Annotated in this window: 42 protein-coding genes, 2 tRNA genes and 3 pseudogenes (2 of these 47 only partly in view); 35 read left to right on the top strand and 12 right to left on the bottom strand. The window is 63.3% G+C overall.

The genetic code is table 11. From position 1 onward, the window contains the following. A protein-coding gene (locus BBBF_RS01125) for a TetR/AcrR family transcriptional regulator (RefSeq protein WP_014759783.1) crosses the window boundary here: on the bottom strand, positions 1-296 show its beginning. 415 nt of this gene lie to the left of the window's left edge; the window shows 296 of its 711 coding nt (coding positions 1-296); its start codon is at positions 294-296; its stop codon lies beyond the left edge, outside the window. Between the two features lie 198 nt (positions 297-494). Here BBBF_RS01125 and BBBF_RS01130 point away from each other — a divergent pair, with 198 nt between their 5' ends. From BBBF_RS01130 to rplA, 3 genes are all read left to right on the top strand, one after another. Beyond that, a complete protein-coding gene (locus BBBF_RS01130; protein WP_021648491.1) occupies positions 495-1,418 on the top strand; it encodes a sodium pump decarboxylase gamma subunit in 924 nt (307 codons plus the stop codon). A 324-nt stretch (positions 1,419-1,742) separates the two neighbouring features. After that, complete coding sequence (gene rplK, locus BBBF_RS01135) at positions 1,743-2,174, top strand: 50S ribosomal protein L11 (RefSeq protein ID WP_003811655.1); 432 nt, start codon at positions 1,743-1,745, stop codon at positions 2,172-2,174. Positions 2,175-2,188: 14 nt separating this feature from the next. Beyond that, positions 2,189-2,881, top strand: coding sequence for a 50S ribosomal protein L1 (gene rplA, locus BBBF_RS01140; RefSeq protein ID WP_003811658.1), 693 nt, complete (start codon positions 2,189-2,191; stop codon positions 2,879-2,881). Positions 2,882-3,135: 254 nt separating this feature from the next. On the opposite strand, the gene BBBF_RS01145 is transcribed toward rplA, so the two are convergent. Further along, a complete protein-coding gene (locus BBBF_RS01145; RefSeq protein WP_033510066.1) occupies positions 3,136-4,125 on the bottom strand; it encodes an FKBP-type peptidyl-prolyl cis-trans isomerase in 990 nt (329 codons plus the stop codon). 90 nt (positions 4,126-4,215) lie between these two features. On the opposite strand from BBBF_RS01145, the gene BBBF_RS01150 reads away from it, so the two are divergent. The 3 genes from BBBF_RS01150 to BBBF_RS01160 all read left to right on the top strand — a co-directional run bounded on the left by BBBF_RS01150 (position 4,216) and on the right by BBBF_RS01160 (position 7,518). Continuing rightward, positions 4,216-5,289 (top strand): hypothetical protein, encoded by a 1,074-nt coding sequence (locus BBBF_RS01150; RefSeq protein ID WP_003811661.1) that lies wholly within the window; start codon positions 4,216-4,218, stop codon positions 5,287-5,289. Next, positions 5,282-6,295, top strand: a complete 1,014-nt coding sequence (locus tag BBBF_RS01155; protein WP_003811664.1) for a hypothetical protein — start codon at positions 5,282-5,284, stop codon at positions 6,293-6,295. Before BBBF_RS01150 ends, BBBF_RS01155 begins: the two co-directional genes overlap by 8 nt. Positions 6,296-6,531: 236 nt before the next feature. Next, a complete protein-coding gene (locus tag BBBF_RS01160; RefSeq protein WP_033510063.1) occupies positions 6,532-7,518 on the top strand; it encodes a co-chaperone YbbN in 987 nt (328 codons plus the stop codon). 98 nt (positions 7,519-7,616) lie between these two features. Here the strand turns inward: BBBF_RS01160 and BBBF_RS01165 are convergent, their stop codons facing one another. After that, entirely contained in the window at positions 7,617-8,231 is a 615-nt protein-coding gene (locus BBBF_RS01165; RefSeq protein ID WP_161788277.1) for a CYTH domain-containing protein, read from the bottom strand. 134 nt (positions 8,232-8,365) lie between these two features. Here BBBF_RS01165 and BBBF_RS01170 point away from each other — a divergent pair. Beyond that, positions 8,366-8,441, top strand: a tRNA-Arg gene (locus BBBF_RS01170). A 300-nt stretch (positions 8,442-8,741) separates the two neighbouring features. Here the strand turns inward: BBBF_RS01170 and BBBF_RS01175 are convergent. Then, on the bottom strand, positions 8,742-9,758 hold the full coding sequence (locus tag BBBF_RS01175; protein WP_013389470.1) for a LacI family DNA-binding transcriptional regulator: 1,017 nt from the start codon (positions 9,756-9,758) through the stop codon (positions 8,742-8,744). 191 nt (positions 9,759-9,949) lie between these two features. Between BBBF_RS01175 and BBBF_RS01185 the strand changes: the two are divergent. The 8 genes and pseudogenes from BBBF_RS01185 to BBBF_RS01220 all read left to right on the top strand — a co-directional run bounded on the left by BBBF_RS01185 (position 9,950) and on the right by BBBF_RS01220 (position 20,459). Beyond that, positions 9,950-10,715: pseudogene (locus tag BBBF_RS01185) on the top strand (enolase C-terminal domain-like protein). Between the two features lie 62 nt (positions 10,716-10,777). Further along, positions 10,778-11,641, top strand: coding sequence for an SDR family NAD(P)-dependent oxidoreductase (locus BBBF_RS01190; protein ID WP_013389473.1), 864 nt, complete (start codon positions 10,778-10,780; stop codon positions 11,639-11,641). Next, positions 11,593-12,129, top strand: coding sequence for a hypothetical protein (locus BBBF_RS01195; RefSeq protein ID WP_021648496.1), 537 nt, complete (start codon positions 11,593-11,595; stop codon positions 12,127-12,129). Before BBBF_RS01190 ends, BBBF_RS01195 begins: the two co-directional genes overlap by 49 nt. Before the next feature lie 147 nt (positions 12,130-12,276). Then, on the top strand, positions 12,277-14,529 hold the full coding sequence (gene gnpA / locus BBBF_RS01200) for a 1,3-beta-galactosyl-N-acetylhexosamine phosphorylase (protein ID WP_035139411.1): 2,253 nt from the start codon (positions 12,277-12,279) through the stop codon (positions 14,527-14,529). A 224-nt stretch (positions 14,530-14,753) separates the two neighbouring features. Continuing rightward, positions 14,754-15,143, top strand: coding sequence for a Rid family detoxifying hydrolase (locus BBBF_RS01205; RefSeq protein WP_003811675.1), 390 nt, complete (start codon positions 14,754-14,756; stop codon positions 15,141-15,143). A gap of 467 nt (positions 15,144-15,610) precedes the next feature. Beyond that, positions 15,611-16,798, top strand: coding sequence for a glycerophosphodiester phosphodiesterase (locus tag BBBF_RS01210; protein WP_231855229.1), 1,188 nt, complete (start codon positions 15,611-15,613; stop codon positions 16,796-16,798). 69 nt (positions 16,799-16,867) lie between these two features. Further along, on the top strand, positions 16,868-18,664 hold the full coding sequence (argS, locus tag BBBF_RS01215) for an arginine--tRNA ligase (RefSeq protein WP_021648301.1): 1,797 nt from the start codon (positions 16,868-16,870) through the stop codon (positions 18,662-18,664). A gap of 165 nt (positions 18,665-18,829) precedes the next feature. After that, positions 18,830-20,459 (top strand): annotated as a pseudogene (locus BBBF_RS01220) (diaminopimelate decarboxylase family protein). Positions 20,460-20,574: 115 nt separating this feature from the next. Here the strand turns inward: BBBF_RS01220 and BBBF_RS10695 are convergent. Both BBBF_RS10695 and nagE read right to left on the bottom strand, forming a co-directional pair. Then, positions 20,575-21,082, bottom strand: a pseudogene (locus BBBF_RS10695) (PTS sugar transporter subunit IIA). Beyond that, complete coding sequence (gene nagE / locus BBBF_RS01230; protein WP_021648296.1) at positions 21,079-22,629, bottom strand: N-acetylglucosamine-specific PTS transporter subunit IIBC; 1,551 nt, start codon at positions 22,627-22,629, stop codon at positions 21,079-21,081. The pseudogene BBBF_RS10695 and the gene nagE overlap by 4 nt, the downstream one beginning before the upstream one ends. A gap of 475 nt (positions 22,630-23,104) precedes the next feature. On the opposite strand from nagE, the gene BBBF_RS01235 reads away from it, so the two are divergent. The 3 genes from BBBF_RS01235 to BBBF_RS01245 all read left to right on the top strand — a co-directional run bounded on the left by BBBF_RS01235 (position 23,105) and on the right by BBBF_RS01245 (position 27,113). After that, positions 23,105-24,418, top strand: a complete 1,314-nt coding sequence (locus BBBF_RS01235) for a homoserine dehydrogenase (protein ID WP_013389478.1) — start codon at positions 23,105-23,107, stop codon at positions 24,416-24,418. A 147-nt stretch (positions 24,419-24,565) separates the two neighbouring features. Beyond that, positions 24,566-25,564 carry a homoserine kinase gene (thrB, locus tag BBBF_RS01240; RefSeq protein WP_003811687.1) on the top strand — a complete coding sequence of 333 codons (999 nt, stop codon included), beginning with the start codon at positions 24,566-24,568 and terminating at the stop codon, positions 25,562-25,564. A gap of 112 nt (positions 25,565-25,676) precedes the next feature. Next, positions 25,677-27,113 carry a Maf family protein gene (locus BBBF_RS01245; protein ID WP_003811689.1) on the top strand — a complete coding sequence of 479 codons (1,437 nt, stop codon included), beginning with the start codon at positions 25,677-25,679 and terminating at the stop codon, positions 27,111-27,113. Positions 27,114-27,116: 3 nt separating this feature from the next. On the opposite strand, the gene BBBF_RS01250 is transcribed toward BBBF_RS01245, so the two are convergent. Then, positions 27,117-27,497, bottom strand: coding sequence for a hypothetical protein (locus BBBF_RS01250; RefSeq protein WP_003811691.1), 381 nt, complete (start codon positions 27,495-27,497; stop codon positions 27,117-27,119). Beyond that, the gene (locus BBBF_RS01255; RefSeq protein ID WP_022173438.1) at positions 27,497-27,859 is read right to left on the bottom strand and encodes a hypothetical protein; all 363 of its coding nucleotides are present in this window, start codon (positions 27,857-27,859) and stop codon (positions 27,497-27,499) included. Before BBBF_RS01255 ends, BBBF_RS01250 begins: the two co-directional genes overlap by 1 nt. A gap of 297 nt (positions 27,860-28,156) precedes the next feature. Here BBBF_RS01255 and BBBF_RS01260 point away from each other — a divergent pair, with 297 nt between their 5' ends. Continuing rightward, positions 28,157-29,113 carry an ABC transporter ATP-binding protein gene (locus tag BBBF_RS01260; protein WP_206112907.1) on the top strand — a complete coding sequence of 319 codons (957 nt, stop codon included), beginning with the start codon at positions 28,157-28,159 and terminating at the stop codon, positions 29,111-29,113. Then, a complete protein-coding gene (locus BBBF_RS01265; RefSeq protein WP_003811699.1) occupies positions 29,110-30,564 on the top strand; it encodes a transporter in 1,455 nt (484 codons plus the stop codon). Before BBBF_RS01260 ends, BBBF_RS01265 begins: the two co-directional genes overlap by 4 nt. 74 nt (positions 30,565-30,638) lie before the next feature. Here the strand turns inward: BBBF_RS01265 and BBBF_RS01270 are convergent, their stop codons facing one another. Further along, positions 30,639-31,583 carry an AEC family transporter gene (locus BBBF_RS01270; protein ID WP_003811702.1) on the bottom strand — a complete coding sequence of 315 codons (945 nt, stop codon included), beginning with the start codon at positions 31,581-31,583 and terminating at the stop codon, positions 30,639-30,641. 222 nt (positions 31,584-31,805) lie between these two features. Between BBBF_RS01270 and dapE the strand changes: the two genes are divergently transcribed. From dapE to rpmA, 4 genes are all read left to right on the top strand, one after another. Next, positions 31,806-33,056 (top strand): succinyl-diaminopimelate desuccinylase, encoded by a 1,251-nt coding sequence (gene dapE, locus BBBF_RS01275; RefSeq protein ID WP_017143209.1) that lies wholly within the window; start codon positions 31,806-31,808, stop codon positions 33,054-33,056. Positions 33,057-33,535: 479 nt separating this feature from the next. Continuing rightward, positions 33,536-36,418, top strand: coding sequence for an Rne/Rng family ribonuclease (locus tag BBBF_RS01280; RefSeq protein ID WP_033510220.1), 2,883 nt, complete (start codon positions 33,536-33,538; stop codon positions 36,416-36,418). A gap of 166 nt (positions 36,419-36,584) precedes the next feature. Further along, a complete protein-coding gene (gene rplU, locus BBBF_RS01285; protein WP_003811712.1) occupies positions 36,585-36,893 on the top strand; it encodes a 50S ribosomal protein L21 in 309 nt (102 codons plus the stop codon). Between the two features lie 24 nt (positions 36,894-36,917). Further along, the gene (gene rpmA / locus BBBF_RS01290; RefSeq protein WP_003811713.1) at positions 36,918-37,169 is read left to right on the top strand and encodes a 50S ribosomal protein L27; all 252 of its coding nucleotides are present in this window, start codon (positions 36,918-36,920) and stop codon (positions 37,167-37,169) included. 469 nt (positions 37,170-37,638) lie between these two features. Here the strand turns inward: rpmA and BBBF_RS01295 are convergent, their stop codons facing one another. Next, complete coding sequence (locus BBBF_RS01295; protein ID WP_231855230.1) at positions 37,639-38,484, bottom strand: CTP synthase; 846 nt, start codon at positions 38,482-38,484, stop codon at positions 37,639-37,641. 677 nt (positions 38,485-39,161) lie between these two features. Between BBBF_RS01295 and obgE the strand changes: the two genes are divergently transcribed. The 11 genes from obgE to BBBF_RS01350 all read left to right on the top strand — a co-directional run bounded on the left by obgE (position 39,162) and on the right by BBBF_RS01350 (position 55,656). Then, entirely contained in the window at positions 39,162-40,847 is a 1,686-nt protein-coding gene (gene obgE / locus BBBF_RS01300; RefSeq protein ID WP_021648288.1) for a GTPase ObgE, read from the top strand. A gap of 241 nt (positions 40,848-41,088) precedes the next feature. Continuing rightward, positions 41,089-42,168 carry a glutamate 5-kinase gene (gene proB, locus BBBF_RS01305; RefSeq protein ID WP_021648287.1) on the top strand — a complete coding sequence of 360 codons (1,080 nt, stop codon included), beginning with the start codon at positions 41,089-41,091 and terminating at the stop codon, positions 42,166-42,168. 87 nt (positions 42,169-42,255) lie between these two features. Then, positions 42,256-43,461, top strand: a complete 1,206-nt coding sequence (locus BBBF_RS01310; RefSeq protein ID WP_003811723.1) for a pyridoxal phosphate-dependent aminotransferase — start codon at positions 42,256-42,258, stop codon at positions 43,459-43,461. A gap of 180 nt (positions 43,462-43,641) precedes the next feature. Further along, positions 43,642-43,717, top strand: a tRNA-Trp gene (locus BBBF_RS01315). A 32-nt stretch (positions 43,718-43,749) separates the two neighbouring features. Further along, the gene (secE, locus tag BBBF_RS01320) at positions 43,750-43,977 is read left to right on the top strand and encodes a preprotein translocase subunit SecE (protein ID WP_003811726.1); all 228 of its coding nucleotides are present in this window, start codon (positions 43,750-43,752) and stop codon (positions 43,975-43,977) included. A gap of 29 nt (positions 43,978-44,006) precedes the next feature. Beyond that, positions 44,007-44,849, top strand: coding sequence for a transcription termination/antitermination protein NusG (gene nusG / locus BBBF_RS01325; RefSeq protein ID WP_003820587.1), 843 nt, complete (start codon positions 44,007-44,009; stop codon positions 44,847-44,849). A 104-nt stretch (positions 44,850-44,953) separates the two neighbouring features. Continuing rightward, positions 44,954-45,838, top strand: a complete 885-nt coding sequence (locus BBBF_RS01330; protein WP_003815408.1) for a lysophospholipid acyltransferase family protein — start codon at positions 44,954-44,956, stop codon at positions 45,836-45,838. Positions 45,839-45,958: 120 nt separating this feature from the next. Next, the gene (locus BBBF_RS01335; RefSeq protein ID WP_003811732.1) at positions 45,959-46,954 is read left to right on the top strand and encodes an NAD(P)H-dependent glycerol-3-phosphate dehydrogenase; all 996 of its coding nucleotides are present in this window, start codon (positions 45,959-45,961) and stop codon (positions 46,952-46,954) included. A gap of 236 nt (positions 46,955-47,190) precedes the next feature. After that, positions 47,191-48,336, top strand: a complete 1,146-nt coding sequence (locus BBBF_RS01340; RefSeq protein ID WP_013363042.1) for a D-alanine--D-alanine ligase family protein — start codon at positions 47,191-47,193, stop codon at positions 48,334-48,336. A gap of 29 nt (positions 48,337-48,365) precedes the next feature. Continuing rightward, complete coding sequence (locus tag BBBF_RS01345; protein WP_013363043.1) at positions 48,366-49,397, top strand: glycerophosphodiester phosphodiesterase family protein; 1,032 nt, start codon at positions 48,366-48,368, stop codon at positions 49,395-49,397. A gap of 463 nt (positions 49,398-49,860) precedes the next feature. After that, entirely contained in the window at positions 49,861-55,656 is a 5,796-nt protein-coding gene (locus BBBF_RS01350) for an endo-alpha-N-acetylgalactosaminidase family protein (protein WP_021648282.1), read from the top strand. Between the two features lie 134 nt (positions 55,657-55,790). Here the strand turns inward: BBBF_RS01350 and BBBF_RS01355 are convergent, their stop codons facing one another. Then, entirely contained in the window at positions 55,791-56,804 is a 1,014-nt protein-coding gene (locus tag BBBF_RS01355; RefSeq protein ID WP_003811742.1) for a ribose-phosphate diphosphokinase, read from the bottom strand. A 190-nt stretch (positions 56,805-56,994) separates the two neighbouring features. After that, positions 56,995-57,671 carry the 3' portion of a zinc ribbon domain-containing protein gene (locus BBBF_RS01360; RefSeq protein ID WP_033510137.1) on the bottom strand. It continues 2,494 nt past the right edge of the window, so only the last 677 of its 3,171 coding nucleotides appear in the window; its start codon lies off the right edge, out of view — the gene reads right to left on this strand; the stop codon is at positions 56,995-56,997.

Here is a 57,671-nt window from a genome sequence, read left to right on the forward strand (position 1 = left end):
GCGTCTCCCAGCGAGTTGGCGAACAGCGAGCGGAGCTTTTCCATCGCGTTCATGTCGTCGCGTTTCGCGATCTCGTCGCACAGGGTCTGGCTGGCGTGCCAGTCGTCGGTGTTCAGTCGTTCGAGGATGGCCTCTTTGGACTTGAAGTGGTGGTAGATCGCGCCTCTCGACAGGTCTCCCAGCTTATCGATGATGTCCTGGATGGAGGTCTTGTCGTAGCCTTTCTCGGCGAACAGCTTTTTCGCGGCGGCGAGGATGCGGCGTTCCGTCACCTCGGGGTGCGGGTTGCGTGCCATGGTTCCTCCTTTCGATATGTCATCAGTATACATACCGACAGTCGGTATGTATACTGCGTGTCATGATTGCGGCCGTCTGTAGGGCCTTTTCGGGGCGGCGGCATCGCGCAAAATGGGCAAAACCGTATTAGATATCGGTTATATGCTATGTTGGTCAATGTTGGGCGTTGGCGCTTGACCGAACGAAAGAAGGCACATATGACAGATCCCAATGCCGGTTTCCCCACTGGAAACAACTCTTATGGAGCCCCGCAGCCCGCTCAGCCGGCTTCGGACGCAAACGCGGCCTATCAGCAGCCGCAGTACACCGCACCCGTGCCGCCTGCCCAGCCCGTGCCGCCTGCAGGGGCACCCTATCAGGCGCCGGCAACCCCCGATTACGCGGCGAACATCCAGAACTCCGTCGCCGGTTTCGCCCAGAACCTGGGTGGCAAGAACGTGACCGTCGGAGGCCAGTCATTCGACTTCATTTCCATCATCACCTACGTGGCCGGCGTGCTGGCGATCATCGCCTGCATCGTGCCGTTCGTGTCGGCGTTTGGATACAACGCCAGCCTGTTCCAAGGCGGGGACGGATGGATTGTCCTCGTTGCGGTTCTTGCCATCGCGGCGCTCACGTTCTTCAAGAAGCACCTCCCCGCAATGATCATTTCCGCCTTGGTGCTGGTACTCAGCATCTTTGAGATGGTGTATTCCAAGATCAAGATCAACAGTAGCTTGGACGAGTTCGGCAGCAACTATGGCAGTCTGGGAAGTCTCGCGTCCGGCTACGCGAAGAATGCGGTGGCTTTCGGTATTGGTGCATACTTGCTCATCATCGCGGCGCTGGGCCTGATTGTCGGCACCGTGCTTGCGTTCGGCAATCAGAAGAAGGCCGCGAAGGTCGCGGTGCCGGGTGTTTCCGCCCAGCCGCAGTATGTGCCGACGGCATTCCCCGGTGCTCCGGTCCCGGCACCTGCCGCCCCTGTGTCCGATGCCGGCGTTCCTCAGGCTCCCACTGCACCGCAGGCCCCGACCGCACCGGTCGCCTCGACTGCGTATGAGCAGCCGGCGCCTGCCGTTCCGGTTTACCAGCAGCCCGATTCGGACGCTTCCTACCCGGGGCAGACCCCGCAGGCCTGATTTCTAGGTCTTCCGCGTTCCGCGCCTGATCGGCGTGAAGCGTGACCAATGAGCTGCTGTGCACATGCATAGCGGCTCTTCGCATATGCGACGGATCCGAGCCCAATGACCCTGCCGATAATCCGGGAAATATGAACGGCCGCACGCACCCGCGATGCCGCGATATTGTCTGCTCTCATAGGCATAATAGAAAAGTTGTGTCTGGAGGATACGTGTATGCGAATCCGCTAGCACAGCACAGCAATATACGTTGCGGGAGGAATCCGCTGCGGGCGACCGCCGCGGGTGCCGACATCACCGCTTCATAGAAAGAAGAACCATACAATGGCTCCCAAGAAGAAAGTCTCGGCGCTGATCAAGCTCCAGATCCAGGCTGGCAAGGCCAATCCTGCCCCGCCGCTGGGTCCGGCTCTGGGTTCGCATGGCGTGAACATCATGGACTTCTGCAAGCAGTACAATGCGCAGACGCAGGACAAGATGGGTCAGGTCATCCCTGTTGAGATCACCGTTTACGAGGATCGCTCCTTCACCTTCATTCTGAAGACCCCGCCTGCAGCGGCTCTGCTGCTCAAGGCCGCCGGTATCCAGAAGGGCACCGAAAACCCGCTGACCCATAAGGTCGGCTCCGTCACCAAGGCGCAGCTGCGCGAGATCGCCGAGATCAAGATGGCTGATCTGTCCGCCCGCGACGTCGAGGCTGGCATGAAGATCATCGCGGGCACCGCTCGCTCGATGGGCATCACGGTTATCGACTGAGAGGAGAAGGACACATGGTTAAGCGTTCCAAGAAGTACCGCGAAGCGGCTGAGAAGGTCGATCGCAACAACCTTTACACCGCCAACGAGGCTATCGCTCTGCTCAAGTCCATGCCGGCCTACAACTTCGACCAGACCGTCGAAGCCGTGTACCGTCTGAGCGTGGATCCGCGCAAGGCCGACCAGCTGGTCCGTGGCACCGTCAACCTGCCTCACGGCACTGGTAAGACCGCCAAGGTCGCCGTGTTCGCCCGTGGCCCGAAGGCCACCGAGGCTGTCGAGGCCGGCGCCGACATCGTCGGTGACGACGACCTGATCGAGAAGGTTCAGAACGGCTTCCTCGACTTCGACGCCGTCGTGGCCACCCCGGACATGATGGGCAAGGTCGGTCGTCTGGGCCGCGTGCTCGGCCCCCGTGGCCTGATGCCGAACCCGAAGACCGGCACCGTGACCATGGACGTCACCAAGGCCGTCAAGGACATCAAGGGCGGCAAGATCGAGTTCCGCGTGGACAAGAACGGCAACCTGAGCTTCCTCATCGGCAAGCTCTCCTTCGACGAGACCGCTCTGGACGAGAACTTCAAGGCCGTTGCCGACGAAGTCAAGCGTCTGAAGCCGGCCACCGTCAAGGGCCGTTACATCACGAAGGTGACCATCACCTCCACGATGAACCCCGGCGTCCCGGTCGATCCGGTGGCTCTCGCCTGATCAACGCCAATCGGCTCAACCTTCATAGGGGCTTCCCGCACGCGCGGGAAGCCCCTATGTCGTATTTCGATTCCCTACTAGACTCCCCAGTTTCGCTACGCTTGACAGCCAGCGGGGGCAAAGTAAACCGCCCGCCGCTGGCGGGGGCTGTCAGTCTTTGACTGACTGGGGGTGGTTCCTTGCCGCCGCATATACAAAAGCCGCCCGGCACACACATGCGCCGGGCGGCTTTCAGCTACTGTCGCGGTCGCCTGTCAGTAGGCGGCCAGAATATCGACCACGAAGATCAGCGTGGAGTTCGCGGGGATGGAGCCCTGGGCGGTGTCGCCGTAACCCAAGTTCGGCGGAATCACCATTAGCACCTGCGAGCCGACCGTCTGGCCGACCATGGCCTGCTGCCAGCCCTCAATCACCTGATGGTTGCCGCCGCTGTACGTGTCGGCCTCAAGCGTGGTGTTCTTGTCCCATGACGAGTCGAACTGGGTGCCGTCCAACAGCCATCCGGTGTACTTCACCTTGACGGTGTTGTTGTTCGTGACCTCTTTGCCCTTGCCCTTGATCAGCGCCTGCGAGACCAGCTTGCTGCTTCCCTTGTACCCGTTCATGTTAATGGACGGCTTGCCGTTCTTCGCTCGCGTGACCTTCGGCAGATCGGACGGGATGTCGGTGACCTCGTTGCCTGTGGCCTTGGTGAGATCCTTCGACTTGGAAACGTAGGTCAGCGCCATGATGTACGACGTGCCGCTGGAGTTGGAGTCATTGACGCCGTACGCGATCGTCGTGTTGAGCTTGCGGCCCTTCAGCAGCTCATAGTAGGCGTTGCTCACTGTGCCCTTTTCCAGCACCAGGGAGCAATCGGGTGTGTTCTTCTCCCAGCTGCTCGCAAGCTCGGTGCCGTCCTTGACGCTGATGGCGATGCCCTGCGAGCACAGACGGTCGCCATCAGCGATGGTGGCGCCGTTGCCTTCCTGCAGCACGGCATAGCTGTTGTTGTCGACGGTCTTCGGTGCCTTGAAGGAGACCTTCGGTTTCTCGCCCAGCGTACCCGTGGCGGTGATGCCGGCGATCTTCTTCATGTTCTTCAATGCGCTGGAGCCGGAGGACTGCGAGGAGTCGTCGCCGGATTTCTTTGACGACGAGCCGGAATCGCCGGAGCCGCACGCGGCGAGTGTGACGCACAGGCCGACCGTGCACACGGCCGCGAGTACGCGCTTGAACGTGGATGTCTGTGTCAACTTACGCATGGTCACCACACTAGCGGAAAACCCTGATTTTTCTTTGGAAACGTCTTTTTCGCCGGGGCTTTATGCCCTGCATTGTAGAATGGGTGAGTTATGAAGAAACAGACATCAAAAGAGCGCAAGCGTGACGAGCGAAAGTCCAAGTCGGCCGCCCGTCCGACGCGCCATGCCCGCATCATGCGGGGCGTGGTGACGCCCATCCTTGGTCTTCTGGCTGTGGCATGCATTGGTCTGGGCATTATGAACGCCACATATTGGAAGCCCAGCTCTCAGATCGCGGCCAGTGCCGCGGTGAAGGGGACGCAATATATCGTTACCGATCCCGGCGTGCTGCCGCTGGTGGACAATCAGGTGACGGTTTCTGCCGATGCCGGTTCGTCCGACGGCGAAGTATGCCTTGCTCTGGGGTCGAACAAGGATGTGATCGGTTGGCTCGCCAGGCAGCCATATGTGCGTGTCACCGGCTTGAACGAATGGACGACGCTCGCGACGACGAAGGTCTCCGCGCAGGGGGCCGCGGCCGATGCGGGCGATGACGCAGTGGCGTTCAAGGACTCCGATATGTGGACTTCCGTGACGTGCGGGACGGGCACCGTGAAAGCGGAGACCAAGGTCGCGTCCGACAGCGGTACCGTAGCCATCATCGACTTGGGCAAGTCCTCGAACGCGACGGTGCGCATGAACTGGGTGCGTCAGACTCTACCTGATTTCGCCATGCCGTTCTATTTCGCCGGAGGACTGCTGGCGCTGCTGGCCGTACTGGCCGCATCTCTGTTCGCCATGCCGCCGCACAAGCGTCGCAAGCGCGTGGTGAGTGGTTCCGCAGCCGAAAAGCAGGCAGAGGAGGTCGCCGTTTCGCAGGCGGTGGCGGGCAGTGTCGCGAGTCTCAAGGCGGCGGTCAGTTTCAAGCCGAAATCTAAGCGCCGCCGTCATGCCGCGCATCGTGGGAAACCCGGTGCGGGCACGCCGGCAAAGCCGGAAATCTCCCAGCCGAAGGTCGTCGATCCCGGCAGCCGCAACCTTGTCGCCGACCAGCAGAACGCGCAGGCCATGGACCAGCCCGACGATTCGGCGACGTCGGTAATCACCGCCAGCGAGCTGCAGACGTATTTCGCGCGGCTTTCGCAGGAATCCGATGATGACACGAAGGGGAGCTCCAATGAATAAACGCATAACCACCGCCCTGGCGGCGACGATGGTCTGCGCTCTGACGCTCGGCCTTGCAGGCTGCGAGGGGCAGGTGCCACAGACCGTGGCGCCGTCGGTGAAGGACAACGAGATCATCGATGTGACCGTCGCACAGGAGAAGCAGATCCGCGGGAAGATCCTTGACGTGCTGAACCAGGCGAACGAGGCGAAAAGCGCCGACGGGCTCGCCGCGCGCGTGTCCGGCTCGCAACTGGAGATCCGCACCGCCCAATTGAACATTGCGCAATACACGCAGCAGGATGTCACGCCGTTGGCGACTATCCCCAGTGATGTGACGCAGGTGGTCATCCCGACCGACAACGCATGGCCGAGGTATATTTTCACCGTCACCACCACCACCGAGGACCAGCAGGCGAAGCGTCTGCTGGTGATGCGGCAGGAGTCCGCCCGGCAGAACTACAAGCTGTGGGCTGTCGCCCGACTGCTTGAGGACGTGTCACTGCCGGGCTTCGCGCCCGCTAAGCAGGGCAATGTCATGGGCGATGCCAACGACTCCAATCTGGTCATGACCCCCAAGCAGGCGGTGCAGCGATACGCCGATGTGCTGCAGAACAACACGAACAGCAAATACGCGGGAAGCTTCGAGGATGACCAGTTCCGCCAGTCGCTAGTCAAGCAGCAGGAAGAAAGCCAGAAGGGTGTGACCCAGAACAAGGGCACGCAGCAGGAGGTGTTCGCGCCGGTCGTCGACCAGATCGCCGTGATGCGCTCCCCTCGTGGCGGTGATCTGGTCGTCGCGCAGATCAACTCGGAGTGGACACGGTCCATGAGCGAGGGCCGTGAGTCGTTGCCGGGGTCCCCGAACGAGGATGCGCTGTTCAAGATGACGAATCAGAAGGCCACCAGTTCGCTGAAAGCCACTTATGTGAACGTTGTGGCGATATTTGTGCCGCTGGCCGGGTCGGATCAGAAGGTGACCGTGGTGGCGGGCGATCGTCAGGCGGTCAAGGTCGAGGCGCAGTAGACGCCGGACTCGGGCCGGCGTGCGGACTTGCCAAGCACCGGAATCGGGCGCTTGCAGTGTAACCGGAGGCGGTGAGACGCCGTGGCCTATATAGTGGTATGCGTCAACGATGTTCGCGACGGAATCGACGGTGGTCGCAGGTATGCGGCCGCGCCGATTTTCGCGCGGCATGGATGTGACGGAACGGCGTGCGGCGCAGACCGCGGGCCGGTATGAGTCGTGAAAACGGAGGCATGATGGCACAGCAGCAGGAGTTTCATCCGGGATTGTCACTCGCGGGCGCGGTGGATCTCGAATCGTTGAAGCATCAGGTGAAGGCGGAGCCGGGGCAGGCCGGGGGAGCGCCGGCCGCGGGCGGCTATGTCATCGACACGACCGAGAACACGTTCCAGGCGATGGTGCAGACCTCCGCCACGTTCCCGATCCTGCTGCTGCTGTGGATCCCGACCGATGACCGTCTGTTCCCGATGGCCCGTACGCTCGGCGACGCGGTGAACAAGCTCAAGGGGCAGATTCAGCTGTCCCGCATCGACATCGCAAGCTACCCATCGATCGCGCAGGCGTTCCAGGTGCAGGGCGCACCGGCGCTGTTCGCGCTGATCGGTGGCCGCCCGATGCCGATTCTTCAGGGGCTGCCGGGCGATGACGAGCTGAAGCAGATCGTCGATCAGGTCATCCCCAAGCTAATTTCGGTGGCCGCGCAGTCCGGCGTGAACGGTACTGCGCCGTATTCCGGCGACCCGGACTCGGCCGACGGTGACGGTGCTGGTACCGGTGACGGCGCAGGTGCGGCGGCTGGTGCCGACGTGGTGCCGCCCGAGCATCAGGAAGCGCACCAGCTTGCGGCGCAGGGCGATTACGCCGGTGCCGCCGCGGCCTACGAGCAGGTGTTGCAGGCGAACCCCAATGACACGCTCGCCGCGCGGGAGCGCGCGAAGGCGCTGCTGTTGGCGCGTTCGGCGACCGCTGACGTGCGCGAGGTACGCAAGACCGCCGCAGATCGTCCCGATGACGTCGAAGCGCAGCTGGCCGTGGCGGATGTGGACATGATCGGCGGCCAGATCGAGGACGCCTTCTCCCGTCTGCTGGATTATCTGGCGGACGGTCACACCGATCAGGTCGAGCCGGTACGCGAGCGTCTGCTGGAGTACTTCATGATTCCCGAAGCGACCGATGAGCGCGTCAAGCGTGCCCGTCGCCGCCTTGCCACGCTGATGTACTGAGCGCCATCGCGCCGAAATATGTCATTATGCTGAAACCGCCGCGGTGCCAATTCTTGCATCGTGGCGGTTTCAGCGGTTTTGGGCCTGTGGTCTACGCCTTATAGTCCCATGCGGTTACGGCCGAACTGGGTTTGGAATCGGGGCCCGTCCCGGTGCAGCTCGGCGTCGAAGTCCGCAGCCCACTGCGAGAACGGCCGCGAAGCCAGTCCGTCGTTGCTGAACCGCGCCTGATCGGTGATCTCCGTCACGCAGAACGATGGAATCTGCAGATTGGTCACGGGTCCGCTACGCTCCGCCTCGGCGACGACCAGCGGGGCGTTCGCGCCGCCAAATATATCGAGGCTCCATCCATCCTCGCCGATCCATGCGGAGAACCGGTTCTTGATAATCGGACGGCCTCCGCGCATCACCAGTTCCGCGGCTATGCGGGCGTCGATCTCCCGTTCGGCCTCATAACGGGTGCCGCCCACCGACGGCCCCTTGACGGTGACGAACGCCTCGGTGAACCGTTCTCGGTATTGCCTCAGTACGGCTATCGGATCGGTGTCGGCGTTCATATCGATGCGCACCCCGCGTGTCTGTAGCCGCACTCGCAACGCGTAATTACCGTCGTGCACATAATAGCTCTGCACGATCAGCATCGGCTCGCCGTCATCCAGTTCCAGCGGCAGCGCCCTGCAGAAGAACCGACGTTCATATTCGAAATCGTTCATGGCGATGTCCATACCACTCCAGTGTAGTCGGTGCGGGAGCGCGTAAACCCGGGAATTCCGCGAAATTGCCGACATGTTGGGAGTGGGATGGTGTACAGTAATACAGTTGCTTGCCGCAAGGCGAGCGATGTCTCGGGTTCGTAGCTCAGTGGATAGAGCGTCTGTCTCCGGAACAGAAGGTCGAGGGTTCGAATCCCTTCGAGCCCACCAGCAAAGGCTCCATACCATCGGTATGGAGCCTTTTTCATGGTCTATCTGCGTTTCGAGGGGGTGATTCGGGATGCGCCGGACATCTATCTACGTTTCGAGGGGTTGATAGCCAAGTATAAACGCTACGGGAATCGCATGATTCCAGCAAGAATCAGGTCGAAATACTCCGCATATCGTGTTTTGGCAACCCCTTGAAACGCAGATAGATGTCCCCAGACTGCAAAATCACCCCCTCGAAACGCAGATAGGAGATGTTGCGGCGAAAGCCGGTCGCGGCGGTTGCCTCCGCCTCGCGACCGGTCAGCTCTTCTTGGGGGCGGTGGTGCTTTCGCGGACGACCAGGCGTGTGGGCAGGATCAGGTAGTGGTCGGCGACGGAGCCTGCACGCGCGTCGAGAATCATGTCCACGGCCTTGCGGGCGATCATGTCGAACGGCTGGCTGATGGTGGTGAGCGCCGGGTACAGGTATTGTGCCGGGTACACGTTGTCGAAGCCGACGACCGACAGGTCAGCGGGCAGGGACAGGCCGCGTTGGCGGGCAGCGCGGTACACGTTGAGCGCCGTGACGTCGTTGCATGCGAAGATCGCAGTCGGCCGTTTGGCGGCGGGCAGGTCGAGCAGTTGGCATGCGCACTCGTAGCCGCGTTCCGGCATGTAGTCGCCGTAGGCGACCAGCTCGGGATCCAGCTGGATCCCGGCGCGACGCAGCGCGGTGGCGTAGCCACTGTAGCGGGCCTGAGCGGATTCTGCGTTCTGCGGGCCGGTGATGATGCCGATGCGCTGATGGCCGAGTTTGATGAGGTGCTCGGTGGCGATCAGCCCGCCGGTCCAGTTGTCGATGCCCACGCCGAGCGTGTCCTGCGACCCTTCGCCGATGGAGTCGATAATGACGAAGGGAATGTTGCGCGAACGCAATAGTGTTTTTTCGCGTTCGGTCGCGTTGGACAGCAGCAAAATGACGCCGAGGGGATTGCGGTTGAGGATTTCCCGGAAGCTTTCCTCGCTGCGCTTGCCCCGCCCGGTCTGCGTGATGGTGATGCCGATGGGCATCGATTTCACATATTCGGTGGTCTCCGCGATCATCGCGTTGATACCGTTCGCCATGACCTCGGTGAGCACGAGCTCGATGGTCTGTGATGTCTTCGTGGTGACGAGAGACTTGGAGTACCCGGATTCCTCCATGATTTTCTCGATGCGCGCCCTTGTGGAGCTGGATACGCCCTCTCGCCCGTTGATGACCTTTGATACGGTCGCGGTGGAGACTCCGGCAAGCTTCGCTATCTCACTGACCCGCGGTTTTTTCATATCGCCTGCCATCGGTTGCTCCGTTTCTCCCGTACTTCATTGTGGGTGTGTCTGCGTTCGTTGCAGACGCACTTCACACTATAGTAAAGCGTTTCGAGATAGATGAAAGAAAATTTCTAGAATAAGTGATGATTTTTCTAAAAAAAGTGTATGATGGGAACGAAACGCAATACATCGAGAACCATTGAGGCGAAGGAGCCAACATGGGCACCATCATCGGAGTCAAAACCTACGACCTGCGTTTCCCCACGTCCAGCACGCTGTCGGGCTCGGACGCGATGAACAAGGATCCCGATTATCCTCGGCATACGTCGTCATCACCGCCGACGCGGATGACGGCCTGAGCGGCAGCGGCTTCGTTTTCACTGTCGGCCGTGGCAACGACGTGGTCGTGGCTGCCATCGACTCGCTCTCCCGCGTGCTCGTCGGCCGCAACGTCGAGAACCTGCTCGACGACATGCGCGCCGCATGGGACATGTTCGTCCACGACTCTCAGCTGCGCTGGCTCGGCCCGGAGAAGGGCGTCGAGCACATGGCCATCGGCGCCGTGCTCAGCGCGCCATCGACCCGATCGCGGTCGCCACCGGCGAGCAGATGCGGAACCGCATCATGGACAAGCAGTATCGGCAGGCGGGCAGCTTCAAGGTCATGCAGATCGACGCCACGCGCGTCGCCGGGCCGCAGGAGATCGTGCTCGAATACCTGCTCGCCAACAAGTTCGGCGTGCGCGTGTGCCCCCACGCCGGCGGTGTCGGCCTGTGCGAGGCGGTGCGCCACTTCGCCATGTTCGATTACCTGGCGGTCAGTGGACAATGGGATGATCGCGTCACCGAATATGTGGACAACCAGCACGAATACTTCGTGCATCCCACTGAGATCGTCAATGGTCGTTACAAGGCCCCGACCGCTCCGGGCTCGGGCGTCGACATGAAACTCGAAGCCGCCGAACGGTACCTGTACAAGGGCTGATCGCAGCGCCGCGGTGCCGCGGCTCGCACGGACACGAACGCAACAAAGGACACTGAAACATCATGGATTTGCATCTGGAAGGCAAGGTCGTCATCCTCACCGGCGGTTTCAAGGGCATCGGCAAGGGCATCGCCCTGCGACTGGCCAAGGAGGGGGCCATCGTGGCGGTTATCAACCGCGACGACGGCGCCGCCGAGCAGTTCGACGCCGAAATGAAGGCCATCACCGACAACTACCGCACGTATCTGATGGACCTCAACGACACCGACGACATCGCGCCGATCGTCGAGGATGTGGTGAAGACCTACGGCCATATCGACGGTCTGGTCAACAACGCGGACCGCAACGACAACCTCGACCTCGACCACACCTCGTGGCGCGAATTCGAGCAGTCGCTGCACGGCAACCTCACGCACTATTACGAGCTCGCCCACCGCTGCGCCCCGTACCTGCGCGAATCGAAGGGCGCGATCGTCGACATCTCGTCCAAGACCGCGCTGACCGGCCAGGGCAAGACCAGCGCCTACGCCGCCAACTTGCTCGTGTTCGACGCCTCCAAGGGCGTCCACTTCCACGACGAGGTCTTCAAGGACACCGTCTACTTCATGAACAACGTGTTCTGCAACACCTCCACCACGCCGACGCAGTGGTACCGCAAGACCGACGCGCTCGCCAAGGCCGCGTTCTCGAACAACGACTACTACGAGGCCGGCGGCAAGGCTTCGGACACTCAGCCTGAGGACAAGCGTGGTCTGGAAGTCGACCCGAAGTTCGTCGGCTTCTCCGGCGGCTCCGACACCCCGGCCGGCAAGCTCGCCGGCATGGCGCCGAAGCCAAGGCCAACCTCGACAAGGCATACACCTCCTCCAAGCTGCGCGTGGGCCTCGACTCCGTCAAGGCCGGCGTGCAGTGGGCGCCGACGATGAGCGAGATCCAGGTGCACAACGGCTCCGGTTCTGCCTCCTCGCACAAGCCGGCTGTCGCCGTCGTCAACAGCAACTTCAACAAGCAGGCTCCTGAGACGCTGCCCGAGTACACCGTCACGCTGGACGGTGACAAGCTGCAGTCCATCCGCTGGATCGGCTCCGAAGGCAACGTGCTGAGCAGCCTCGACGAGGGAGACTACACGGTGAGCGGCGAGGGTGACAAGGTCACGGTGAAGATCGCCGCCGACTTCCTCAAGGGCAAGGACGCGGGCAACTACGGTCTGCAGTTCGAGTTTGCGTCCGTCGCCCCCCGCAAGGTGTCGCTGAACGTGACCGACGAGGCAGTCGAGCCAAGCAAGCCGACGACTCCGGCCAAGCCGGGCGCTAACGAGCAGCCGAAGACCGAAGGCGTCGCGAAGACCGGTTCGTCCGTGCCCGCCGTCGCCGCCGGCACCACGATGATCGTCCGCAAGCGTGCCACTCGCTGAATGACACGCCGTAAAGGCCGGGGCCGGTAACTATGTGCCGGCTCCGGCCTTTGCCGGTACGATGGATATAATGGATGTCTTGCCGTTGCGATAACGCCGCGGCAGACAAAATAGAAGAAACGTTCCAGAGCACAGAAAGGAACATTGATGTCAACTTCTGGCCGTTTTACGATTCCGAGTGAATCGAACTTCGCGGAGAAGACCGCGGAACTGGCCCGGTTGTGGGGTGCCGACGCGGTTCGCAACTCGGATGGCACGCAGTTGGACGACGAGGTCGTGGCGCTGGGTATGAAGGTCTACACGGCCTACTTCCCGACCCGCGCGCACAACGAGTGGATCACGCTGCACATGGACGAGACCCCGCAGGTGTACCTGCTGTCGAAGCGTGCGCTGGCGGAGAGCGACACGGTGGACGTGTCTCTGATGGACGGTTTCTTCGAGGAGCAGCTCAAGCCGAACTTCGACGCCGACCCGCACAAGTACTGGGAAGTCGTGGACCGTTCGACGGGCGCCGTGGTGCCGACCGAGCAGTGGACCGTGGACGCCGAAGCGGGCGTAGTGCACGTCTTCGGCGCGGAACTGATGCACGAGTACACGGTCTCGTTCCTCGCGTACATCATCTGGGATCCGGTCGAGATGTACAACCACCTGACGAACGGGTGGGGCGACAAGGAGCACGAGATTCCGTTCGATATCTACCACCCGGCGACGCGCAAGTTCGTGTTCGACACGTTCGAGCAGTGGCTCAAGGACAACCCGCAGGTGGATGTCGTGCGTTTCACGACGTTCTTCTACCAGTTCACGCTGCTGTTCGACCAGAAGCAGCGCGAGAAGGTCGTGGACTGGTTCGGATGCGCCTGCACCGTGAGCCCGGCCGCGCTCGACGACTTCGAGAAGGAGTACGGCTACCGCCTGCGTCCCGAAGACTTCGTAGATGGCGGCGCCTATAACTCCGCGTGGCGCGTGCCGCGCAAGCCGCAGCGCGACTGGATCGACTTCCTGAGCCATTTCGTACGCGCGAACGTGAAGAAACTCGCATCGCTGTCGCACGAGGCCGGCAAGGAAGCGATGATGTTCCTGGGTGACCAGTGGATCGGTACCGAGCCGTACAAGGATGGTTTCGAGGATCTGGGCCTGGATGCTGTCGTCGGTTCGATCGGTGACGGCACCACGACCCGCATGATCGCGGACATCCCGGGCGTGAAGTACACGGAGGGTCGTTTCCTGCCGTACTTCTTCCCCGACACGTTCTACGAGGGCAACGACCCGAGCATCGAGGCATGGGACAACTGGCGCAAGGCCCGTCGTGCCATCCTGCGTTCCCCGATCGCCCGCATGGGCTACGGCGGATACCTGTCGCTGGCCGCGAAGTTCCCGAAGTTCGTGGACGCGGTGGAGCACATCTCGGATGAGTTCCGCGACATCCACGACCGCACCGACGGCGAGGCGGCCCGCGGCGTGCTCAACGTGGCGATCCTGAACTGCTGGGGCAAGATGCGTTCGTGGATGGCCTACACGGTCGCCCACGCGCTGCCGAACAAGCAGACGTATTCGTATTACGGCATTCTGGAGTCGCTGTCGGGCATGCGCGTGAACGTGCGGTTCATCAGCTTCGATGATGTGCTGGAGCATGGCGTCGCCGACGACATCGACGTGATCGTGACCGGTGGCCCGGTCGACACCGCGTTCTCCGGTGGCTCGGTGTGGGCCGAGGAGCCGCGCCTTGCGGCGACGCTGCGTGCCTGGGTGCACGGCGGCGGCGCCCTGATTGGCGTGGGCCAGCCGAGCGCCCAGCAGTTCCAGGGTCGTTTCTTCCAGCTGGCCGATGTGCTGGGTGTGGACGAGGAGCGTCACCAGACGCTGTCGGTGGACAAGTACTTCCCGGCCGTCACGCCGGAGCACTTCATCACCGCCGACGTGCATCTGGGCGAAGGTGTGCTGCAGGGCTTCCTCGACGCCGGATACCGCAAGCCCCTGTCGGGCTGCGGCGGCGGTCAGGCGATCGGCGAGCTTGGCGGCATCGACTTCGGCGAGCCGATCGCGAACACGTTCCCGGTCAACGAGGACGTGACGCTGCTGCGTGCCGACGGCGGTCAGGTGCAGCTCGCGGTCAACGAGTATGGCAAGGGCCGCGGCGTATACGTCTCCGGTCTGCCCTACTCGGCCGCGAACGCCCGTCTGCTGGAGCGTGCCCTGTTCTGGGCCTCCCACAACGAGGGCAAGTATGCGGCATACAGCTCGTCGAACCCCGAGTGCGAGGTCGCGGTGTTCGACAAGTCGGGTTGCTACTGCGTTGTCAACAACACGGATCGCGCGCAGTCCACGTATGTGGAGCGCGGCGACGGTCGCATCGAGCGCATCGAACTGGCGCCCAGCGGTATCGCCTGGCGCACCATCTGATCCGGTCGCATCATTGCTCCGGATCGGCGTGAACGAGTGAATATCGGGGTCATCGTCGCCTACTCCTTCGACGATGACCCCGATTTTTCATGCCGCCTGTCCATTGTGCGTACATGTACGCATCACCGGATGGGCGGCATAGGTATATTTATTACACGGTAAGCGTGCACAAGCGCGTCGCAACGCAGACAATAATCGCGGATACCCGCGGGGAATGAGGAGTCATGAGCGAGAAGATGGAAGCGGTCGCCACGTCGGAGGCACCTGTGGCGCTGGGCGCGTACAGCCAGGCGGTAAAGGCCAACGGGTTCGTGTTCGTGTCCGGCCAGCTGGGCATCGACCCCACGACCGGCGAACTGGCCGGAGACACCGCCGGTGAGCAGACCGCCCAGGCGCTGAAGAACATCAAGCAGATTCTCGACACGGCCGGCACCGGCATCGAGCACGTCGTGCGCGCGACGATCTACATGAAGAACGTCGAAGACTTCAAGGAAGTCGATGCCCGGTACGCCGACGTGTTCATCGGCTCCGTCAAGCCCGCCCGCGTTGCCATCGGCGGCAACGACATCCCCAAGGGCGCCCTCGTCGAGATCGACGCCATCGCAGTTCTGTGACGGTTCGCGGGGAATCCGAACAGTAACCCGCCTTCAACCAAAGCCGTAGCAGTGAGCCTCCACCAGATGCATGATGGAGGCTCACTGCTGTGAGTCGTATTGCATAACCATGTTGCGCCGATGCTGATGGTTCCGTCGGATGTGGCGTATATGAAGGTGATTTGCGTCCGTAAGTGCGCGCCGAAACGACGACCGTGCGCACTTACGGACGCAAATCGGGCCTTTTGCGTCCATATGTTCGCGCACTTGTCGTTTCGGCGCGCACTTACGGACGCTTTGGGAGCGCCCCCAATCTCGCTCCGCTCGACAGCCCCCTGTCAGCGGGAGTGCGGCCAACGCTCCCGCTGGCGGGGCTGTCGCAAAGCGACTGGGGCGGTTCACACGTGACACGCTATATAGAGTCATCAAACGTGTCTTCCAAATCATCTCCGGCCAATCCACCGCATATGTGATGCGGTGGTGAAGGAGTGACGCGGATCACCCTGATTCTTACCCTCGAATGCCCCGAACACAGCTGCGCGGCCTATGATGACCTGCACCAATGGCGTTGGCGCGACTATGTCGCGCGGCGAAATATGGAAGCGGGGTGTGAGATGCACGGGCGCGAAGGACGAGGACGGCTGTCCGAATCCGTTGTGGCGGTGGTTTCCGTACTGGCATGTATCGCCATGCTTGCCGGATTGGTGATGGGCACGACGCATGTGGTCGGCTGGGTGTTCGATGCGATCGGACTGGCGTCGCCACAGCACCGCCCGATCGTCATCGCGCATCGTGGCGACACCCGGCATGCTCCCGAGAACTCGCTGGCTTCCATTCGCGCCGCAAAGCAGAACGGCGCCGATTTCGCCGAAATCGACGTGCGGCTGACCAAAGACGGCATACCCGTGGTGTTCCATGACCGCAGAACCGGGCGTCTGGACGCGGGCGGTCGCGACGTGCTGGTGAACAGTATGCCGTTGTCCGCATTGCAGCGCATGATCATGCAGCAACGCGGCATGCGGTATTCGGTTCCCACGCTGCGTCAGGCGTTGGACGACGCTTCCATGTCACGTCCGGGGCAGCGGCGGTTCGGCTTGCTGCTGGACATCAAGACGGACGCGCGGTATGCCCGGAAAGTGGCTGATGCCGTGGTGCGTGTGGTCGAGGATTCCAAATACGCCGGCAATCTGATGGTGATGTCGGCCAATCCGTATGCGGTGATGGTCTTCAAGAGCATGCGTCCGCAGTGGCATGTAGGCCTGTGCGCCAGCGGCAGGCCCGATCTGACGCAATGGGATGATGACGGCACGAGCGAAGCGCGGTTCATGGACGGGGCCGCGCGGGTCGAGACCGTACGCCGCGAAGTGACGGCGAAGCGCGGCGGAAAGCAGCGAAAGCATCCCATGTTCCGTGGAATGCGCGGCGAGGCCATGGACTTCGTCGTGTTCCGCGCGCGGGACGTCACATCAAGACTGCTGCGGAATGCGCGGCTGCGCAGAATTCCCGTATATGTCGACTCGGTGGATTCATACGATGCCGCGAACGGCCTGCTGCGCCACGGCGTCAGCGGACTGCTCGGCGAGAACATCACGCCGTTGCAGCAGGCTTGTTCGTCATATCACGGGCTTCCCGAACCGTTCTCGTCGCCGGACGATGACGATCGCTCCCAGGCGTGACGCCGGCCGATCCCGCGTCGGTGCATGAACCGGACGTTCGCTGTCAAAGTGCCCGGTACACTAGGGAGAATGAGTCCTGAAGCGCTTAGTGAACTGATTGAAACCATTGCCCACGATCTGGTCGCCGCCGGAAAAGCCGGTACCCTGACCGACGATTTGATTCCTGAAACCGCCAAATTCGCCGTGATGCGCCCGAAGGATCGCGCGCACGGCGATTGGGCCTCCAACGCCGCCATGCAGCTGGCCAAGAAGGCCGGCATGAAGCCGCGCGATTTGGCCGAGCTGTTCGCCGAGCGGCTGACCGCCGCCGACGGCATCTCGACCGTCGAGGTGGCGGGGCCCGGCTTCATCAACATCACGCTGGATTCCGCCTCCGCCGCCGCGGTGGTCGACAAGGTGCTGGCCGATGGCGCAGGCTACGGCAAGAACGCGCACCTCGGCGGCAAGACGCTCAACCTGGAATTCGTCTCCGCCAACCCGACCGGCCCGATTCACATCGGCGGCACCCGTTGGGCCGCCGTCGGCGACTCGATGGCCCGCGTGCTGGAGGCCAACGGTGCCAAGGTTGTGCGCGAATACTACTTCAACGATCACGGCGAGCAGATCAACCGTTTCGCAAAGTCCCTGGTCGCAGCCGCGCACGGCGAGGAGACGCCCATTGACGGATACAAGGGCAAGTACATCAACGAGATCGCCGACCGCGTGATCGCCGAGGCGGAGGCCGATGGCGTGGATGTGCTGGGCCTGCCGCGCGTCGACGGCGGCCTCGACAAGGACGGCAACCCGCTCGGCGAGGGCGATTCCGAGCAGCGCGAGGAGTTCCGCAAGCGTGCCGTGCCGATGATGTTCGACGAGATTCAGCGCTCGATGAAGGAATTCCGAGTCCGCTTCGACGTGTGGTTCCACGAGAACAACCTATACAAGGACGGAGAAGTCGACCGCGCGATTGAGGAGCTGCGCAGTCGCGGCGACATCTTCGAGAAGGATGGAGCCACCTGGTTTGAATCCACCAAGCATGGCGATGACAAGGACCGCGTCATCATCAAGTCGAACGGTGACTTCGCCTACTTCGCTGCCGACATCGCCTACTACTGGAACAAGCGTCACCGCGCTGTGGATCCGGCCGACGTGGCGATTTACATGCTCGGCGCCGACCATCATGGCTATATCGGTCGTATGATGGCCATGTGCGCCGCCTTCGGCGACGAGCCGGGCGTGAACATGCAGATTCTCATCGGCCAGCTGGTCAATGTGATGAAGAACGGCAAGCCCGTACGCATGTCTAAGCGCGCTGGCAACGTCGTCACCATCGACGATCTGGTTGAGGCCGTTGGCGTGGATGCGGCCCGTTACTCGCTGGCCCGTACCGACTACAACACGTCGGTGGATATCGATCTGGATCTGCTGACTTCGCATTCCAATGAGAACCCGGTGTACTACGTGCAGTATGCGCACGCGCGTTCCTGCAATGTGGACCGCAACGCGGCCGCTGCGGGCATCGGTACCGAAGGCGCTGACCTGAGCCTGCTTGACACCGAGGCGGACGGCGAGGTGCTCGCCGCGCTCGCCCAGTGGCCGGCGACTTTGGCTCTGGCCGGCGACCAGCGTGCCCCGCACAAGGTGGCGCACTATCTGGAGGACCTGGCCGGTGCCTACCACAAGTGGTACAACGTCGAGCGCGTGGTTCCGATGGCGCTGACCGACCCCGAGGAGCGTCTGGATGACGCCGCTCGCGAGGCACTGCGCATCGCCAAGAACCCCGAACCGGCACGTGCCGCCGCACGCCTCAAGCTCAACGACGCCGTGCGCACGGTCATCGCCTCCGGTCTCGACCTGCTCGGCGTCACCGCCCCCGACAAGATGTGACCTAGGCTGCCCCTGGTCGCGCGTAGCGCGACTGGGGGCGGTTCTCATTCAGGTACTCTCCGACCGAGCCTCCGCCTTATGGTCGGGAAGTGGTATCACGGTGCCGGTTCTGGCACAATGGCACAGTAATAGGAAAAGCGGCAAGCCCTGAGCGAAAGAGGAGCAATGACTGGATCTGCTGTGCGTGTGGACGGAACGCAAGGTATCACCCCCATCTGGCCGGTGGCGACGGCAGTGAATGCCGAAGGCGCCCTGACGTTCCACGGGCGCACCGCCGAGTCGCTGCTTGACGAGTTCGGATCCCCGCTGTATCTGATCGACACTGACGAAGTTTCCGCCCGCGCCAGATATTTCGTGCGCGCGGCGGCCGACGCCTTCACCAACTCCACCACGCACGTGAGTTTCGCCGGTAAGGCATTCCTCTCCAAAGAAGTCGTGCGGTTGGTGACCGATGCAGGCATGCTCGTCGACACATGCTCTATGGGGGAGATGCGCATCGCGCTCGCCGCAGGCGTCCCCGGCCGTCGTCTGGTGCTGCACGGCAACAACAAGTCCGACGCGGAAATCGAACTCGCCATCGAGCAGGGCTTTGCGAAAATCGTCGTGGACGAGCCGGGTGAGCCGGCCCGCATCGCCGCCATCGCGCGACGACTCGGCAAGCGTGCCCGCGTGATGCTGCGCGTGACCGCCGGCATTCACGCCGGTGGCCACGAATACATCTCCACCGCGCATGAGGATCAGAAGTTCGGCGTGCCGCTGCTGCCGGCCGGCGCCGATGCAGGACGCGCTCAGCGTACTGGACGAACTCACGGCTGATCCAGCAGGCGTGACGCCGGCTGTTACGAACGCGCACATCGCCGAACGCGATGGTGATGCCGGTGACGGGAACGCGAAGCCCGAGCGCGAACTGCACTACGACGTGAAGTACCCGTACGACCTGAGCCACGAGGAGATCCCCGAAAAGGACAAGGCGCTCGCCGCCGCGATGGAAACCGTGGCGGATGGGCCGGCACTGGCCGTGCTCAAGGACATCCTCACACGGTCCGACGAGTTGGAACTCGTCGGCATTCACTCTCATATCGGTTCCAACATCCATGACGCAGACGCCTTCATCCAGGCCGCCAAGCGCATGATGCTGCTGCGCAAGACTTTCTACGCCACCGACGCCTATACGCTGCCCGAGGTCGACTTGGGCGGCGGCTACTCCGTGGCATACACCGACGGCGAGGATTCGATGGACGTGCGCGTCGAGCTGCGTCGTCTCGCCGAAGCGGTCGGTGCCATCAACCGTGCGCTCGGTGTGCCCGCGCCGGCCATCAGCTTCGAGCCAGGACGATGGATCGTCGCCCCGGCCGGCGTGACCCTGTATCGTGTGGGCACGATCAAGCCGGTGCATCTGTCCGACGCCAAAGACAAGACCGGCAATCCCATCGATGAGCGCGTGTACGTGTCGGTGGACGGCGGCATGAGCGACAATATTCGTCCAGCGCTGTACGGCGCCGACTACACGGTCCGGCTGGCCAACCGTCGCGGGTCGGACGAGTCGATGCTGGTGCGCGTAGTCGGCATGCATTGCGAGTCCGGCGACATCATCGTGCACGAGGACAGGCTTCCGGCCGACCTCAGGCGCGGCGACATCCTCGCCGTGCCGGTGACGGGCGCATACGGCCGCACGATGGCGAGCAACTACAATCAGGCGCTGATTCCTGCCGTGGTCGCCGTGAGTGAAGCCGGCGCACATGTGATGATCCGTCGCCAGACCATTGACGACCTGCTGGATCTGGATCAGAGCTGACCGTTCAGCGCCAGCGGCAAGATATAAAAGCAAAAAGCAGTAGAACTCAAAAAAGGAGTCCTCCCCGGCTATCAGGGAGGACTCCTTATTGTTTGTTGTGGTTGTGTCTACCGAATCACTTGGTGACGATGGTGCCAATCGGAGCGCCGGTAGCCACCGCACCCTTGGCGGTGATCGACAGCTTATCGATCTTGGCCGGGTTGGTGAACACGACGATCACGTCGGTGGGCTTTCCAGCGGACTTGACCACATTCCAGTCCACGTCGACCAGCGCGTCTCCGGCGTTCACCTGCTGGCCTTCGCTGACCATCATCGTGAACGGGGATCCGGCGAGCTGTACAGTATCCACGCCGATGTGCACGAGCACTTCCACTCCGGCGGGGAGTGGTGATGCCCACTGCATGCTTGGCCTGGGCGACCGTGGTAATCTTGCCGGCCACCGGGGCGACCACACGACCCGACGTGGGAACCACGGCGAATCCGTCGCCAAGGATCTTGGCGGCGAAGGTCTCGTCGGGCACTTCCGTGATCGGCTTGATGGCACCGTCCACAGGGGCGAGCACCGCGTTGTCAGCGGCTTTCACCTTGGGGGCGGGGGCAGCGGCAGCGGGGGCTGCCGTCACGCTTTTGGGGAACCACCACCGATGACGGGCTTGCCGTACAGGGCGGACAGAGCGTCAGCCACGGCCTGCACCTGCGTGCCGACGATGATCTGGACGTTCTTCTTGTCGATCACCTTGACACCGGGGACGCCGGTCTTGCGGATGGCGTCGACGTCGACCTTCGAGGAATCCACGACACCCATGCGCAGACGGGTGATGCAGTTCTCGATTTCGGTGATGTTGTCGTGACCGCCCAGAGCGGCGTACAGCTTGCCGGCGAGGTCGGCGTACTTGTCACCGGTGGACGAGGTCGCGGTGTCGAACGCTGCGGAGGAGGCATCGTCGTTATCGTCATCGCCACGGCCCGGGGTCTTCATGTTGAACTTCTTGATCATGAAGTCGAACACGAAGTAGTAGATGACCGCGAAGACGAGGCCCTGAACGATAAGCATCCACGGCATATGAGCTGCGGGAACCTTCAGCGACAGGAACCAGTCGATGAAGCCTGCGGAGAAGTTGAAGCCTGCGATCCACTGGAACGAAGCGGCGATGAACACCGAGATGGCGGTGAGCAGCGCGTGCACCACGTACAGCGGGAAGGCGGCGAACATGAAGGAGAACTCCAGCGGCTCGGTGACACCGGTGAGGAACGCGGCGAGCGCACCGGCGAGCATCAGGGATCCGGTGGCCTTCTTGTTCTCGGGCTTGGCATTCTTGTAGATCGCGAGTGCACCGGCCGGCAGGCCGAACATCATGATCGGGAAGAAGCCGGCCTGGTAGATGCCGGTGACGTACACGCCGAACGGGTGGAAGCCGCCGGTGGCGATGACCGCGCCACTGGCCGGGTCGGCGCTGCCCCAGAACTTGCCGATGTCATTGATGTTGGCAAGGTTGAACCAGAACACGTTGTTCAGTGCGTGGTGCAGACCGGTCGGGATAAGCAGACGGTTGAAGAAGGCGTAAATGCCGGCACCGACGGCGCCGAGGCCCATGATGGACTCGCCGAACCAGACCAGCGCACCGTAGACGGCCGGCCAGATGAACAGCAACAGCAGCGAGATGATGGACATGACCGCGGCGGTCAGGATCGGCACGCAACGGCGGCCGGAGAAGAACGCCAGGAAGTCCGGCAGTTTTGTCTTGCCGAACTTGTTGTATAGCGCACCTGCCACGCAGCCGACCGGGATGCCGAAGAACACGTTCTTGTTGCCGATGGCGCCAGCGGCGAATGCCGGGTGCTCGGTGTCGACCTTGGTGGCGTCGAAGCCAAGGAACATGGACGCGGAGCCCATGATCGTGGTGACGGTCAGGAAACCGACCAGTGCGGACAGTGCCGAGGCGCCGTCCTTGTCGCGAGCCATGCCGATGGCGACACCAACGGCGAACAGCAGGCCCAGATTGTCGAGGATCGCGCCGCCGGTCTTGCACAGGTAGGCAGCGACGACGTTACTGCCACCCCAACCGCTCGGGTCGATCCAATAACCAATGCCCAGGAAGAGTGCTGCAGCAGGCAGACACGCAACGGGCAGCATAAGAGCGCGACCAAGGCGCTGGATATATGCTTTCATTCCAACCTCCCTCTGAGGATACGGGCGGCGCTTTCTTCCGCCACAATTCCCGTTCGCGTACCATCCCACCATTGGATCGGACGCTCGCGAGTATGTCAGCAACGCCGCTTCAATGAACAATGGTACGTGACTTTTACGATATGAGGCCCGTGTTTCGTTAAGATTATTTGCTAAATAGGCAGGAAACATGGCGGGTGTATAAGGGCTCAGCCTTACGAGAAGCTGGTGTTTCACGATTTCTCTGTTTACGGCGTTAATTTGTAAATCTACTTTACTTCGGCGTGTCGTTGGCGCTGCTACATAGTGGAAAGCCAAGGGAAACGAGGCCATTGGGAGCTGGATCCGGCCTCCGGGGCGTTGACGGGCGGCGTGTCGGATTCATTCCGTAGGATGGTACACAGTGACGCCGGCCCGGCGACCCTCTATCGGGGAGTGGCGGCCGGGCGCGCCAAACACCGCTGAAGGAAGGAAATCCGTGGCACAGCTGAATGACAACCCCATCCGCGTCGGACTGTTGGGAGCGGGAACCGTCGGATCACAGGCCGCACGTCTGCTGGTGGAGCAGAAGGACGAACTCGCCGCCCGCATCGGGCGTCCGATCGAGCTGGTCGGCGTGGCCTGCCTGGATCCCGATGAGGTGGACTTCCCCTGGATCGACAAGTCTCTGCTGACGACCGACACGATGAAGGTCGCCACCAACGCCGACATCGTCGTCGAGCTGATCGGCGGCACCACAGTGGCCCGCACGTTCGTGATGGCCGCGATCGAGTCGGGAGCCTCCGTGGTCACCGCCAACAAGGCGCTGCTTGCCAAGTACGGACCGGAAATCTACACCGCGGCCGAGGCCAAGGGCGTCGACATCTACTTCGAAGCGGCCGTTGGTGGCGCCATCCCGTTCCTGCTGCCGCTGCGCGAATCCCTGGCGGGCGACAAGGTGACCAGCATGCTGGGCATCGTCAACGGCACCACCAACTACATTCTCGACGAGATGACCACCAAGGGCCTACAGTTCGATGACGTGCTCAAGGACGCCCAGGCCAAGGGATACGCCGAAGCCGATCCGACCGGCGACATCGAAGGCTACGATGCGGCCAACAAGGCCGCGATTATGGCCACGCTCGGCTTCCACACCAACGTGACGATCGATGACGTGAGCGTCGAGGGCATCACGAAGATCACCGCCGACGACATCGCCGCGGCCGCCGCCGAGCACAAGGTCATCAAGCTGCTCGCCGTCGTGGAGAACGGCGAGGCCGGTGTGTCGGCGCGCGTCTACCCGGCGCTGATTCCCGAATCGCACCCGCTGGCATCCGTGCACGGCTCATTCAACGCCGTGTTCGTCAAGGCCGAGGCGGCCGACGACCTCATGTTCTACGGCCGCGGTGCGGGCGGCGCTCCGACCGCTTCCGCCGTCGTCGGCGACGTGGTCACCGAAGCCCGCCACATCGCTCAAGGCTGCACCGGCCCGTCCATCCCCATGTACCACGAGCTGCCCAAGGCGCCGGTCAGCGCCAGCCGCGCCGCGTTCGCCGTGCGGTTCCTCATCCACGACAAGCCGGGCGTGCTCGCCGCCATCGCCAAGGAGTTCGCCGACCACGGCGTGTCGATCAACGGCGTCAATCAGGATCTCAAGCCGACGATGACTGATCCTGGTTATGACGGCGAGATCCAGCAGCTGCGCATCGTCACGCATCTGACCGACGAAGTCACGCTGCGTGAGACCGTCGAAGCCGTCCGCACGCTGGACTTCGTCACCGGAGAGCCGTCCATCCTGCGCGTGCTCGACTAGTCATACGGTTGCCTGCCCCCGCTGTCGGGGGCTGTCGGCAAAGCCGACTGGGGGTGGTTTCGCGGCGTTTCCGCGAAACCACCCCGATCTCACTATCGTTTGCTCCCCTCCCCGTCTGCGGGGGCGGAATCGCTGAATCAAGGAATCATGGAACCAATCTGTACACAGGTCAAGGTCCGCGTGCCGGCTACAAGCGCCAATCTGGGCTCCGGCTTCGACACGGTCGGCCTCGCCCTCGATTATCATGACGAACTCACCTTCACGCTCAGCCGTGACCCGTCCAATCGCGCCGCGCAAGTGCTGATCTATGGCGAGGGCGAGGACACGCTGCCGCGTGACGAGACCCATCTGGTCGTCTCCACGTTCCGCAAGGCATGCCAGACCTTCGGCCTGGGCAAGGTCGGGTTCATCCTCGAAGCGCACAACAACATCCCGCAGGCGCGCGGCATGGGGTCGTCCGCCGAAGCCATCGTGGCGGGCATCGCCGCCGCTGCCGCGTTCGCGCAGGAGGACCGGCTCAACCGCGATTCCATCTTCGAGCTGGCGGCCGCCATCGAAGGCCATCCCGACAACGTGGCGCCGGCGGTGTACGGCGGCATGACCGTCTCATGGAACTTCGACACGGCCGAAGGGGTCGGCTCGGTGCCGATCCCCGGTGGAGACCCGCTGCACGGCGGTTTCCACACGGTCAAGTACGCGGTCGATCCGGGCGTCACGGCGGCCGTGTTCGTGCCCGACTACGAACTGTCCACCGAGAAGGCGCGCGAGGCGCTGCCCGGCGAGGTCGCCTATCGCGACGCGGTGTTTAACGTGTCGCGCGTGGCGCTGATGGCCGCGGCGATGAACCCGCGCGCGCTCGCGTCCGGCGAAGAGCCGAACGCGCTGCTGTACGCTGCCACGCAGGATCGCCTGCACCAGCCGTATCGCAAGGGGCTCATGCAGCCGTCATGGGACCTGATTCAGGCGTTCCGTTCCCGTGGTTTCGCCGCCATGGTGTCCGGCGCCGGCCCGTGCGTGCTGGTGCTGCATCACGGCGACGCCGTGGCGGACATCGATGAGGTCGCGGCGGAACAGCTGGCTTCCGGCCATTGGAAGGTGCTGCACCTGCCCATCGACACGGTCGGCGTGCAGGTCGAGCGTAAGTAGGAATACCGCACGTGCCTCCTCGCCCGCTCTTCGGGCCGGAGATGAGGGGAGCGCGAAGTTGCCGGTTGGGTGATGCGGCAGCTGGTGCGGCGGCAAAAGAAAGGTGACGATCATGTCCATTCCGATGATTCTGGCGTCGAAGTCCCAGCCGCGCCGGGATGTGCTGTATGCGGCCGGCATCTGCCCGACCATCCGCGTGTCCCATGTCGATGAGCCGGCTGCGCTGGAAAAGGCCGCCGCCGGGCGCGGCGTCACCGTTGACCAGCTGAACGTCGAACAGCGCGTGATGATTTTGGCCGAGGCCAAAGCGCAGGCCGTGCATCAGGCGTACCGCGATGTCGCCGACGCGGCCGCGAGCGCGACGGGCGAGCGCGTGATCGCGTACCCGTTGCAGGCCGCGGAGCTTCGCGGCGAGATGAACGTCGCGGACATACCTCGCCAGAGTGGCGCTCCGCTTGACTATTCGAAGGCGCCGATCGCGATGACCCGTGACTTCTCCGGCGTGGACATGCCGACCGTCACCGAGCCGATATCCAATGTGATTGCCATGCAGCCGGGGCTCACTCGGGCGAGCAGCGGCCCGCTGATCGTCGGCTGTGATTCGATGTTCCTGTTTGACGGCGAATGCTACGGCAAACCGCACAGCGTCGAGGTGGCGCGTGAGCGACTGCACCGCATGAGCGGCGCCACCGGCGAGCTGTGGACCGGGCACTGCGTGATCGACTTCGCGTCCGGGCGCGTCGAGCGCGGCGCGAGTCATGCCGTCGTGCGGTTCGGCGAGTTCAGCGACCGCGACATCGAACGATACATCGCCACCGGCGAGCCGCTGGAAGTCGCGGGATCGTTTACGCTGGAAGGTTTCGGCGGCGCGTTCATCGACGGCATCGACGGCGACCCGCACGGCATCATCGGTATCAGTCTGCCGCTGCTTCGCCGACTCGTCGTCAAGCTCGGCGTGGACTGGACCGACCTGTGGAACGTGGCCCGCGGGGAATCGGCGCCCGAAGACAAGACCGGAGGCAGCGGAGTCGTGCCGCCCAAGGAGAACGTGCATCAGCCCGGCGACGGCTGGATCGACTGCGCATGCCGGCGCAAGCACTGGGGATTGAACGGTGCCTCCGGCGTGCTGCTCGCGCGGCGTGACCCCAAGAGCGGCGAAGTGACCAGCGTGGTGATGCAGCATCGCGCCGCGTGGAGCGCGGAAGGCGGCACATGGGGCATTCCCGGCGGCGCGACGGCCGACGGTGAAAGCCCGATCGAGGGTGCGCTGCGCGAGAGCTACGAGGAGGCGAACATCACGCCCGAAGACATCGAGGTGGTCGGGTCCTACCGTGAGGATCACGGGCCATGGGCGTACACCACGGTCTTCGCGTTCGAGAAGCCCGGTCACCGGGTCGTGCCGCGGGCGAACGATGACGAGAGCATGGAAATCGAATGGGTGCCGATCGACGAAGTGCCCGACCGCAAGCTCTTGACCGCGATGCGCACAGACTGGCCGCGCTTCGCCGAGCGCCTGCACGCGCTGGCCGCTGCCGCACGGTGTTCGTGACGGTTACTGCAGTTGCGCCAAACGCTGGTAGATGTCGGATGGAAGGTGGCGGTTTGCGAATCCTTTGACGCGAATTCCCGTGTCGAGAGGCATATACACGATGCGCGTGTCGGCGCGCGACTGTTGGCCTCGTCGATGTTGGAAGTGGAAGGAACGCCACCCACTGAAACCGTACTTGAGAGGGCTTCCTTCCACGTTGCCCTCCACGAGCTGTGTCAGGGTTCGGTGAACTCTGGCCACCGCCATCTTGAATTCGCCTTCGTCGGGCCAGATATATGCCAGAAGAATCACATCATCCGCAAGTGCATCCGGATCCATATACAGACCGCGGACGGACGAGATGATGGCAATGGCTTGCTCCAATAATGCGTAGTCGGCGGCCATCAGCGACCGCCATCAAGGAACGCGTGAATCTTCTCCTTGCGCCGCTTCAGGCTTTCCTGCGCCGACTGTGACAGTTCGGAGCCGGTCTCCCATTGTTCCTTATCGCCTCGGGCGGTGAACATCTGCTGTATGGTGAGGCGTTCGACCTCGGATTCCAGCGCATTGATGACATCCAGCATCTCGTTGAGAGAGTCCACGGACACCAGATAGCCGGCTGTGTCGGCGCGGTAGACGATTTCCAGCAATCCCCGCTGCTCCAGCGCCTTTCGCCATGCGTTCGAACGGGACAACTCGGTCAACCCGATGCGAGAGCCCGGCGTGGAGATCTCTCGTAACGCCTCCGCACGTTCCTTGATGTCCATGTAAGTCACCACCTTAATCACAACAAAATATGCATTATATTACGCATAGTACTACATGATATAATGCAATATATATTCACGACTGCCGAGCCGTACCGCAGACGAGCGACTGGGGGCCTTAGTCTCGCTTCGCGACAGACCTTCGGGCCCTGCAATCACGGACGCCCTGTGGGCGCTCAGGGTAGTGCCACCACTCTCTTCCCCTAATCCTTCCGGATGAGGGGAGAACCGGTTCGCCGCAAGGCTCATACCGCCGCCCGATGGCCGGTCGCGTGCCGCCTGCGTAATCTCGGAGGCATGAACACAGCAACATCACAATCTCAGTCCCGCGCCCGGTCTCAGTCGTGGACACCGGTGATCGAGGCCCGTGACCTGGTCATGGACTACACCGCAGGCATGGCCCGTGTGCAGGCGGACCACAGTGTCACCGGCGTGATGCCGCGAGGCGCCGGAACCGGCGGCCCCCATCCGTATGCGGCCGGCGGAACCGGCTACGCCATGCCCGCCGTGCATACGCTAGCGCTCAATCACGTGAACTTCGACTTGGCTCCCGGCGAGACGGTCGCCGTGATGGGACCGTCCGGTTCCGGCAAGTCGACGCTGCTGCACGCGCTCGCCGGCATCATCCGCCCGACGTCGGGCACGGTGACCTTCCAAGGCGCGAATCTGACCGCGATGAGCGACGCGGACCGGACCAAACTGCGCCGCGGTGCGTTCGGTTTCGTGTTCCAATCCGGACAGCTGTTGCCCGAGTTGCCGGCGGTGGAGAACATCGCGTTGCCGATGATGCTGGACGGCTCCGACTACCGTTCCGCCACCGATGCGGCGATGCTGTGGCTGGAACGGCTGGGTTTGCGGCAGCTGGCCTCGCAGCGGCCCGGCGAGATGAGTGGCGGGCAGATGCAGCGCATCGCTATCGCCCGCGCGCTTGCCGTACAGCCGGCGGTCGTCTTCGCCGACGAGCCGACCGGCGCGCTCGACCAGGCCACCGGCCGCGAGGTCATGAGCATTCTCATGGAAGCCGCGCGTGATAATGGCGCTGCCGTGGTGATCGTCACTCATGATCCCAACGTCGCCGGCTTCTGCGGCCGCACGATGACGATGCAGGACGGCCGCCTCAGCCAGACGGCCGAAGCCGGCCTTGCCCCCGCTGGCGGGGTTCGGCATCCGCAGGCTGACTGGGGGCGGCCCGAGAGCGCTGAACCACCCTCAGTCTCGCTGCACCCGGCAGTTCCCGCAGGAGGCGCCCAATGAGCACGTTCGCACTATGGCGGCTGTTCCACCGCCCAGGCCGGCGCGGCGGTTCCGGCCACACATCGGCGTTGGCCATCGTCGCGTTCGCGGCGGCGACGGCCATCTTCCTGACCGTGCTGGGCGGCGTGCACGGGTTCATCTGGCGCGCGTCCGCCGACCATACGCTGAAATGCCTGATTGACAGGTCGACCTGCGCGCCGGGCACATGGGCGGTGTGGGCCGGACGGCTCAAGGACCAGCACGACTGGGCGCAATACGCCAGCACGTACGTGATGCTGGCGGCCTTCGCCTGCATACTGCTGATCGTGCCGTTCGTGGCGCTCGCCGGCTCGGCGGCGCGATTGGCGGCATCGCGGCGGGACGCGCGATTGGCGGCACTGCGCCTCGCGGGCGCCACCACCAGTCAGGTGACCAGACTGACCGCGTTGGATGCCGCCGGACAGGCGCTCATCGGCGCGTTGATCGGCATCGTCGGCTATTTCGCGATCATGCCGCTGATCATGCTGCTGAATTTCCAGGATCAGAGGTTCACGTTCGAGCAGTTGTGGGTAGGATCCCTGTCGCTGATCGTCGTGCTGGTGGTGGTCACGGTCCTGGCGCTGATCTCCGCATTGCTGACGCTGCGTCGGGTCGCCATCACCCCGCTGGGCGTCACCGCTCGGACCGCCCAGCCGCTGCCCACGAAGTGGCGCGTAATCGTGTTCCTGGTCGTGCTGGTGGCCGCGATCGTGCTGTTCAAGAACCCGCAGGGCCTGCTGCATTACGGTGAGGTGACGATGTATGCGGTGATTATCGGGTTCATCGCGCTGTGCTTCGCTCTAGTGAACCTGATCGGCTCATGGGTGGTGACCGCACGGGCGAGGTTGCGGTCCCGCCGCCCTAAGGACGCCGCCACGATGATCGCGATGCGGCGCATCCTCGACAATCCCAAGCGGGCATGGCGCAATGTGTCGGGCATCGCGCTGGCGGTGTTCATCGCTGGCATCACCTCGATCTGCGGGTTCATCGGCGCATCGTCGACCGCGCCTGTCGAAGGCGTACCCGAACCGGGACTGGCTTTCATCCGCGACATCGGCACCGGAGGGTTGCTGACGCTCGGATTCGCGGCCGTGCTGGCGGCCGTCAGCTCCGGAGTGATGCAAGCGGGCAGCGTCTACGACCAGGTTTCCGAATACCGCATGCTGGTGTTGGAGGGGACGGACGTGAAAACGTTGAACCGTGCGCGTTTCATCGAGGTGCTGACCCCGCTCAACACGGTGGTGGCCGTTGCCGGCGGCTGCTCGATGCTGCTGATGTTCCCGCTGTTCGCCGCATCCATGACCAAGCCCGCCACGCTGCTCAGCTTCTTTGGCGGCATAGCGTTGTGTTACGCGCTGGTCTCCGTCGGCGCATTCGCCTCGAACCGTGTCGCCGCCAGCCTGAATCTCACCGACTGGCGTGCCGACGACTGATCGCACGCTCTCAGAACTCGCAGATAGGGGGCCTTTTAACGAAAAAGGCCCCCTATCTGCGAGTTCTGAGAGCGTCAACTCAGCAGAGCGGCGATAACCGCGATGAATATGGGGCTCGTCATCGTGCTCATCAGGATGCCGTCGCGTGCGAACGTAAGTCCAACGTTGTACCGGGCGGCGTAATTGTAGACGTTCTGGCCGGTCGGCAGCGCCGCCAGCACCACGCAGGCGTACAGCGTCGCGCCGCGGAATCCCATGACGAAATAGGAGAGCAGGAAGGCGATGATCGGCATCACGATGTTCTTCAGTACGGCCACGGTGAAGATCGCCGGGCGGTCGCCCTTCTGCTGCAGCGGCTTGGTGCCGTGCAGCGACATGCCGAACGCCATCAGGATCATCGGAACCGCGGAGTCCCCGATCATGTCAATCGGGTCGAAGATGAAGTTCGGTACGGGGAACCAGCCGATCTTCGCGTCGATCGCCGAAACCAGGATGCCGCCCAGGGAGCCGATCAGCAGCGGCTGATGCAGCGGCTGCTTCAGGATTTCCTTGACCGATACCTTGCCCTTGGTGGTCACGTCGAGCACCGTCAGGCCGACCGGCGTGAAGATCGCCTGCTGCATGACCAGGATCGGTGCCACCAGGGCTCCGTTGCCGAGGATGTACGTGGCTATGGGCAGGCCGATGTTGTTCGAGTTCAGATACAGTGAGTTCAGCGCGCCGACGGTCGCGTCTGCCGGCCCCAAGTGGAAGAACAGCTTGTTCAGCACCAGGAACAGCGCGCCGACGAGTACAGCGGAGAAGAACGCCACGATGATCGACGAATGGAAGATCTCGAAGATCGGCTCTTTCGACAGAATTGCGAACATCAGACACGGGCTGGACACGAAGAAGCTGAAACGGTTGAGCACCATCTGGGCGCTCGGCCCGCCTATGCGCATTCGAGCGGCCACATATCCGACTCCGATTACGATGCCGATGACGCAGAAGCCTTCCATCGCATTTAATAGACCCGGCATATTCCCATCCCTTTTCCGTTTGCTGGCAAACCCCATACTGCCATACGCATGTGTTTCGCGAGGTTCTGTCTCATAACGCAGGCGAAACCCGTCTCGCGAGCCACGGTAGCACGGCATGCTGCGCGTCGCGCGCTTGTTCTCGCCGCCGACGGGGAGTTCGGCCGTCTCATTCCGTCCCGGCAACGGGCTCCGACGGGACGTGCTGCCGTTAGGATGGTCAGCATGACTACGACAACGACGATGGCAGCGGCCGGTGCTGACCCGCGCTCGGCGATCGCGCCGATCACCTGCGACACGACCGGCACGCGCGAGAAGGCGCTCGCCTCACTGCTCGAACAGATCATGGACTCGTATTCCGTCAGCGATGACGAGAAGCCGCTGGCCGACGCCGTGGAGGCGTTCCTGCGGTCGAAGCCGCACCTGACGGTGCACAGGCACGGCGACACGGTGGTCGCGTCCACGTCGCTCGGCAGGCCTCGGCGCGTGGTGCTCGCCGGGCACCTTGACACGGTTCCGGTGATCGACAACTTCCCGCCGCGCTGGCTGGCGCCCGGCGACCCGCTGATCCGGGAGGACGTCGCCGCGGCGCACCCCGGCGAGCGGGTGATGTGGGGCCGCGGCGCGACCGACATGAAGGCATCCGACGCGGTGTTCCTGTACCTCGCCGCCACGCTGGTCGACCCGCAATATGACCTGACGTACGTGTTCTACGACCATGAGGAGGTTGCGGCCGAGAAGAACGGTCTGCGGAAGGTGGCCGAGGCGCATCCTGATTGGCTCGCCGGCGATTTCGCGATCATCGGCGAGCCGACTGACTGCGGCATCGAGGGCGGCTGCAACGGCACCATGCGGTTCGACGTGGTCACGCACGGGGTCGCGGCGCATTCGGCCAGGGCATGGATGGGGGAGAACGCCATTCACAAGGCCGCCGATGTCCTGAACCGCCTGAACTCCTACGAGCCGCGAACCATCACGGTGGATGGGCTGGATTATCGCGAGGGGCTGAACGCGACGCTGATTTCCGGCGGCAAGGGGACGAATGTCATCCCCGACGAATGCCGTGTCCATGTGAACTACCGGTTCGCGCCCGACAAGACGCTGCCGCAGGCGAAGGCACTGATGATGGGCGCGGATGCCGGCGCGGAGCTCGGCAATGGCGAGCATGTCGCCACCGGTGGCGTGTTCGAGGGCTTCGGCATCGAGATGAAGGACGAGTCGCCGTCCGCCCGGCCGGGCATGGACGCGCCGATGGCGGTGTCGTTGGCGAAGCTGGTGCGTGAGCGTACGGGACGGGAACCGCTGGCGAAGCTCGGGTGGACCGATGTCGCGCGGTTCTCGCTGCTGGGTGTGCCCGCGGTGAACCTGGGCGCGGGGAGCCCGCTGCTTGCGCACAAGCATGACGAGCAGATCGCCGAAAGCGAGTTGGCGACCATGGCCGGCATCCTGGAGGACTGGCTCACCGGCCGCGCGTGAGCGGGGTTCGGGCGCGGATGTCGGCATCCGTGCCATCGAATAGTGTGCGGACGGCTGCCCGCACAACGCTGTCAGTTGGCGCTGCAGGTTTTGTCGACGATGTCGTCGCCGTCCGCATCGATGACGATGATACGGATCCTGACACCGTTCGCGGAGCGAAAGCGTCTGCGTACAAGCATGGGCTGGGCGTTGTCGCCACGCCAAAAGAACGTTGAATATGGTGAGATGGTCATGGCCGGTCAAATTGTGTGCCATACTTAAAGATGGTGGTTCTGCAAACCACCTGAGCGTGAAAGGCGTCGATCCCCTCGCATGCATGAAGATGCGCGAGCGCTGGTGTCCGCCGAAGCACGCACACGGACTTTTAACGGATTTGCTTCCTGCGGGCGCAAGCGTAGCGCGGCCACGGTGAGAGCGTGGTGTGAGACCGCATGAGGCCATGAGTGTGCGACGTGGTGCAGCACGTCGTGAGGAGTATCGTGCCTAGTGTGAACGATAACGGTTTCAGTCGTGACGAAACCGAAGAACAGCAGCCTACCCACGCCGATGCGGCCCAGTCGCCTGATTCGGCCGATAAAACGCCTGCGGCGCCGCGTCGTCGCCGCGGTGGCCGCCGCGTGGTTCGTGGCGCCGGTGCCGCCGGTGCCGCGGTCGCGCTGAAGGTCGAGGACCATTCCGCTCCGCTGTTCGCGGAACCCGTGGTGGAGCAGCCCCTTCCCCGTCGTCGCCGCTCGAAGGCGGCCGACGAATCGCCGGAGGCCAACGAGCCGGAGACCGCCGCATCGGCCGATTCCGAAAAGAAGGATGATGCGCGGCACGCCAAGGCCGACGGCAAGTCTCGGTCCGCGTCGCGCTCCTCGAAAGCGACGAAGCGCCATGACGATGACGCCGATCAGGCCGAACCCCGGCGCACCCGCGTGCGTCGTCGCACCGCCATGTTCTCCTCGCGCGAGGACGCTTCGCCGGCCGTTCCGGGCGAGCCGTCGGATGACGACCTCGGCGTCGATACCGGCACCGATATCATCGTCCGCGATGATTCCGCCGATCTGTCCCGCGCCCTGGATGTCGTTAGCACGCTGCCGCAACCTGCGCCGCGCGCTCACGCGATGACGTCCGTGCTGTTCCAGGAGCCGGTGCTGCCCGTGCCGGGAATCGTGCGCGACGCGCGCGATGACGACCGCGAGGATGACGACCGCGACAGCCGCGGTGGTGGCAAGTCCCGTCGCTCGCGCAATGGTCGTGTGTCACGTGACGGTGCGCAGGGGGACAAGGACAAGAGCGCTTCCTCCCGTCGCGATATCGACGGTCTGAGCCACATCGAGCGCGTCGACAGCTTCGATACCGACGACAGCCGCAGCCGTGACGAATCCGGCGAGGCCGACGAGCCGGTGCGTTCGTCGCGCCGCAACCGTCGCCTGAACGCGCAGGAGCGCCGTGCGGCCGCCGAAGTGGAGCAGATCGAGGAGGACCTGGAGCTCGACGGCATCTCCTATACGCCGGTCGACGACGAGGAGCCCTCCGAGGATTCGGGCACGAGATCCCGTCGCCGTCGTCGCTCCCGTCAGAACCGTGCCGACGACAGCCGCGGCAACGGCGAGTCGGACAGCAGCCAGTCCGCGGCGCAGCAGGACGAGCCGGCCAAGCCGTCGTCCCGCCGCACACGCGACGAGGAAGAAGACGATGACTCCAACGTCACCCGTCGCCGTCGCCGTCGCCGCTCCCGCGCGTCCGACGAGCAGGGTGACGATGAGATGACCGTGCGCCGCTCGCGCAAGCAGCAGTACATCGACGAGATCACCGACGTCGAGGGCTCCACCCGACTGGAGGCGAAGAAGCAGCGCCGCCGCGACAACCGCCGCGAGCGCAGCCGTCAGAGCCAGCTGGTCGAGCAGGACTTCCTCGCGCGCCGCGAGCACGTGAACCGTCTCATGGTGGTGCGCGAACGCGGCCATCACACGCAGATCTCCGTCATCGAGGACAACGTGCTCGTCGAGCATTACGTCTCCGACATCCAGGAGGTCGCCACGGTCGGCAACATCTACCTCGGCCGCGTGCAGAACGTGCTGCCGAGCATGGAGGCGGCGTTCGTCGACATCGGCCAGTCCCGCAACGGCGTGCTGTATGCCGGTGAGGTGAACTGGGACGCGACCCGCCTCGAAGGGCAGCCGCGCCGCATCGAGCTGGCGTTCAAATCTGGCGACCCGGTGCTCGTGCAGGTCACCAAGGATCCGATCGGCCACAAGGGCGCTCGCCTGACTTCGCAGGTCACGCTCGCCGGGCGTTTTCTGGTGCTCGTGCCGTCCGGCGGCATGACCGGCGTGAGCCGCAAGCTGAGCGAGCGCGAGCGTTCGCGCCTCAAGGGTATTGTCTCGAAGATCGCGCCGAAGGACATGGGCGTGATTATCCGCACCGCGGCCGAAGGTGCCAAGGAGGAGGCGATCGTCAAGGATCTGGAGAGCCTGGTCCGCCAGTGGGAGCGCATCAACGCCAAGCGCGAGGAGTTCTGGCACGGCAAGCGGCCGAAGCTGCTGCAGGGCGAGCCGGACGTCGCGATCCGCGTGGTGCGCGACATCTTCAACGACAATTTCGGCGAGCTAATCGTCGAGGGCGACAAGGTGTACGAGCGCATCGAGGAATACCTCGACACGATGGCGCCCGATCTCAAGGAGAAGTTGTCCAAGTGGGATCCGTCCGAGCATCAGGGCAAGGACGTGTTCGACAAGTGGCAGATCGATGCGCAGCTCAGGAAGGGCATGGAGCGTCAGGTGTACCTGCCTTCCGGCGGGTCGATCGTCATCGACCGCACCGAGGCCATGACCACGATCGACGTGAACACCGGCCGGTTCATCGGCCGCGGCAAGAGCCTTGAGGAGACGGTGACGCGATGCAACCTGGAGGCGGCCGAGGAGATCGCGCGCCAGCTGCGTCTGCGCGATATCGGCGGCATGGTCATGATCGATTTCGTCGACATGGTGATGCCCGCCAACCGCGATCTGGTGCTGCGGCGTCTGGTCGAATGCCTGGCGCGTGACCGCACCAAGCATCAGGTGGCGGAGGTCACGTCGCTGGGTCTGGTGCAGATGACGCGCAAGCGCATCGGCCAGGGCCTGGTCGAAGCGTTCTCCGAGGAGTGCCCGACCTGCCATGGCCGCGGGTTCATCTTGCATGACGAGCCGACCGTCAGCGCGGATTACGACGATCCGTATGCGCTCAAGGGTGGCGATCCGTTCATCAAGACCAACAAGCACGGCCGCGGTACGGATGTGCAGGTGCCGCAGGGCTCCTCGCCGGATATCAAGGCCAAGCTCGCGCAGATCGCCGCCGCGGCGGTCGCCGCGAACGGCACCGACGAGGATGAGTGACCCGACGCGCTGAATGAATCATGATTTCCGGTGTGTCAACCTGACACGCCGGAAATATGATTTGCGTTAGTACATGGGTCAGTGTAGATTAGATTGCTGGTGTCTGACCAGCGGCTTGCGTGCGTCAGGCAAGTAGCTTTTATAACACCATAGCAAGGAACGAAGCATGTACGCGATTGTGAAGGCCGGTGGCCATCAGGAAAAGGTCGAGGTCGGTGACGTGATTCTCGTCAACCGTCTTGAGGCGAAGAAAGGCGAGACCGTTGAATTCCCGGTCGCGCTGGTTGTGGATGGTGCCAAGGTGACGCTGGGCGCCAAGGATCTCGCCGCGGTGTCCGCCAAGGGTGAAGTCATTGACGACGAGGCCAAGGGCCCCAAGATCAACATCATGAAGTACAAGAACAAGACCGGCGTGACTCGTCGCAAGGGTCACCGTCAGAAGCTGACCGCCGTGAAGATCACGGCGATCGCCTGAGCCAATACAGGAAGGATCTGAATCATGGCACATAAGAAGGGTGCTTCCAGCTCGCGCAACGGTCGCGATTCGAAGCCTCAGTACCTCGGCGTCAAGAAGTTCGGCGGCGAAGCCGTCGTCGCCGGCAACATCATCATTCGTCAGCGTGGCACCAACTTCCACCCTGGCCAGAACGTCGGCATGGGCAAGGATCACACCCTGTTCGCGCTGACCGACGGCAGCGTGAAGTTCGGCGTCCGTCACGACCGCAAGGTCGTCGACGTCATCGCCGCCTGAGCGATACCGCATTAAGCGTCAAGCCGCATCCCACCTGGGTGCGGCTTTTTCGTTTGCCGCCCTAGCGCATTCCCGGCACGCTCGCACCGCACGGCGCATCCCCACAGAGCCGTCACGCCTGTGCCATGCGATGTCACGCCTCCCTCATCAGACACCACATCACTCTCCGAGGACCCCCCCCAACCTCCTCTGGTACACCGGTACATTACGGGTTGAAATAGCCGATTCCGGCAATTCCCCGTGTGAAATCGCCGTTTTCAGGCCCCAAAACGACCATTTGGCACGGGGAATTCCGGATAACGGCTATTTCAACCCGTGTTTTGGCGCATGGCGGCGCTTATCGGGGCTTGGAATGGTGTCGCTGCGATCACGGTCGGCCTTTCCGGGCTTAGACGGGTAGCGGAGGAACATGCCTGCTGGCCCACATGTGTGGGTTACGAGTGCGGCGCGCGCCCCGACATCACGCGTGTCATGGTTGTATGCCCATATCTCTGAGCTGCCGGACGATTCGTCCCGGATTGTCAAGATCCCTGTAGTACATGCGCACCATGCCGATCGCATACTGCGACATGCATTGCTGGCGTTTCCGTTCCTCATCCACTACTTCGCGAATTTCCCGGCCTGAAGTCATATGCGGATCCACATACTTGCGAACGCCATCGAATTCCCCGACGATTACCGAGCCGTCTTCACGCTTCCAGAGAAAATCACTGCGATGCTTACGACCGGGATGATCGAGACAGGGAAATTCCACCTGAATGTCGTCAGGAGGGCAGCCGGCATCATGCAACATGCCGCGGGCCTCGGATTCGCCGCCGTTCTCGGCACGCCGATCTGCAAGCGCGAACGCGCGCTCGACGGCGGCGCGGTTGCGTGAGTATTTCACGCTGGAGGGATACGCCCGGAGCACGGATTCGCTCACGAGGCCGTTGCGGAGCGCACAATCCGCTGGCCCGAGGGCGTAGCGCAGAGGCTGGCATGCCGCGAGGTCGAACAGTGTTTGCAGCAAGCTGATGACCTTCACTCCCTGAACCACGGTGATGTCCGGATGCGTGATCGCGTGATGCGATATGTGCCTGGTGTCCTGATGATGCGCGCCGGGGCTCGCGACGATGCAGATTGGGAATGCCAGCCGATAGGAGCAGTCGAGCCCGTGCATGATGGCGGCCGTGGGACCGCAGAACACCCAATCAGGATGTTGGATGGCGAGCGCTCGTACGATATGGCGAACCTGTTCATGCGGATCAAGCGATTCCCAATACGCGGGCTCTGCGTACAGGCCGCGGAAGACTCTCAGCACGGCGTCGGTCTTCACTCTCCTGCGTATTGCCTGTATGTCCGTGTTGGTGGAGGGAATGGCGCAGCGTCGCTCCTGCCGTGCAACGGCGAAAAGTCTGTCCAGCGAATGATGCGTCCCCATATGCCAAGTGTAGGGGGTCTGGGCTCGCGACATCTGCGAATTCGCGATGAGCCTATTCCGCCGGGAAATCCGGATGATGGCGGAGCATACGGTGGAGTGCAAGGCATCCATTCGATTGCGCATAGGCGGCGACGGCCCACATTCGCGCGTCATGTGCCGTGCCCTCTCATCATGTATCGTGTTTCGCGCGTCATGTGTTGTGCCCCCGTGCGTCCCCTCAGGTATCACGTCTCCCTTCTCAGGACCGCATCTCCCTCCCCCGGTACCGCGCCTCCCTCATCAGGTACCACATCACTCTCCGAGGAGCCACCCCACCCTCCTCTGGTACACCGGTACATTACGGGGTGAAATAGCCGTTATCCGGAATTCCCCGTGCCAAATGGTCGTTTTGGGGCCTGAAAACGGCGATTTCACACGGGGAATTGCCGGAATCGGCTATTTCAACCCGTAATTTGAGCACTTGTGAAGACCTCCGCACGGATTGGGGGGGGGCAGAGCGACCGGGGCTGCTCCGCTGCGGGCGGAGTGAGAGAACCTGGGGAGAACCGGGGGTCAAGGTAAGGTAGAGCGTTATGAGTGATTTTGTGGATAGAGTGACCGTTCATGTCAAGGGCGGCGACGGCGGCAATGGATCCGCCGGCATCAGGCGCGAGAAGTACAAGCCGTTGGCAGGCCCGAACGGCGGCAACGGCGGCAACGGTGGTTCCGTGGTGTTCGTGGCCGACACGAACGCCACCAGCCTGCTGGACTACCGGTTCATGCCGCATCGCAACGCCGGCGACGGCACGATGGGTCTGGGCGACGTCAAGGACGGCTCCAAGGGCGCCGACCTGATCCTGCCGGTGCCGCTCGGCACTGTGATCTTCGCCGCGGTCGGCGCTCAAGGCCGTCCCAAGCGTCCGGGCGAGCAGCTGGCTGATCTGCGCCATAACGGCGACAAGTTCGTCGCGGCTGCGGGCGGCGCGGGCGGTCTGGGCAACGCGGCGCTGGCCAACAAGACCCGCCGCGCTCCGGGTTTCGCTCTGCTGGGCGAACCGGGCGAGGAACGTGACGTGATCCTGGAGCTCAAATCCATCGCCGATGTAGCGCTGGTGGGCTTCCCGTCGGCCGGCAAGTCGAGCCTGATCGCCGCGATGAGCGCCGCCAAGCCGAAGATCGCCGACTACCCGTTCACCACGCTGGTGCCTAACCTGGGTGTCGTCGTCGCAGGCGACCACCGCTATACCATCGCCGACGTGCCCGGCCTGATTCCCGGCGCATCGCAGGGCAAGGGTCTGGGACTGGAGTTCCTGCGCCACATCGAGCGCACGGAAATCATCGCCCACGTCATCGACTGCGCGACGCTGGAGCCTGGCCGCGACCCGGTTTCCGACTACCATGCGCTGGAGCATGAGCTCGCCGAATACGCCGACAAGCTGGAACTGCCGCTGGGCGCCATCCCGATTCCGGAACGCCCGCGCATCATCGTGCTCAACAAGGTGGATGTGCCGGAGGCCAAGGAGCTCGCCGATTTCGTGCGCCCGGACTTCGAACGTATGGGATTGAAGGTGTTCGAGATCTCCACGGCTTCTCATGAGGGGCTGAAGGAGCTGAACTTTGCGCTGGCGGCCATGGTCGCCGACATGCGGCAGGAGGTCGCCAGCCGCGAGCAGGCCGAGGAGGAGGCGCGTGTCGTCATCAATCCGTTGGAGGATCGGTCGAATCGTCGCCGTGCGGCTGCGAACGGCACTGCCGATTTCGCCGTGGCCCGCAAGGAGGGCGATGGCGGTTTCTGGTACGAGGTGACCGGCGCGAAGCCCGAACGTTGGGTGGTGCAGACCAATTTCGACAATGACGAGGCCGTCGGCTATCTGGCCGACCGACTCGCCAAGCTTGGCGTCGAGGACGAGCTGCGCCGGCTGGGAGCGAAGCCGGGTGACGAGGTGCGTATCGGCAAGGGGCAGCGTGCCGTGTCGTTTGATTGGGATCCGACCATCGCCGCCGGCGCGGAGATGCTTGACGGCGCTCAGCTGGGTGCCCGCGGCCGCGATCTGCGTCTTGAGGATCAGGCGCCGGGCGGCCGTCGCCGTACCAATGCGGAGCGTCGTCGTCAGTACCACGAGATGATGGACGCCAAGGCCGCGGTGCGCGAGGCCATGATGGCCGAACGTCAGGCCGGTCACTGGGCCGATCCGAGCGTCGACGACGACCGTCACGACGAGCAGAGCCTGTTCGGTCGCGGCGAGGACGGCGACGAGAATGACGGCGGTCTGGCCTGACGCCTGGCCACCCCCAGTCAGCTTCATTGCCAGCCCCCGCCCGCGGGGGCTGGCGCGGAGCGACTGAGGATGGCTGGCACATTCGTCTGCGGTTCCACCAGCGCGGCGGCCGCAGCGTGGAACGGCGGCGTCCTATGACACCGGCGTCTGTGATGATTCAAGATATACGTGATCGGGAAGGGAGTGCGTGTTGTCCGTCACTGAATCGGATGTGCGCCGCGCCATCGCAGGCGCACGGACCATGGTCGTCAAAGTCGGTTCGAGCTCGTTGACGCAGCCGTCCGGGCATCTGGATGTCAAGAAGCTGAACTCCCTGGTGGCCGCGCTGTCCGCCGCCTCGGCGCAGGGCGCCCGCGTGGTGCTGGTGTCGTCGGGCGCCATCGCCGCGGGTTTCGGCCCGCTCGGCTTCGAGAGCCGTCCGAGTGACGTGGCGACGCAGCAGGCCGTCGCCGCGGTCGGCCAGGGGCTGCTGATGGCGCAGTATGAGGCCGCGTTCGGTCGTTTCGGCGTTCGGGTCGGCCAGATTCTGATCACTGCCGAAGACACGATCCGCGCGGTCCAGTACCGAAACGTGCAGCGCACGCTGAACCGTCTGCTGGAACTCGGCGTGGTGCCGATCGTCAACGAGAACGATTCGCTGGCGAGCAACGAGATCCGTTTCGGCGACAACGACCGGCTTTCGGCACTGGTGGCAAACCTCGTCCGGGCCGATGCGCTGGTGTTGCTCACGGATGTGGACGGCCTGTATACAGCTCCGCCGAGCACGCCGGGCGCCCGCCGCATCGGCTTTGTGCCGAATGTGATCGACACGATCGGCGACGTGCAGGTCGCCGGTTCGTCGTCCGGGGTCGGCACGGGTGGCATGGTCACCAAACTGGATGCCGCCCGCGTAGCGGCCGTGTCGGGCATTCCCGCCGTGCTGACGAGCGCGACGAACACCGGCCCGGCGCTGATGGGCGATCCGGTCGGCACGGTGTTCGCGCCGGTGAAGCACCGCGGTTCATCGCGTCGGCTGTGGATCGGCTTCGCGTCCGACCCGCGTGGAGCCTTGGTGGCGGATGCCGGTGCGGCCAAGGCGGTTCGAGGCGGGCGCGCGAGTCTGCTCGCCGCCGGCGTCGTGGAGGTTCACGGCGAATTCTCCGCCGGAGACCCGGTGTGGATTGATGACGAGGCGGGCGCGCATCTGGCTCGCGGGCTCGCGGGCTTCGACTCCGAGGAGATCCCGCAGATGCTCGGCCGCAACACCGCGCAGCTCAGGCGGTTCCTGGGCGACGAGTTCGCTCACCCCGTGGTGCACCGCGACAATCTCGTGCTGGTCTGATTCGTCGCGCAACGAGATCCGCCGTGCCGGGCGTAGTCGGGGTCTGTTGTTTTTTCGTGCTCTGGGTTTAGCATGGATGGCATGACTATGGCTGACTGGCAGACTTTTTCCGACCGTATCAACAATGTGGCACCGAGCGCGACTCTTGCCGTCGATTCTAAGGCGAAGGCGATGAAGGCCGCCGGCGTCGACGTGATTGGCTTCGGCGCGGGCGAACCCGATTTCCCGACTCCCGCGGATGTCGTGGATGCCGCCGTCAAGGCGTGCAACGACCCGCGCAACTACAAGTACACGCCCACCGCCGGCTTGCCCGAGCTGCGCGAGGCGATTGCGGCCAAGGTGCTGCGTGACTCCGGCTACGAGGTGACCGCCGATCAGGTCGTGGTGACCAACGGCGGCAAGCAGGCCGTGTACGAATCCTTCCAGGTGCTGCTCAATGACGGCGACGAGGTCATCATTCCCACGCCGTTCTGGACGAGCTATCCGGAGGCCGTCAAGCTGGCCGGCGGCAAACCGGTCGAGGTGTTCGCTGGCGCCGACCGTGGTTTCGAGCCCGACATCGCCGCCATCGAGGCCGCCCGGACCGAGCGCACGAAGGCCATCATCATCACCTCCCCGAACAACCCGACCGGTGCCGTGTGGAGTCGCGAGGCGATCCGCGCGATCGGCGAGTGGGCCGTGGAGCACCACGTGTGGGTCATCTCCGACGAGATCTACGAGCACCTCAACTATGACGGCGCCAAGACCGCATACGTCGGCGTCGAGGTCCCCGAATGCCGCGACCAGCTGCTGGTGCTCAACGGCGTCGCCAAGACCTACGCGATGCCTGGCTGGCGAGTTGGCTGGATGGTCGCCCCCGCGCCCGTCGCCAAGGCCGTCGCCAAGCTGCAGGGCCATTTGAGCTCCAACGTTTCCAACGTTCCGCAGCGAGCGGCGCTCGCCGCCGTCGCGGGTTCGCTCGACGAGGTGCATATGATGCGCGAGGCATTCGACGCCCGCCGCAAGGCCATTGTCGCCGCCCTGAACGATATCCCCGGCGTCCACTGCCCGACGCCCACCGGTGCGTTCTATGCGTTCCCCGATGTGACCGGCCTACTGGGCAAGCCGCTCGGCGAGAACGGCACCGTCGTGAACACGTCTTCCGAACTCGCCGCGGCGCTGCTGGACGAGGCCCATGTCGCCGCGGTTCCGGGCGAGGCGTTCGGCGCTCCCGGATACCTGCGTTTCTCGTATGCGCTGGCCGATGACCAGCTCGCCGAGGGCATGCGCCGGTTCCGCCGCTGGGTCGGCTGAAACCGTTGCAAGAGGTCGTGCGCGGTACCTGCCGCGCACGCCGCGGCACGCCGATTACGCGCCGGTCGAGACACGCGATTGGACGAAATCGGCAATCCCCGCTAATATGGCCTATTGGCGGTTTTGCCAAGTAACGGACACGTAGTCTTGCGTGCCGGGTACAGTGGGCAAAGTTCACTTAGGGAAGTGGCGCAATTGGTAGCGCAACGGTCTCCAAAACCGTAGGTTGTGGGTTCGAGTCCCGCCTTCCCTGCCAAGTATTTGCAACCAACACACAAAAGGATGAACATGGCGAAGGCAAGCAAGGCGGAGAAAGCGGTCAAGCCGAATGTATTCATGCGCATCGGCCTGTTCATCAAGCAGATTATCGATGAGCTTCGCAAGGTGGTCACCCCCACTGCGAAGGAACTGTTCTTCTGGTCTCTTGGCGTGTTCATCTTTGTCGTGTTGCTGATGCTCCTCGTCACGGGCATGGATTTCGGTCTGGGCAAGCTCGTGCTGTGGGTGTTCGGCTGATCCATCGACCCTGAAGGTGAAAGTTACGCATGACTGATGAAGTGAATCTCGATAACCTCGACGCACTGGCGGATCTTCCCGATTCGGCCGACACGGCCGTTGAAGCCGATCCGGTTGCGGACGCGGCGGTTGATTCCATCAATGACAATGCCGAAGAACAGCCCGTCGCGGCTGATGGCGCCGTTGAATCCGGCACCGCCGAAAACGATGCGGAAGCGTCCGGCGACGCCGACGAGCAGGAATCCGAAGAACTCGACGCGGGCGCAAAGGCCGTTGAGGAGTTCTCAAAGTCGCTGCGCACCCTGGAAGGCAAGTGGTATGTGCTCCACACCTATTCCGGTTACGAGAAGCGCGTGAAGACGAACGTCGAATCCCGTGTCGTCAGCTTTGGTCTGGAAGACAAGATCTTCCAGATCGAAGTGCCGATGGAGGAAGTCGACAAGCACACCGACAAGGGCAAGAAGGTCATCACCCGCGTCCGCGTTCCCGGCTACGTGCTCATCCGCATGTGGCCCGACGAGGATGCCCGTCGTATCGTGCGCGAGACCGAAGGCGTGACCGGCTTTGTCGGCCCGACCAAGGATCCGGCGCCGCTGTCCCGCAAGGAAGTCGTCGCCATGCTGGCGCCGATGATCGCCTCCGAAGCGCTCAAGAAGGCCGGCGATAAGCCTGCCGCGGCAAAGAAGCGCGTTGTCGAGGTGTCTTACGCCGTCGGCGATCAGGTCACCGTCATCGACGGGCCGTTCGCCACGATGGCTGCCGTCGTCTCCGATGTCGAACCCACCACGCAGAAGCTCACCGTGCTGGTTTCCATCTTCGGGCGCGACACGCCGGTGGAACTCGGCTTCCATCAGGTGGAGAAGCTTCAGTAAGTCGTCAGACGTTGTTTGCATGAACGGCGGTCGGTTTCCGGCCGCCGTTTTGCGTTGCCGGCACCATTTGTGCCACGACATGCCACGCACGTACAATGGCTCTCATGGCATCCAAAGGAAAACCGTCACCGCGTTCCGCGGTCAAGCCGCTGTCCAATGCACAAGTGAGCAGGCTCGCCAAGGCGCACACGCTCGTCGATCCGATGCACGACCTGCCGACCGGCCCGGATCGCACGATCAACGAGGCCGAAATCGCCGCGCAGAACCCCAAGGGCACCTCACGGCTGCTCAAGGGCGTCGATGTCGTGTTCCGCGCAAGCTGCAGGACGTACGCCTGGGGGCTTGACAACATCCCTGAAACCGGCCCGTTCATCACCGCGGCCACGCATGTGACCATGTTCGACGTGTTCGTGCCGATGGCGTCGCTGTTCCACATGGGCCGTCGCCCGCGCTACATGGCGAAGGCCGAGATGGCGCACTGGCCTCTGATCGGCAAGTGGTTCCAGATTGTAGGCATGCAGCCGGTTCAGCGCCGGTCCGGCAAGGCACGGGCCATCGAGGAGACCTCGGTCGAGATTCTGACGAGCGGCCGCCCGCTGACCGTCTGGCCGGAGGGCACGGTGACCCGCGACCCGAAGAAATGGCCGATGAGCATGAAGAACGGCGTCGGCGTGATCGCATTGGAGGCATCGCGCCGGCTCGGATACCAGGTGCCGCTGTTCTGTGCGGTGACGTGGGGTGCGGCGAGCATCAACCACTGGTGGCCGTGGCCGCGCAAGAACGTCGTCATGTGCTACGACGCGCAGCTGGATTACGCTGATCTGCTGGTCGACAGCGAGTCGTGGGGCGATGAGCCGCCCGTGGAGCTCGCCGACGAGCTGACCCGCCGGGTACGTGTGCGCATGACGCAGGTCATGGCGGAGATCCGCGGCGAGCGTGCTCCCTCCGGCTACTGGGATTACCGTACGATGAGCCGCGTTACCGACTGATTCCCGAACACGACGGACATCCGAGACGCCCGCGCAGCGCCATGCCGCGCGGGCGCGTTCATACCTGCGCGACGTGCGCATGGAGGTCTCGTATCCGGGGCTGGAGTAGGGTAGTGGGTTATGAAATGTACTGTATTGGGTGCCGGCGCATGGGGCACCACTTTTGGCCAGGTGATGGCGGACGCGGGCAATGACGTGACGATGTGGGCCATCGAGCCCGAAATCGTGGAGGGCATCCGCGACCGGCACCACAATGCCGTTCGTCTGCCGTCCGTCGCCAAGCTGCCCGACAACATGACCGCCACGGGCGACCGGGCGCAGGCCGTCAAGGACGCCGATATCATCGTCGTCGCCATCGCCGCCCAGTTCGCGCGCGTGGCGCTCGCCGAGTTCAAGGACCTGATTCCCGATACCGCCGTCGTCGTCAGCCTGATGAAGGGCATCGAGCGGAACACCAAGAAGCGCATGGATGAAGTGGTCCGCGAGGCCCTCGACCTGCCGGCTGAGCGTTTCGCCGCGGTTTCCGGACCGAACCTGAGCAAGGAGATCGCCGACCGTCAGCCGGCCGCCACGGTCGTCGCCTGCGAGAATCTGGACAATGCGCGCAAGGTGGCGTCCGCCTGCACGACCAGTTACTTCAAGGCGTTCATCACTTCCGACGTGATCGGACTGGAGATGTGCGGGTCGTTGAAGAACGTCGTCGCGCTCGCAGTCGGCATGGCCCGTGGAGCCGGATACGGCGAGAACACCGCCGCGATGATCGAGACGCGTGGACTGGCGGAGCTGACCGCGCTTGGCAAGGCCGCAGGTGCCGATCCGAAGACGTTCGCCGGTCTCGCCGGCGTGGGCGATCTGACCGCCACCTGCGGCTCGCCCCTGAGCCGCAATTACACGTTCGGCGCGAATCTGGGCAAGGGCCTGAGCGTCGAGGAGGCCACGAAGGTGAGCAACGGCGTCGCCGAGGGCGTGCCGACCACCGACGCCGTGGTCGCGCTCGGCGACGAGCTCGACGTGCCGACTCCGCTCGCCTACGCGATGAGCCGCGTGCTGAACGAAGGCATATCCTGCCAGCAGATGCTCTCCGAACTACTCGGCACCGAGATCACCGAGGAGTAGGCTGCATTAACCACCCCCAGTCTCGCTGCGCTCGACAGCCCCCGTCAGCGGGGGCGTTAGCATATGCCCCGCAGCGAGACGGGGTGGTTCGCGCCATCGGCAAAGCTAATCTCACCGGTGCCCACCCTGCTGAGTTTGGCGGGTTTTGCAAGAGGCGAATTGTTACGGGGCGGTGCGCCATCGCACGTATTAGGCTATGACCCAGTATGTGCAAAACACGGCATGGGAGGAAAAACATGGCTGAAACGGCCAAGATTCGCGTTGTGGTGATGTATGGCGGCAAGGCCGACGAGCATTCGATTTCCTGTATTTCGACTGCCGGCGTGCTGCGCGCGCTTGACACCGACCGGTTCGAGCCGGTGCCGGTGGGCATCACCAAGCAGGGCCAGTGGATCGTGGACGGCGAGGACCCGCGCGGATGGGATATGGCCGACGGTCTGCCGGTCGTCGAGAAGACTCCCGGCTCGCGCGACGTCGTGCTGGACGTGGCGCTCGGGCAGGATGGCTTCTTCGCCCGCAACGACGACGGCACGCTGAGCTCGCTGGGGCACGTTGACGCGGTGCTGCCGGTTCTGCACGGCCCGTATGGCGAGGACGGCACGATTCAGGGTCTGCTGGAGATGATGGATGTGCCGTACGTCGGTTGCGGCGTGCTCGCGTCCGCCGCGTGCATGGACAAGCATTACACGAAGGTGCTGCTGGCCGCCGCCGGCATTCCGGTCGCTCCCGGCATCACCGTGGACGCGCGCGGCTTCGACGCGGCGTCGCGGTTCGCCGCTGATGCCGATGGTCTGCTCGCTCGGGTCGAGGAGGCCGGACTGGCGTACCCGCTGTTCGTCAAGCCGTCCCGCGCCGGATCGAGCTTCGGCGTGACCAAGGTGGAGCATGCCGGTGACGCCGCCGAGCTGGCCGCCGCCGTGTTTGAGGCGAGCCATCATGATTGGCGAATCCTGATCGAGCAGGGCATCGACGCGCGTGAGATCGAGTGCGCGGTGCTGTGCCCGAAGGCCGGCAGTGAGCCGCAGGCCAGCTGGCCGGGCGAGATCGTGCTCGACAAGCGCAACAGCGGCGACGACCAGTTCTACGACTTCGACAGCAAGTACATGGATTCGTCGGCGAGCCATGTGGAGGTGCCGGCGAATCTGCCTCAGGAGACTCTGCAGCAGGTGCGCGAGACCGCGGTCAAGGCGTTCAAGGCGGTGGATGGCGCCGGCCTGAGCCGCGTGGACACGTTCGTGACGCCGGACGGCGAGGTGATGGTCAATGAGATCAACACGATGCCCGGTTTCACGCCGATCTCCATGTATCCGAAGGCATGGGAGGCGACCGGCATCGGCTATACCGAGCTGATCACCAAGCTGATCGACGGCGTGCTGCGCTAGAAACCGACGGCACGGTTAGGAGAAACACTATGGGAAAACATGTTGGAGGCAAGCTGGTGCTTGCCGGAGCCGTAGCCGCGGGCGCCGCGGTCTGGGCCATCAAGCCGCGTTCGTTCAGCGACAAGCAGCGTCATTTCGCGCCGTCGGTTCCGGACGTATGGTATGCGCATCGTGGCCTGCATGACGCGGGATCGGGACTGACGCCGGAGTATGCGGCGCACAGCGGCGAGTATGTGGCGCTGGCGCGTCGCTGCGCATTGCGCGCGGGATACGGGACCGCTGACTTCAGCGGCTCGATCGCCCCGGAGAATTCGCTGGCTGCGTTCGCCGCCGCCTGTGAGGCCGGATTCGGCATCGAATTGGACGTGCAGCTCACCAAGGACGGCCGCGTGGTGGTCGTGCATGACGATAACCTGTTGCGCGTGGCCGGAGATCCGCGCAAGATCGCCGACCTGACGTATGAGGAGCTGTCGCGCATCCCGCTGTTCCCCGCGCCCGCGAAGCCGGGGGATGCCGAGGCGGCGCCCGTCGCCGACCCGGTGGCCGCCGCACAGTTCGCTCCGCAGGGCTACTACCAGCACGTGCCGCTGTTCGTCGACGTGCTGCGCGTGATCGCGGGACGTGTACCGGTGATCGTGGAGTACAAGTTCACCGACAACGCCGCGTGGGGCGAGCGGGCGGACGAGCTGATGGAGAAGGGCGACCAACTGCTGCAGGCGTATGACGGCCCGTATGTGATCGAGTCGTTCCATCCGGGCGCGGTCAACTGGTACAAGGAGCACCGTCCGGAGGTGTGCCGCGGCCAGTTGGCAGAGCCGGCGTCGCTCACCGGTACCGGGGTCAAGGAGTGGCTGGCCGGGCTGTTGGCGTTCGATTGGATCTCCCGTCCGGACTTCGTGGCGTTCGACTGGCATGGCGGCCCCTCTCCGCAGCTGCGGGCCGCACGCTGGATGGGCGCGATACCGGTGTCGTGGACGGTTCGCAGCGCGGACGAACTCGCCGAATGCGACCAGTATTTCGACCGCCACATCTTCGAGTCGTTCGTTCCGGATAGCAAATAGTCCTTTTATATATATAGTGCGTGCCCCCCCCCGTCGCGAAGCGACTGGGGGCATTAGCGTCCGTAAGTGCGCGCCGAAACGACAAGTGCGCAGGGTCGTCGTTCCGGCGCGAACATATGAACGCAAATCACCTTCGGTGAGCATCGCATCGGCCAGTTGGCTCTTCCAGCGCTCCAATAAGTAAGGTAAGTTAACAAATAGCGGAAGACTTCCGCGAGACAGTGTTGTCGCGACGGGAAAAATCGCTGTTCTTTGAGGGGATTTGCGCAGGTCTTTTCATGCATACCCATTGGTATATGGCGAAAATTTCTATTTTCCTTGGAAAATAATAATGTTAACAACACACGTTCTTGTACTTTGTTAAGAGTGTTATCATAGAAAACTGAGACGCGCGTGTCGGGCTTCCGTCATGCGTATCCGCTCAAGGTTAAGCCTTAGTGCTCCATGATGAAGGTAAGGAAATATGAGAAAACGAGTGGTTTCAGTGGCCCTTGCGGTTGCGCTCGCTGTCGCCCCACTGGGGGTGGTCAGCACAGCGTCCGCCGCGCCGCTTTCTGCAAGTGATTTGCAGACTCTCGCGCTCCGTTCAGCGGCTAGCTCCAATGACGCGAACGCCAACGATGTCGCCACCGTCGCGGACGATGCTGCCGTGAACGGCTGGACGATTGACCGCAACACCGCCAAAGGCGGCGAAATTCTTGCAGCCGGCACTGGCGATTATGCGGGATGGACTCATTTCAAGTCCACCTCCGCCAACGGCAATGCCACCAGCAGCAGTGGCTATCCGGCTGTCGCCATTAGCGGCAAGACGATTGACCTGACTCGGGCTGGAGAGTTCTCCATCAAGGTCAAGTCCCCGCAGGCTGGTTCCGCGAACCGTTTCGGCTTCTACCTCGGCTACAAGGATCCGGGCAACGCCCTGTTCCTGGGCTATGACAAGGGGGGCTGGTTCTGGCAGAAGTATGTCGGAGGCAATGGCGATTGGTACAACGGCACACGTGTCGCTGCCCCTGCCGCGAACGCTGAAATCACCGTCAACGTCTCCTGGACTGCCGCCAAGGTTGCCACGCTGACTATTGACGGACAGAAGGCGTTCGATGTGGATTACTCCTCGATGACCGCGCTGACCGACAAGCTCGCCATGAAGGCCGGCTCTTACTCCGGCACCAGCGAAGTCACTGATGTCTACTTCAAAAACTTCACCGTGGGTGAAGTCGCCAAGCACAACGTGACCGGCAAGGTCGTCGACGCCAGCGGCGCCGCCATCGCCGGCGCCGAAGTCGTCACCGGCAAGAACTCCGCCACCACCGCGGCGGACGGCACCTTCACCCTCACCGGCCTCGCCGCCGGCGACTACACGCTGACCGTGTCCGCCGAAGGCTACGATGACGCCACCAAGACCGTCACCGTCGCCGATGGCAATGCCTCAGTCGGCAACATCACGCTGAACAAGTCGGCCGAAGTCGCTACTGAGACGCTCTCCACCGCCGCCATGGACGTGCGCGTGAAGAAGAACTTCCCGTCCGTGTACGACTACACGATGAAGAAGCTCGACGGCAAGATCATGTACGGCCAGCCGAAGGACGTGCGCGTCATCACCATTAACGGCACCGACGTGACGCTGAAGGACTCCGACGTGACCTTCAAGAAGGTCAGCGCGACCGAGGCCCAGTACACGCTGAACGTCAAGAGCGGCGACAAGATCAACGCGGTCGTCACCGTGCAGATCAAGGTCGTCGACAATACGCTCAAGCTCAACGTCACCAAGATCGTGAACAAGGCGGATGACGCCAAGACCGAGGCCGAGGAGAACCCGGTCCAGACGATTGCGTTCCCGAACCAGAGCCTCATCTCCGTGCGCTCCGGTCAGGACGGCGCCCAGTTCACCGGCGCCCGCATGTCGTCCGACACTGCCAGGCCCGGTGACACCAACTTCGACATCACCGCCGACACCACGGTCAGCAATGCGAACGACTACACCTACGGCTTCGTCTCGGGCAATGGCCTGAGCGCCGGCCTGTGGTCCAACTCCGAGCACGACGGCACCACCGTCGGCAACACCGTCGCCGGCGGTGCGAGGAACACCCGCGTGCTCACCTCCACCCAGAAGGTCGGCAAGGCCACCTCCTTCGGTCTGGGCACTGCACCGTGGTACTACCACCGCGTCGTGACCGACACGAAGAAGAACACCTACACCGTCGAAGAGACCGACATGCCGAAGATGGCCGTCGCCATCGCCGGCGACGAGAACGAGGACGGCACGGTCAACTGGGAAGATGGCGCGATCGCATACCGCGACATCATGAACAACCCATACAAGTCCGAGGAAGTGCCCGAGCTGGTCGCATGGCGCATCGCCATGAACTTCGGCTCCCAGGCGCAGAACCCGTTCCTGACCACGCTTGACAACGTCAAGAAGGTCGCCCTCAACACCGACGGCCTCGGCCAGTCCGTGCTGCTCAAGGGCTACGGCAACGAAGGCCACGACTCCGGCCATCCGGACTACGGCGACATCAACACCCGCGCCGGCGGCGCCGCGGACATGAACACCCTGATGGAGAAGGGCACCAAGTACGGCGCCCGCTTCGGCGTGCACGTCAACGCGTCCGAAATGTACCCGGAAGCCAAGGCCTTCAGCGAGGACATGGTGCGTCGCAACTCCAGTGGCGGCCTGAGCTACGGCTGGAACTGGCTGGATCAGGGCATCGGCATCGACGGCATCTACGATCTCGCCTCCGGCATGCGCAAGTCCCGCTTCGCTGACCTCAAGAGCAAGGTCGGCGACAACATGGACTTCATCTACCTCGACGTGTGGGGCAACAACACCTCCGGCGCCGAGGACTCGTGGGAAACCCGCAAGATGAGCCAAATGATCAACCAGAACGGCTGGCGTATGACCACCGAATGGGGCGCCGGCAACGAGTATGACGCAACCTTCCAGCACTGGGCCGCCGACCTTACCTACGGTGGTTCCGCCATGAAGGGCGAGAATTCTCAGGTCATGCGCTTCCTACGCAACCACCAGAAGGACAGCTGGGTCGGCGACTACCCGTCGTACGGCCAGGCCGCGAACGCCCCGCTGCTCGGCGGCTACAGCATGAAGGACTTCGAAGGCTGGCAGGGACGCAACGACTACGCCGCGTACATCAGGAACCTGTACACGCACGACGTGTCCACCAAGTTCATCCAGCACTTCAAGGTCGTCCGCTGGGTCAACAGCCCGCTCGACGCCACCTCCGTGAAGGATGCCTCCGTCAACAACGGCAACGAGCAGATCACGCTGAAGGACGACCACGGCAACGTCGTCGTCCTGTCCCGTGGCTCCAACGACACCAACAACACCGCGTACCGCAACCGCACCATCACGCTCAACGGCATCACCGTGGCGTCCGGCGCGGTCTCCCCGGGCAACAGCAACACCGTCAAGGGCACTGAGTCCTACCTGCTGCCGTGGCTGTGGGACGTGAACACCGGCAAGCTCGTCAAGTCCTCCGATGAGAAGCTGTACCACTGGAATACCCAGGGCGGCACCACCGAGTGGACCCTGCCGAAGGATTGGCAGAACCTCGCCTCCGTCAAGGTGTACCAGCTCACCGACCAGGGCAAGACCAACGAGAAGACCGTCGCCGTCTCCGGCGGCAAGATCTCGCTGACCGCCGAGGCCGAGACCCCGTACGTCGTGACCAAGGGCTCCGAGAAGCAGATCTCCGTCAAGTGGAGCGAAGGCATGCACGTCGTGGACGCCGGCTTCAACGGCGGCCAGAACACCCTCAAGGACAACTGGGCCGTCTCCGGCACCGGCAAGGCCGAGGTCGAAGGCACCAACAACGCCATGCTGCGCCTGACCGGTGACGTGAAGGTCTCCCAGAAGCTCACCGACCTGACCGCGGGCAAGCGTTACGCGATCTACGTGGGCGTGGACAACCGCACCAACTCCCCGGCCAAGATCACCGTGACCAACGGCACCAAGGTCCTCGCCACCAACGAGACCGGCAAGTCGATCGCCAAGAACTACATCAAGGCGTACGGCCACAACACGTACTCGAACACTGAAGGCGGCAGCAGCTACTTCCAGAACATGTACGTGTGGTTCGTGGCTCCGGAAAGCGGCGACGTCAAGGTGACGCTCTCGCACTCCGGCGCATGCGACAACACCGACCATGTGTACTTCGATGACGTGCGCGTGCTTGAGAACGGTTACAAGGGCCTGACGCTCAACGCTGACGGCACCCTGAAGACGCTCACCAACGACTTCGAGGACAATGCCCAGGGCATCTGGCCGTTCGTGGTCTCCGGCTCCGAAGGCGTCGAGGACAACCGTATCCACCTGTCCGAGCTGCATGACCCGTTCACGCAGGCCGGCTGGGATGTCAAGAAGATGGACGACGTGCTCGACGGCAAGTGGTCCGTCAAGGCCAACGGCCTGATCCAGAAGGGCACGCTGATCTACCAGACGATCCCGCAGAACGTCAAGCTGGAACCGGGCGAGACCTACAAGGTGTCGTTCAAGTACCAGTCCGGCTCCGACGACATCTACGCCATCGCCACCGGTGACGGCGAGTACAACGCCAGCACCGTCAAGCTCACCAACCTGAAGAAGGCCCTGGGCGAGGACGGCACGGCCGAGTTCGAGATCACCGGTTCCATCACCGGCGACAGCTGGTTCGGCATCTACTCGACCTCCACCGCTCCCGACCTGCAGAACACGTCCGATTCCGCCGCCAACTTCGGTGGCTACAAGGACTTCGTCCTCGATGACCTGAAGGTCGAGCACGTGGCATCCGCCGAGCACACCAAGGCCGACGCCGAGGCGAAGCTCAAGGAAGTCAAGGACACCTACGACGGCAAGAGCGGCGACTACTCCGCCGAAGTCTGGACCACGTACGTGAACACGGTGGCCGAGATCGAGGCGCTCATCGCCAAGGATAAGCCCGACTACACCACCGCCTACAACAAGGCTGTGGCGCTGGCCGAGTACATGAAGAACGCACCGGGCGACGACTCGAACGATGCGTACGACGTGGCGACCGATGCCTACACCGTCGAGGCGGGCAGCCAGCAGGCACTGTCGGGCGGCAATGAGGGCCCGGCAAGCCTCGCCCAGGACGGCAATGCCGGCACTCACTGGCACACCTCCTGGAGCGCCAACGCAGTGTCCGCCGGTACCGCCTGGTATCAGTTCAACCTGAACGAGCCGACGACCATCGACGGTCTGCGTTACATGGCCCGCAGTGGCGGCGCGAACGCGAACGGCAAGATCAAGAAGTACAAGATTACGCTGACGCTGTCCGACGGCACCACCAAGGACGTCGTCACCAATGGCACGTTCACCACGACCAGCGGTGTCTGGCAGAAGGTCAAGTTCGACGCGGTCAAGAACGTCACCAAGGTGCGCATCACCGCTCTCGAAACCGCGGGACAGTCCGCGGGCGAGGTGAACACGTACGCCTCCGCTGCCGAGCTGCGTGTCACCACGGTTCGCGACGTGCCGAGCACCGAGGTCAAGGTCAACAAGTGCGATCTGCAGAACCTGTACGATGACGCTTCCGCCCTGACCGAGGCCACCTACACCGCCGACACCTGGAAGGTGCTCGTCGCCAAGCGCGACGCCGCCAAGAAGGTGCTGGACGACGAGAACGCCACCGCGCACGACGTGGCTCTCGCCTACCAGAACCTGAAGGATGCCATCGCCGCCCTGGAAGAGCGCGTGGACACCTCCAAGCTCGCCGGCCTGGTCGCCGATGCCGAGAAGCTCAAGGAATCCGCGTACACCAAGGATTCGTGGGCCGCGTTCAAGAAGGCTCTGGATGCCGCCAAGGCCGTCCTGAACAATGCGAACGCCACCAAGGCTGACGTCGATGCCGCGTACAACGCGCTGAACGCCGCGATGAAGGCCCTGAAGCCCGCCTCCTCCAAGCCGACTCCGAACCCGGAGACGACCGACAAGAGCAAGTTGCAGGCCACCATCGATCAGGCCAAGGCCCTGGATCTGAGCGGTTACACGAAGAAGTCCGCCCAGGCCGTGCGTGACGCCCTCGCCAAGGCCCAGAGCGTCCTCGCCGATGACAACGCCACCCAGGCTGACATCGACGCCGCGCAGAAGGCCCTCGCCGACGCGATCGCCGCACTGGAGAAGGCCGATGCCAACGGCAACGCCATCTCCAAGACGGGTGCGAACGTCGCCGTCATCGGCATGGCCGGCATGATGCTGGTCGCCGCCGCTGGCGCGGTGTTCATCGCCCGCAAGCGCGCCGAGTGATATAAGTAAATAGAAATAGGGAGGTCGCCCTGTGGCGGCCTCCCTATTTTGTATTCAATCCGTTATGGATGGCCAGGACCGCGTCATTCTGCCTCCGCCAGCGGGGGCAAATATGTAGTCCTTTGTTTTATATTTCAGGCGTAGATGTTTCTCGGGCGCATGTCCTCCGGCAGGCCCTCCAGCAGTGTCGCCACGGAGCCTTCCTCGAAGACGGAGCGGATGCCGGCGGCCAGCAGCGGCGCCACCGACAGCACGGTCATGTTATCCAGGCGCTTCTCCTGCGGCACTGGCACAGTGTCCATCAGGATGATTTCGCGGGCGCCGCAATCGCGCAGGCGCTCCACGGCCGGGCCAGACAGCAGACCATGCGTGGCGACCAGAGTCACCGAGGCGGCGCCGGAGTTGCGCAGTGTGCGCACGGCCTCGCAGATTGTGCCGGCGGTGTCGATCATGTCGTCCACCACCACGCAGTCGCGCCCCTGCACGTCGCCGATGATGCCATGCGCTTCGGCATGGTTCGGTCGCGTGATGTCGCGAGTCTTGTGGATGAACGCGAGCGGGAGCCCGCCCAGCTTGGCGGCCCACTGCTCGGAAACTTTGATGCGGCCGGCGTCGGGGGAGACGATCGTCGCCTTGTCCATAGGCACGTGGCTGCGCACGTAGTCGATCAGCACGGGCATGGCGGTCAAATGGTCGACCGGGCCGTCGAAGAAGCCCTGCTCCTGCGCGGCATGCAGGTCGACGGTGACCAGACGGTTCGCCCCCGCGGTGCGGAACAGGTCGAACATCAGGCGTGCGGTGATCGGCTCGCGGCCCTGATGTTTCTTGTCCTGACGGGAGTAGCCGAGGAACGGTGCCACGACGGTGATGGACTTGGCGGAGGCGCGCTTGAGGGCGTCGATCATCAGCAGTTGCTCCATCACCCACTTGTTGATCGGGTTGGTGTGGCACTGCAGCACGAACACGTCGGCGCCTCGAACCGGCTCCGCGAACCGCACATACATCTCACCGTTGGCGAAGTCGTATGCGGTGGTGGGCAGCACGTTGATGCCGAGATATTGAGCCACTTCATTGGCAAGCTCAGGATATGCGCGGCCCGTCACCAAGGCCAGTCGCTTATCGGGTGTGCCCTCAAGGATCGCCGACATGTTTTTCCGCTCTTTCCGTCGATAGTTTCGTTACCGTTCACCGTGGTGATACGTTGCCGTACACAAACCTTATCCAATATACAAGAACCCGCCGTCCCAAGAGGAACGGCGGGTTGCGATGCTCACGGATTCTTCCACTTACGGCACGGTGCGCGCAGCAGGTGCCCCGTGCCGGGCGAAATCATTCCGATCAGTCCTCGTCCAGCGTGATGTCCAGCTTGTCGCCGTCCAGCGTGAACTGTCCGCTGATGCTGAAGCTGGTGGAACTGTCCGTCGGCTCCCAGGAGTCGTCATAGTTCTTGTACTCGTACGCCACCTTGGCTTCGCCGCCGTACACGTAGAAGCTGCCCGAGTCGATGCTGAGGTCATCAGTGGTGACGGTCGGGTATTCGGTGATGTTCCATGCGATGTTGCGGTAGTCGTCATCGGAACCGTACATGCTGAACGGGCAGCCTTCAGGCTGTGCATCCGTGGACTTGGCGCAGGTATCCAGCTTGTCCTTGATCTTCGCGTTGATCTCGTCTGCCAGAGCGTCGGTCGGCTCGGCAGAGATCGAGGCGGAGGATTCGGAGGAGGTGGTCAGCGTCGTCGAATCCGCGGTCAGATACTTCGACGTGACCGGTTTCACCGTGTACGAGCCCGGATACACATTGAAGGTGTAGGTGCCGGAATCGGATGCTGTGGCGTTCTTCGCGCCGACCTTGACACCGTTGACGGTGAAGTTGGTGATGGCCGGTGACGCGTAGACGGAGATCTCCTTGACCAGCGGCGTCGTGATGTTCCAGTTCTTGAAGATCAGGAACTTGGATCCGTTCGGCGCGACCGTCAGAGTGTCGGTCATGGACTTGCCGCCCAGCGTGTACGAGA

Origin of the sequence: Bifidobacterium bifidum ATCC 29521 = JCM 1255 = DSM 20456 (assembly GCF_001025135.1) — a bacterium.
GTDB lineage: Bacteria > Actinomycetota > Actinomycetes > Actinomycetales > Bifidobacteriaceae > Bifidobacterium > Bifidobacterium bifidum.

Bases quoted from the DNA above. Each gene is read 5' to 3' on its own strand.
- BBBF_RS01130 (WP_021648491.1), top strand. From the start codon at position 495: ATGACAGATCCCAATGCCGGTTTCCCCACTGGAAACAACTCTTATGGA.
- rplK (WP_003811655.1), top strand. From the start codon at position 1,743: ATGGCTCCCAAGAAGAAAGTCTCGGCGCTGATCAAGCTCCAGATCCAG.
- rplA (WP_003811658.1), top strand. From the start codon at position 2,189: ATGGTTAAGCGTTCCAAGAAGTACCGCGAAGCGGCTGAGAAGGTCGAT.
- BBBF_RS01145 (WP_033510066.1), bottom strand. From the start codon at position 4,125: ATGCGTAAGTTGACACAGACATCCACGTTCAAGCGCGTACTCGCGGCC.
- BBBF_RS01150 (WP_003811661.1), top strand. From the start codon at position 4,216: ATGAAGAAACAGACATCAAAAGAGCGCAAGCGTGACGAGCGAAAGTCC.
- BBBF_RS01155 (WP_003811664.1), top strand. From the start codon at position 5,282: ATGAATAAACGCATAACCACCGCCCTGGCGGCGACGATGGTCTGCGCT.
- BBBF_RS01160 (WP_033510063.1), top strand. From the start codon at position 6,532: ATGGCACAGCAGCAGGAGTTTCATCCGGGATTGTCACTCGCGGGCGCG.
- BBBF_RS01165 (WP_161788277.1), bottom strand. From the start codon at position 8,231: ATGAACGATTTCGAATATGAACGTCGGTTCTTCTGCAGGGCGCTGCCG.
- BBBF_RS01175 (WP_013389470.1), bottom strand. From the start codon at position 9,758: ATGGCAGGCGATATGAAAAAACCGCGGGTCAGTGAGATAGCGAAGCTT.
- BBBF_RS01190 (WP_013389473.1), top strand. From the start codon at position 10,778: ATGGATTTGCATCTGGAAGGCAAGGTCGTCATCCTCACCGGCGGTTTC.
- gnpA (WP_035139411.1), top strand. From the start codon at position 12,277: ATGTCAACTTCTGGCCGTTTTACGATTCCGAGTGAATCGAACTTCGCG.
- BBBF_RS01205 (WP_003811675.1), top strand. From the start codon at position 14,754: ATGAGCGAGAAGATGGAAGCGGTCGCCACGTCGGAGGCACCTGTGGCG.
- argS (WP_021648301.1), top strand. From the start codon at position 16,868: ATGAGTCCTGAAGCGCTTAGTGAACTGATTGAAACCATTGCCCACGAT.
- nagE (WP_021648296.1), bottom strand. From the start codon at position 22,629: ATGAAAGCATATATCCAGCGCCTTGGTCGCGCTCTTATGCTGCCCGTT.
- thrB (WP_003811687.1), top strand. From the start codon at position 24,566: ATGGAACCAATCTGTACACAGGTCAAGGTCCGCGTGCCGGCTACAAGC.
- BBBF_RS01245 (WP_003811689.1), top strand. From the start codon at position 25,677: ATGTCCATTCCGATGATTCTGGCGTCGAAGTCCCAGCCGCGCCGGGAT.
- BBBF_RS01250 (WP_003811691.1), bottom strand. From the start codon at position 27,497: ATGGCCGCCGACTACGCATTATTGGAGCAAGCCATTGCCATCATCTCG.
- BBBF_RS01255 (WP_022173438.1), bottom strand. From the start codon at position 27,859: ATGGACATCAAGGAACGTGCGGAGGCGTTACGAGAGATCTCCACGCCG.
- BBBF_RS01260 (WP_206112907.1), top strand. From the start codon at position 28,157: ATGAACACAGCAACATCACAATCTCAGTCCCGCGCCCGGTCTCAGTCG.
- BBBF_RS01265 (WP_003811699.1), top strand. From the start codon at position 29,110: ATGAGCACGTTCGCACTATGGCGGCTGTTCCACCGCCCAGGCCGGCGC.
- BBBF_RS01270 (WP_003811702.1), bottom strand. From the start codon at position 31,583: ATGCCGGGTCTATTAAATGCGATGGAAGGCTTCTGCGTCATCGGCATC.
- dapE (WP_017143209.1), top strand. From the start codon at position 31,806: ATGACTACGACAACGACGATGGCAGCGGCCGGTGCTGACCCGCGCTCG.
- rplU (WP_003811712.1), top strand. From the start codon at position 36,585: ATGTACGCGATTGTGAAGGCCGGTGGCCATCAGGAAAAGGTCGAGGTC.
- rpmA (WP_003811713.1), top strand. From the start codon at position 36,918: ATGGCACATAAGAAGGGTGCTTCCAGCTCGCGCAACGGTCGCGATTCG.
- obgE (WP_021648288.1), top strand. From the start codon at position 39,162: ATGAGTGATTTTGTGGATAGAGTGACCGTTCATGTCAAGGGCGGCGAC.
- proB (WP_021648287.1), top strand. From the start codon at position 41,089: ATGGTCGTCAAAGTCGGTTCGAGCTCGTTGACGCAGCCGTCCGGGCAT.
- BBBF_RS01310 (WP_003811723.1), top strand. From the start codon at position 42,256: ATGGCTGACTGGCAGACTTTTTCCGACCGTATCAACAATGTGGCACCG.
- secE (WP_003811726.1), top strand. From the start codon at position 43,750: ATGGCGAAGGCAAGCAAGGCGGAGAAAGCGGTCAAGCCGAATGTATTC.
- nusG (WP_003820587.1), top strand. From the start codon at position 44,007: ATGACTGATGAAGTGAATCTCGATAACCTCGACGCACTGGCGGATCTT.
- BBBF_RS01330 (WP_003815408.1), top strand. From the start codon at position 44,954: ATGGCATCCAAAGGAAAACCGTCACCGCGTTCCGCGGTCAAGCCGCTG.
- BBBF_RS01335 (WP_003811732.1), top strand. From the start codon at position 45,959: ATGAAATGTACTGTATTGGGTGCCGGCGCATGGGGCACCACTTTTGGC.
- BBBF_RS01340 (WP_013363042.1), top strand. From the start codon at position 47,191: ATGGCTGAAACGGCCAAGATTCGCGTTGTGGTGATGTATGGCGGCAAG.
- BBBF_RS01345 (WP_013363043.1), top strand. From the start codon at position 48,366: ATGGGAAAACATGTTGGAGGCAAGCTGGTGCTTGCCGGAGCCGTAGCC.
- BBBF_RS01350 (WP_021648282.1), top strand. From the start codon at position 49,861: ATGAGAAAACGAGTGGTTTCAGTGGCCCTTGCGGTTGCGCTCGCTGTC.
- BBBF_RS01355 (WP_003811742.1), bottom strand. From the start codon at position 56,804: ATGTCGGCGATCCTTGAGGGCACACCCGATAAGCGACTGGCCTTGGTG.